The 55,895-nt window shown below is 64.5% G+C and carries 56 protein-coding genes (1 of these 56 running past the window's edge); 16 read left to right on the top strand and 40 right to left on the bottom strand.

All coding sequences use genetic code 11. The features are described from left to right. Positions 1-368 (top strand): hypothetical protein (locus tag EPN59_RS08425; protein WP_293037582.1); only part of this gene is annotated, 368 nt, incomplete at its 5' end. 142 nt (positions 369-510) lie between these two features. Here the strand turns inward: EPN59_RS08425 and EPN59_RS08430 are convergent. Beyond that, on the bottom strand, positions 511-1,497 hold the full coding sequence (locus tag EPN59_RS08430; protein WP_293045886.1) for a site-specific integrase: 987 nt from the start codon (positions 1,495-1,497) through the stop codon (positions 511-513). A 357-nt stretch (positions 1,498-1,854) separates the two neighbouring features. Here EPN59_RS08430 and EPN59_RS08435 point away from each other — a divergent pair, with 357 nt between their 5' ends. Further along, positions 1,855-2,469, top strand: a complete 615-nt coding sequence (locus EPN59_RS08435) for a hypothetical protein (protein ID WP_293037589.1) — start codon at positions 1,855-1,857, stop codon at positions 2,467-2,469. A gap of 134 nt (positions 2,470-2,603) precedes the next feature. Here EPN59_RS08435 and EPN59_RS08440 read toward each other — a convergent pair whose 3' ends face one another. Next, positions 2,604-3,158, bottom strand: a complete 555-nt coding sequence (locus EPN59_RS08440; protein ID WP_293037592.1) for a hypothetical protein — start codon at positions 3,156-3,158, stop codon at positions 2,604-2,606. 94 nt (positions 3,159-3,252) lie between these two features. Between EPN59_RS08440 and EPN59_RS08445 the strand changes: the two genes are divergently transcribed. Then, positions 3,253-3,600: a winged helix-turn-helix domain-containing protein gene (locus EPN59_RS08445; protein WP_293037595.1), complete on the top strand. Its 348-nt coding sequence runs from the start codon at positions 3,253-3,255 to the stop codon at positions 3,598-3,600. Positions 3,601-3,819: 219 nt separating this feature from the next. Here EPN59_RS08445 and coaD read toward each other — a convergent pair whose 3' ends face one another. Next, the gene (coaD, locus tag EPN59_RS08450) at positions 3,820-4,323 is read right to left on the bottom strand and encodes a pantetheine-phosphate adenylyltransferase (protein ID WP_293037598.1); all 504 of its coding nucleotides are present in this window, start codon (positions 4,321-4,323) and stop codon (positions 3,820-3,822) included. Between the two features lie 128 nt (positions 4,324-4,451). Further along, positions 4,452-5,096, bottom strand: a complete 645-nt coding sequence (rsmD, locus tag EPN59_RS08455) for a 16S rRNA (guanine(966)-N(2))-methyltransferase RsmD (protein ID WP_293037602.1) — start codon at positions 5,094-5,096, stop codon at positions 4,452-4,454. A gap of 225 nt (positions 5,097-5,321) precedes the next feature. Between rsmD and ftsY the strand changes: the two genes are divergently transcribed. After that, on the top strand, positions 5,322-6,479 hold the full coding sequence (ftsY, locus tag EPN59_RS08460; protein ID WP_293037605.1) for a signal recognition particle-docking protein FtsY: 1,158 nt from the start codon (positions 5,322-5,324) through the stop codon (positions 6,477-6,479). Between the two features lie 100 nt (positions 6,480-6,579). On the opposite strand, the gene maiA is transcribed toward ftsY, so the two are convergent. Further along, the gene (maiA, locus tag EPN59_RS08465; RefSeq protein WP_293037608.1) at positions 6,580-7,227 is read right to left on the bottom strand and encodes a maleylacetoacetate isomerase; all 648 of its coding nucleotides are present in this window, start codon (positions 7,225-7,227) and stop codon (positions 6,580-6,582) included. A 60-nt stretch (positions 7,228-7,287) separates the two neighbouring features. Then, positions 7,288-7,986: a fumarylacetoacetate hydrolase family protein gene (locus tag EPN59_RS08470; RefSeq protein ID WP_293037611.1), complete on the bottom strand. Its 699-nt coding sequence runs from the start codon at positions 7,984-7,986 to the stop codon at positions 7,288-7,290. Between the two features lie 254 nt (positions 7,987-8,240). Between EPN59_RS08470 and ybiB the strand changes: the two genes are divergently transcribed. Continuing rightward, the gene (gene ybiB, locus EPN59_RS08475) at positions 8,241-9,203 is read left to right on the top strand and encodes a DNA-binding protein YbiB (RefSeq protein ID WP_293037614.1); all 963 of its coding nucleotides are present in this window, start codon (positions 8,241-8,243) and stop codon (positions 9,201-9,203) included. A 616-nt stretch (positions 9,204-9,819) separates the two neighbouring features. Then, positions 9,820-11,466: a 2-isopropylmalate synthase gene (leuA, locus tag EPN59_RS08480; RefSeq protein ID WP_293037617.1), complete on the top strand. Its 1,647-nt coding sequence runs from the start codon at positions 9,820-9,822 to the stop codon at positions 11,464-11,466. A gap of 284 nt (positions 11,467-11,750) precedes the next feature. Here leuA and EPN59_RS08485 read toward each other — a convergent pair whose 3' ends face one another. Continuing rightward, a complete protein-coding gene (locus EPN59_RS08485; protein ID WP_293037620.1) occupies positions 11,751-12,134 on the bottom strand; it encodes a nuclear transport factor 2 family protein in 384 nt (127 codons plus the stop codon). A 581-nt stretch (positions 12,135-12,715) separates the two neighbouring features. Between EPN59_RS08485 and rpoH the strand changes: the two genes are divergently transcribed. After that, positions 12,716-13,657, top strand: a complete 942-nt coding sequence (gene rpoH, locus EPN59_RS08490) for an RNA polymerase sigma factor RpoH (RefSeq protein ID WP_293037623.1) — start codon at positions 12,716-12,718, stop codon at positions 13,655-13,657. Positions 13,658-13,734: 77 nt separating this feature from the next. Here the strand turns inward: rpoH and nagE are convergent, their stop codons facing one another. The 11 genes from nagE to EPN59_RS08545 all read right to left on the bottom strand — a co-directional run bounded on the left by nagE (position 13,735) and on the right by EPN59_RS08545 (position 26,784). Further along, positions 13,735-15,480, bottom strand: a complete 1,746-nt coding sequence (nagE, locus tag EPN59_RS08495; protein WP_293037626.1) for an N-acetylglucosamine-specific PTS transporter subunit IIBC — start codon at positions 15,478-15,480, stop codon at positions 13,735-13,737. Positions 15,481-15,603: 123 nt separating this feature from the next. Further along, positions 15,604-18,204 (bottom strand): phosphoenolpyruvate--protein phosphotransferase, encoded by a 2,601-nt coding sequence (gene ptsP, locus EPN59_RS08500; protein WP_293045889.1) that lies wholly within the window; start codon positions 18,202-18,204, stop codon positions 15,604-15,606. 12 nt (positions 18,205-18,216) lie between these two features. Beyond that, positions 18,217-19,224 carry an SIS domain-containing protein gene (locus EPN59_RS08505; RefSeq protein ID WP_293042707.1) on the bottom strand — a complete coding sequence of 336 codons (1,008 nt, stop codon included), beginning with the start codon at positions 19,222-19,224 and terminating at the stop codon, positions 18,217-18,219. Further along, complete coding sequence (gene nagA / locus EPN59_RS08510; protein WP_293042698.1) at positions 19,217-20,320, bottom strand: N-acetylglucosamine-6-phosphate deacetylase; 1,104 nt, start codon at positions 20,318-20,320, stop codon at positions 19,217-19,219. The genes EPN59_RS08505 and nagA overlap by 8 nt, the downstream gene beginning before the upstream one ends. Before the next feature lie 137 nt (positions 20,321-20,457). Continuing rightward, entirely contained in the window at positions 20,458-21,192 is a 735-nt protein-coding gene (locus EPN59_RS08515; protein WP_293042695.1) for a GntR family transcriptional regulator, read from the bottom strand. A gap of 396 nt (positions 21,193-21,588) precedes the next feature. Beyond that, positions 21,589-22,401, bottom strand: coding sequence for a MetQ/NlpA family ABC transporter substrate-binding protein (locus EPN59_RS08520; RefSeq protein ID WP_293042692.1), 813 nt, complete (start codon positions 22,399-22,401; stop codon positions 21,589-21,591). 150 nt (positions 22,402-22,551) lie between these two features. Next, positions 22,552-23,181 carry an SCO family protein gene (locus EPN59_RS08525; protein WP_293042689.1) on the bottom strand — a complete coding sequence of 210 codons (630 nt, stop codon included), beginning with the start codon at positions 23,179-23,181 and terminating at the stop codon, positions 22,552-22,554. A gap of 13 nt (positions 23,182-23,194) precedes the next feature. Continuing rightward, positions 23,195-24,097: a heme o synthase gene (gene cyoE, locus EPN59_RS08530; protein WP_293045892.1), complete on the bottom strand. Its 903-nt coding sequence runs from the start codon at positions 24,095-24,097 to the stop codon at positions 23,195-23,197. A gap of 9 nt (positions 24,098-24,106) precedes the next feature. Continuing rightward, positions 24,107-25,216: a COX15/CtaA family protein gene (locus tag EPN59_RS08535; protein ID WP_293042684.1), complete on the bottom strand. Its 1,110-nt coding sequence runs from the start codon at positions 25,214-25,216 to the stop codon at positions 24,107-24,109. Between the two features lie 37 nt (positions 25,217-25,253). Continuing rightward, complete coding sequence (locus EPN59_RS08540) at positions 25,254-25,811, bottom strand: cytochrome C oxidase subunit I (protein WP_293042681.1); 558 nt, start codon at positions 25,809-25,811, stop codon at positions 25,254-25,256. Between the two features lie 226 nt (positions 25,812-26,037). After that, complete coding sequence (locus tag EPN59_RS08545) at positions 26,038-26,784, bottom strand: SURF1 family protein (protein WP_293042677.1); 747 nt, start codon at positions 26,782-26,784, stop codon at positions 26,038-26,040. A 99-nt stretch (positions 26,785-26,883) separates the two neighbouring features. On the opposite strand from EPN59_RS08545, the gene EPN59_RS08550 reads away from it, so the two are divergent. Further along, complete coding sequence (locus EPN59_RS08550) at positions 26,884-27,093, top strand: twin transmembrane helix small protein (protein ID WP_293042704.1); 210 nt, start codon at positions 26,884-26,886, stop codon at positions 27,091-27,093. Positions 27,094-27,295: 202 nt separating this feature from the next. Here EPN59_RS08550 and EPN59_RS08555 read toward each other — a convergent pair whose 3' ends face one another. From EPN59_RS08555 to EPN59_RS08590, 8 genes are all read right to left on the bottom strand, one after another. Further along, the gene (locus EPN59_RS08555; RefSeq protein WP_293042675.1) at positions 27,296-28,153 is read right to left on the bottom strand and encodes a cytochrome c oxidase subunit 3; all 858 of its coding nucleotides are present in this window, start codon (positions 28,151-28,153) and stop codon (positions 27,296-27,298) included. A 113-nt stretch (positions 28,154-28,266) separates the two neighbouring features. Continuing rightward, entirely contained in the window at positions 28,267-28,491 is a 225-nt protein-coding gene (locus EPN59_RS08560) for a DUF2970 domain-containing protein (protein WP_293042673.1), read from the bottom strand. A 63-nt stretch (positions 28,492-28,554) separates the two neighbouring features. Then, a complete protein-coding gene (locus tag EPN59_RS08565) occupies positions 28,555-29,148 on the bottom strand; it encodes a cytochrome c oxidase assembly protein (RefSeq protein ID WP_293042671.1) in 594 nt (197 codons plus the stop codon). A gap of 37 nt (positions 29,149-29,185) precedes the next feature. After that, positions 29,186-29,326: a cytochrome oxidase small assembly protein gene (locus EPN59_RS08570; protein WP_293042669.1), complete on the bottom strand. Its 141-nt coding sequence runs from the start codon at positions 29,324-29,326 to the stop codon at positions 29,186-29,188. A gap of 139 nt (positions 29,327-29,465) precedes the next feature. Next, positions 29,466-31,076 carry a cytochrome c oxidase subunit I gene (ctaD, locus tag EPN59_RS08575; RefSeq protein WP_293042666.1) on the bottom strand — a complete coding sequence of 537 codons (1,611 nt, stop codon included), beginning with the start codon at positions 31,074-31,076 and terminating at the stop codon, positions 29,466-29,468. A gap of 45 nt (positions 31,077-31,121) precedes the next feature. After that, positions 31,122-32,792 (bottom strand): cytochrome c oxidase subunit II, encoded by a 1,671-nt coding sequence (coxB, locus tag EPN59_RS08580; RefSeq protein WP_293042664.1) that lies wholly within the window; start codon positions 32,790-32,792, stop codon positions 31,122-31,124. 90 nt (positions 32,793-32,882) lie between these two features. Beyond that, positions 32,883-33,359 (bottom strand): DUF2244 domain-containing protein, encoded by a 477-nt coding sequence (locus EPN59_RS08585; RefSeq protein WP_293042662.1) that lies wholly within the window; start codon positions 33,357-33,359, stop codon positions 32,883-32,885. A gap of 297 nt (positions 33,360-33,656) precedes the next feature. Then, entirely contained in the window at positions 33,657-34,622 is a 966-nt protein-coding gene (locus EPN59_RS08590; protein WP_293042659.1) for a methyltransferase domain-containing protein, read from the bottom strand. Between the two features lie 85 nt (positions 34,623-34,707). Between EPN59_RS08590 and EPN59_RS08595 the strand changes: the two genes are divergently transcribed. After that, the gene (locus EPN59_RS08595; protein ID WP_293042656.1) at positions 34,708-35,517 is read left to right on the top strand and encodes a ComF family protein; all 810 of its coding nucleotides are present in this window, start codon (positions 34,708-34,710) and stop codon (positions 35,515-35,517) included. Positions 35,518-35,573: 56 nt separating this feature from the next. Continuing rightward, a complete protein-coding gene (trmL, locus tag EPN59_RS08600; RefSeq protein ID WP_293042653.1) occupies positions 35,574-36,044 on the top strand; it encodes a tRNA (uridine(34)/cytosine(34)/5-carboxymethylaminomethyluridine(34)-2'-O)-methyltransferase TrmL in 471 nt (156 codons plus the stop codon). Positions 36,045-36,115: 71 nt separating this feature from the next. Here the strand turns inward: trmL and EPN59_RS08605 are convergent, their stop codons facing one another. From EPN59_RS08605 to EPN59_RS08625, 5 genes are all read right to left on the bottom strand, one after another. Continuing rightward, a complete protein-coding gene (locus EPN59_RS08605; RefSeq protein WP_293042650.1) occupies positions 36,116-36,652 on the bottom strand; it encodes an O-acetyl-ADP-ribose deacetylase in 537 nt (178 codons plus the stop codon). Between the two features lie 68 nt (positions 36,653-36,720). Next, positions 36,721-37,719: an NAD(P)H-dependent glycerol-3-phosphate dehydrogenase gene (locus EPN59_RS08610; RefSeq protein WP_293042647.1), complete on the bottom strand. Its 999-nt coding sequence runs from the start codon at positions 37,717-37,719 to the stop codon at positions 36,721-36,723. Positions 37,720-37,746: 27 nt separating this feature from the next. Further along, positions 37,747-38,217 (bottom strand): protein-export chaperone SecB, encoded by a 471-nt coding sequence (secB, locus tag EPN59_RS08615; protein WP_293042644.1) that lies wholly within the window; start codon positions 38,215-38,217, stop codon positions 37,747-37,749. A 255-nt stretch (positions 38,218-38,472) separates the two neighbouring features. Next, entirely contained in the window at positions 38,473-38,736 is a 264-nt protein-coding gene (gene grxC, locus EPN59_RS08620; protein WP_293042641.1) for a glutaredoxin 3, read from the bottom strand. Continuing rightward, entirely contained in the window at positions 38,733-39,158 is a 426-nt protein-coding gene (locus EPN59_RS08625; protein WP_293042638.1) for a rhodanese-like domain-containing protein, read from the bottom strand. The genes grxC and EPN59_RS08625 overlap by 4 nt, the downstream gene beginning before the upstream one ends. 202 nt (positions 39,159-39,360) lie before the next feature. Here EPN59_RS08625 and gpmA point away from each other — a divergent pair, with 202 nt between their 5' ends. From gpmA to moeB, 3 genes are all read left to right on the top strand, one after another. Further along, positions 39,361-40,107 carry a 2,3-diphosphoglycerate-dependent phosphoglycerate mutase gene (gpmA, locus tag EPN59_RS08630; protein ID WP_293042635.1) on the top strand — a complete coding sequence of 249 codons (747 nt, stop codon included), beginning with the start codon at positions 39,361-39,363 and terminating at the stop codon, positions 40,105-40,107. A 401-nt stretch (positions 40,108-40,508) separates the two neighbouring features. Continuing rightward, positions 40,509-42,071, top strand: coding sequence for a S41 family peptidase (locus tag EPN59_RS08635; protein WP_293042632.1), 1,563 nt, complete (start codon positions 40,509-40,511; stop codon positions 42,069-42,071). Positions 42,072-42,233: 162 nt separating this feature from the next. Then, on the top strand, positions 42,234-42,989 hold the full coding sequence (moeB, locus tag EPN59_RS08640; protein WP_293042629.1) for a molybdopterin-synthase adenylyltransferase MoeB: 756 nt from the start codon (positions 42,234-42,236) through the stop codon (positions 42,987-42,989). A 78-nt stretch (positions 42,990-43,067) separates the two neighbouring features. On the opposite strand, the gene ptsP (EPN59_RS08645) is transcribed toward moeB, so the two are convergent. From ptsP (EPN59_RS08645) to EPN59_RS08675, 7 genes are all read right to left on the bottom strand, one after another. Beyond that, on the bottom strand, positions 43,068-44,807 hold the full coding sequence (ptsP, locus tag EPN59_RS08645) for a phosphoenolpyruvate--protein phosphotransferase (protein WP_293042627.1): 1,740 nt from the start codon (positions 44,805-44,807) through the stop codon (positions 43,068-43,070). 237 nt (positions 44,808-45,044) lie between these two features. Then, on the bottom strand, positions 45,045-45,314 hold the full coding sequence (locus EPN59_RS08650) for an HPr family phosphocarrier protein (RefSeq protein ID WP_293042625.1): 270 nt from the start codon (positions 45,312-45,314) through the stop codon (positions 45,045-45,047). A gap of 87 nt (positions 45,315-45,401) precedes the next feature. Continuing rightward, a complete protein-coding gene (locus EPN59_RS08655; protein ID WP_293042623.1) occupies positions 45,402-45,899 on the bottom strand; it encodes a PTS sugar transporter subunit IIB in 498 nt (165 codons plus the stop codon). A 401-nt stretch (positions 45,900-46,300) separates the two neighbouring features. Continuing rightward, on the bottom strand, positions 46,301-47,254 hold the full coding sequence (gshB, locus tag EPN59_RS08660; RefSeq protein WP_293042621.1) for a glutathione synthase: 954 nt from the start codon (positions 47,252-47,254) through the stop codon (positions 46,301-46,303). A 110-nt stretch (positions 47,255-47,364) separates the two neighbouring features. Further along, on the bottom strand, positions 47,365-48,654 hold the full coding sequence (gshA, locus tag EPN59_RS08665; protein WP_293042619.1) for a glutamate--cysteine ligase: 1,290 nt from the start codon (positions 48,652-48,654) through the stop codon (positions 47,365-47,367). Positions 48,655-48,994: 340 nt separating this feature from the next. Beyond that, positions 48,995-50,476, bottom strand: coding sequence for an ammonium transporter (locus EPN59_RS08670; protein ID WP_293042617.1), 1,482 nt, complete (start codon positions 50,474-50,476; stop codon positions 48,995-48,997). Between the two features lie 28 nt (positions 50,477-50,504). Next, complete coding sequence (locus tag EPN59_RS08675; RefSeq protein ID WP_293042614.1) at positions 50,505-50,843, bottom strand: P-II family nitrogen regulator; 339 nt, start codon at positions 50,841-50,843, stop codon at positions 50,505-50,507. Positions 50,844-51,426: 583 nt separating this feature from the next. Between EPN59_RS08675 and EPN59_RS08680 the strand changes: the two genes are divergently transcribed. Then, entirely contained in the window at positions 51,427-51,684 is a 258-nt protein-coding gene (locus EPN59_RS08680) for an accessory factor UbiK family protein (protein WP_293042611.1), read from the top strand. 232 nt (positions 51,685-51,916) lie between these two features. Continuing rightward, the gene (locus EPN59_RS08685; RefSeq protein WP_293042608.1) at positions 51,917-53,476 is read left to right on the top strand and encodes a YifB family Mg chelatase-like AAA ATPase; all 1,560 of its coding nucleotides are present in this window, start codon (positions 51,917-51,919) and stop codon (positions 53,474-53,476) included. A 356-nt stretch (positions 53,477-53,832) separates the two neighbouring features. Here the strand turns inward: EPN59_RS08685 and EPN59_RS08690 are convergent, their stop codons facing one another. Beyond that, positions 53,833-54,420, bottom strand: coding sequence for a hypothetical protein (locus EPN59_RS08690; protein ID WP_293042605.1), 588 nt, complete (start codon positions 54,418-54,420; stop codon positions 53,833-53,835). 222 nt (positions 54,421-54,642) lie between these two features. Here EPN59_RS08690 and EPN59_RS08695 point away from each other — a divergent pair, with 222 nt between their 5' ends. Beyond that, positions 54,643-55,179, top strand: coding sequence for a TlpA disulfide reductase family protein (locus EPN59_RS08695; protein WP_293042602.1), 537 nt, complete (start codon positions 54,643-54,645; stop codon positions 55,177-55,179). A 97-nt stretch (positions 55,180-55,276) separates the two neighbouring features. Here EPN59_RS08695 and EPN59_RS08700 read toward each other — a convergent pair whose 3' ends face one another. Next, on the bottom strand, positions 55,277-55,895 hold the end of the coding sequence (locus EPN59_RS08700; protein WP_293042599.1) for a sigma-54 dependent transcriptional regulator. Its footprint extends 740 nt past the window's final position; the window shows 619 of its 1,359 coding nt (coding positions 741-1,359); its start codon lies beyond the right edge, outside the window; it ends in the stop codon at positions 55,277-55,279.

Below are 55,895 nucleotides of genomic sequence, written 5' to 3' on the forward strand. Positions count from 1 at the left end.
ATAGCCACGTCGATCACTCCGTTCCCCTGCCCGTTGCCGAGCAGGTCAGTGTTCTACGTGGGTCAATATTCGATGCAAATTACTGCGTAGGGTGGGTCAGGATTCCGTGCAAATCAACAACCAGAACGATCGCGGTCCCTCCATCCGCTAAATATCTGCATCCAACGATGGAGACAACAGCCATGAGATACCACGAAATCCTGACCCAAGCAGGTCTGCATGAAGTCGCAGACCTTGAGCAGCAGCGCATCAAAGCGCAGAAGCAGGCCGCCAAGCGCCAGACGGTCGCGGCGAAGCGTGCCGACTTGACCCATCGCATCGACAAGGCAAAGAAGCAGCTCGCCGACCTCAACGCCAAGCCGATTTGATCGACATCCAGCGAATGTCGGTTGAACCGACGTTTGAGGCCGATACAAGCCCTGTTCGTACGCAATCGAACAGGGCTTCGTCATTAGAGAACCCCGTTTTTCGAGGTTTCCCGTGTGTACGGTATACACAAGTTATCGAGGCTTATCCGAGCTTTTTCGCCAGTTCGCTCGCTGACGTGTGGTAGTACCGACTCAGCATCTGAACATTGGAATGCCCGGTCACGGATGCAAGCTCGATCACGTTTGGTAGCTTTTTCGCGAGATTCGTCGTTGCCATGTGCCGTAGATCGTGAAAGTGAAAGTTTTCAATTCCGGCACGCTTGCACGCTCTCGGCCACGCACACAAGACGACGTTCTGGCTGATCGGGATAACGCGCTCGTCGATGCGCTCCAAGCTCTCCAGAATCGCGATCGCGGCACTGCTCAACGGAACATACCGATCCTTGCCGTTTTTCGTCATCGGCAGATAGGCCGTGCGCTGATCAAAATCGACGTGCCTCCATTGCAGAGACAACAATTCGCCCTGTCGCATCGCTGTCTCCAGCGCAAGCTTCACGAGCGGAAGCAGCCACCTACTCCGTAACTCATGGCGCTCCGTATGCAGTTCATGCAGGAGCCGATCAAGTTCGGCAGGCTTCAATATGCGATTCCGCCCAGGCGGCAATCGGGGCTTTTTCACAAGCTTCGTCGGATTGCTTACTGAGAGTCCCCACTCACGCTGCGCATGTGTGATCACCGCGCTGATCGTTGCGAGTTCACGGCAGACGCATGAATTGGTCGCCACCTTGAGACGTTGATCGCGGTAATCGGCCAGCAGACTCGCCGTCAGATTGCGCATGCTGTACTCGGCAATCTTGTGGCGCAGCATTTTGCCGATTCGATATTCTTCGCTGAGCCGACTACGCTTTGTCGGTGTGATCGATTCCTTGTAACGCTCCAGCAGTTTGCCGAAGGTTATGTCGGTCGTGCCTGCTGGATCGACCCACGTCCCGTCGTCCATCGCGGTTTCGACTGAACGTGCCCAGACTTGCCCGTCTGCCTTCGTCGCAAACGACTTGTACTGCGTAGGAAATCCCTTGCGATTGATTTTGACTTGCCAGCGTCCATTACGCTGACTGAATGTCGCCATGTTTTTGCCTCTGAGTTGCGGTTGAGTTGCAAAAACATGTTTTCGGACAATTGGAAATGCTGGAAAGCCTCAGCCAACGGTCAAATTAGGTTCTGACCCCAATTTTCAGTTGATGCACTCGTCGGTAATCATCAGGGCCATACTTCCACCAACTTTTCATTCAAAAACAGTGCATTATAGCGCTCAAGCCATCTGTGCCGCCGGACAACATTGCTCGAAATGCGGGCATGTGCAGCGCACTGCGTTGCGCTCACGCGCCTTCTTTTGTCTAAACTGCTTAACCTGATTATTTGCTTATAGCAAAACTTGTACTAAACACTTTCATTTGTTATGATTTTTATACCAAAAGGAGGTGGTATGCATACTACCCGAAATGGGCAGGTGGGTTTAATTCCTTCCCGGAATCAATCAACCGCCCAACCGGCCAGCGCGTGGCTTTTAGGCTATGCCGCGTTTCATGATGCATTGCAACGCGAAGAGACGGATTTTGGCGCATTACCCCCATATGTGAAACTCCCTGTGCTCCGGCGGTTGGCCGGATGCGCATTTACGCCATCTTCTGTCCTGGTCGCGCTAAATGGCGTACGTGCCGCTTATATCGAAGTCGGCACATCGTCTGTCGCGGAGGTTGTACGACATTACTTTTCGTCGGAAGCCAATAATGCGGACGCGGCGAACGAGACAACGGACATCCTCGAAACGCTTGCGGCAACTTTTCCACCGGCAGTCGTCCCTCTCGTTGCCAGGTCACCCTGTTTGCTCAGTCCCGGCAGAGGCATCTTCCTTGAAGGCTGGCAACGGTTCGTGACCTATTGGGCCCGTAACGACGAGACAATTCCGCTGCTGGCAGTCGATTGGCCCACCTTGTACGACCGCCTCACGGACAACCGAATGACTAATGCCGGCACAACAACAGACGCGCCACATTGCGACGCCGCCTGGCATGTGGCTCACCCGCCATCCGATTTTTGAAGATGCGCTGTGTTGCGACGCGACAAGGTTTAGCCTCGCCGCAGGTTCCGACTATAAATAACCGCTTGAATGAGAGGCCGCCTTGCGCGCTTTAGCAACCGGATTCTTCTTTAATATATATTGCACTGCGAATGTTATTCCGCTCGAATCACGATGTTACGAAGGATTGAAAGCACGCCCTTCATGGCATAAAGCATGATCAGCGCTCCAAGCAAATCGCCTATGTACATCATGCAGAAGCGTTTGATGAAGTTTTCGGTATCCCCGGTCAACGCAAACCAGAGATGATGCAGCACGGCATTCGCCGTTGCTACGGCGAACGCCAGAACGAGGAGCCGCTTGGGCGTCAGGTTCGCCAATGACGCTTTTAGTTGGTACCGCTCAAGCGCCAGGCGATAGACCGCGTAGGGCCCCGCCGCGCTGATGATCGCCCCCACAATGGCTCGAACCGGATCGTGGGGAAAGTAATAAGCAAAATCGACGATTAGCGCGGCAATCAATAAGCCAATCGCACCATCCGCGCCAAGTAGCAGCGTACTCAGCAACCGGATGCCGGTCGGCAGATAGATCCAGTTAACGCCGTTCAGAAACTCCGTGTGTCTGAAAAGCGCCTCATTCAGCCACAACGACAATATGTACACGAGCACGGTGCCTGCGATCGACCAGCAATGTAAACGTAAGCTTTGCATACGATATAATTCTCATTACGTTTTTAAATAGCTGCATCAAAGTTAAGGCTCGCGCGTCGTTGAGCGGGCGTTCAACGCGGTTGGTACGCAAGCAATGACACGTCCTGCTGATATCTATCTTCGATTTTTGCAATTGACCGAAGCACTGCGTGGCCTGCCCACGCTGCCTGCGCTCGATCCGCTCGAAGAGAAAATTCTCGAATTCGTCGCGCGCGCGAACCAAAAGAACGATCGGCTTTCGGTGCGGGACATGATGGCACGTAGCGAACTTGGCTCGCCCGCAACGCTTCACGCGCGCATTACGTCAATGCGTGAAAAAGGCTGGCTCACATTAGGCGACACGGAAGACACACGCCGCAAACAGATCGAATTAACGCCCGCCGCGCTCAAGCATTTCGACAAACTCGCCGAAGCGTTCGCGAAGGCGGCTAAAGGCTCCTGACTGACTCAATCTGCCGATGTCACCAACAGGTCTGCATTTCGGACCTGCTCTCCCATCCATTTCCAATCTGATAATCAGCACAACCAATAAACAGACGCATCGAGAATCGCAAAAATCACGCACTTCTTACTCGTTTCTCATTGCATTGCGATGCGAGGGCCGGCGTTGTCACCAGGCCCTCCGGTTTGCGTCCTTTCGTGCCGCTTGTGCCGCTTTTGCTCAAGCCTTCGTGACCGGGCCGCCCATCGCGGCGACCTTGTGCTGCAGGCGCTTTTCCACCGACGGAAACACAAACTTGCTCACGTCGCCTCCGAGCTGGGCAATCTCCCGCACAATCGTGCCGGAGATGAACTGATATTGATCGGACGGCGTCATGAACATCGTTTCGACATCAGGCAGCAAATAGCGGTTCATGCCCGCCATCTGAAACTCGTATTCGAAGTCCGACACGGCGCGCAAGCCGCGCACGATCACGCGCGCGTTATTGACGCGCACGAAATCCTTCAGCAGCCCCTTGAAGCTCATCACCTGCACGTTCGGATAATGGCCGAGGACCTCGTGGGCGATTTCGAGCCGCTCGTCGAGCGAGAAAAACGGTTGCTTGTTGCGGCTGTCGGCAACGCCAACCACCAGCGTGTCGAAAATGCTCGACGCGCGCCGCACGAGATCTTCGTGGCCGCGCGTAAGGGGGTCGAAGGTACCGGGGTACACGGCGACTACCATGAGGCTTCTCCTCTCATCGGAAATGGGGCGCGATACACTGCCCGGCCAGTTCGATCGTGGCCGTCGCGGTGCAGGCGCAAGTGCGAGCCTGGCGATGAGGCTGCCCGCCACTTGTTATCGAACGCGCATTATTCCTCATTTTCGCGCTGCAGCAAATGATAGAAGACCGCGCCCGCCTTGCCGTCGCGGACGACGCTCCAACCCGCCAGGTCGGGTCGCGCGGCGGGATCGAGCCGCTCGCCGGACTCGACGTACAGCCAGCCGCCCGCTGCAACGAGCGGCGTGCAAAGTTCGAGCGCGCGCGTGAGGAGCGCGGTGTCGCCGAACGGCGGATCGAGGAACACCACGTCGAACGAACCCGGCGCGAGACTGGCCGCGAGGCGCAGCGCATCGGCTTCGGCGATTTCGATGGTACGCGCCGACAAGCGCGCCTGGTTCGCGCGCAACTGCGCGGCGGCGCGCGCATTGCGCTCGATCATCACGACGCGCGCGGCGCCGCGCGACGCCGCTTCGAAACCGAGCGCGCCGCTACCGGCGAAGAGGTCGAGACAGCGCTGGCCATCGAGTTGCTGGCCGAGCCAGTTGAAGAGCGTCTCGCGCACGCGGTCGGGCGTGGGCCGCAGGCCATCGAGATCGATGACCGGCAGGGGCGTGCGCTTCCAGTCGCCGCCGATGATACGGATCGTGTGCGCGCCGCCGCGCACGGCCTTGCCCGGCGCAGCAGGCTGAACGGAGCGGGCACCCTGCGGGCGCGAAGATGAGGATCGGGACATGCGTTTTTCGATGCGGCTTTAGAGTGTCTGGGCGACGCGCCGCGCGCGCCGGCCCCCTGATGCGCGAACGTTACCACAGCCCCGCGTACGCGCCGCCCGGTTACCGCAACGACGCGGCCGAGAGCGCCTGATAAAATGCCGTGTTTTCCGTGCGTTGCCTCCATTTCCACGACGTCGGCGACCACTCCACGGTCCGACCCGCAACGCGCCTCCACGAACCAGATCATGTTCAGTTTCTTCAAACGACTCCGCGGCTCCAAGGCCGAAGAGACCGCGCAGGCCGAAGCCGCGCAGACGCCCGAGGCTCAAGCCGGGGATTCGGCACCGGCCGGATCCGATACCCGCGCGCCCTCGCCCGCAGCCGCGCCTGCGCAAGCACGCCAGCCCATCGCGGCGTCCTCGCCCTCGCGATCCGCCCCTGCAACCGCCGTGGCCGTCGAGGCCGTCGACATCGTTCCTCCGCCCGCGCCCGAAGCGGCCGCGAAGCAATCCTGGCTCGCGCGCCTGAAATCGGGCCTCTCGAAGACGAGTTCGAGCCTCACGAGCATCTTCGTCAACGCGAAGATCGACGACGATCTTTACGAGGAACTCGAAACGGCGCTCCTGATGTCCGATGCGGGCGTCGAAGCCACCGAATTCCTGCTGGAAACGCTGCGCCAGAAAGTGCGCAGCGAGCGCCTCACCGAAGCTCCGCAGGTGAAAAACGCGCTGCGTCAGTTGCTCATCGACCTGCTCAAACCGCTCGAAAAATCGCTCATGCTCGGCCGCGCGCAGCCGCTCGTCATGATGATTGCGGGCGTGAACGGCGCGGGCAAGACAACGAGCATCGGCAAGCTCGCGAAGCATTTGCAGCGCTTCGACCAGTCCGTGCTGCTCGCCGCCGGCGACACGTTCCGCGCCGCCGCGCGCGAACAGCTCGCGGTCTGGGGCGAGCGCAACAATGTGACGGTCGTTTCGCAGGAAAGCGGCGACCCGGCCGCGGTGATCTTCGATGCGGTGAGCGCCGCACGTGCGCGCGGCATCGACGTGCTGATGGCCGACACGGCCGGCCGCCTGCCGACGCAGCTCCATCTGATGGACGAACTGAAGAAGGTCAAGCGCGTGATCGGCAAGGCGCTCGACGGCGCACCGCACGAAGTGCTGCTCGTGATCGACGCGAACACGGGTCAGAACGCGCTCGCGCAGGTGAAGGCGTTCGACGATGCGCTCGGCCTGACCGGTCTTATCGTCACGAAGCTCGACGGCACGGCGAAGGGCGGCATCCTCGCGGCTATTGCGCGTCAGCGTCCGGTGCCGGTGTATTTCATCGGCGTGGGCGAAAAGGTCGAGGATCTGCAGCCGTTCAACGCCGAAGAATTCACCGACGCGCTGCTCGGCAACTAAGCGCAATCAGCGCGCAGCACCCCAAAAAAGGGCGTCGTTCCGATGAACGGCGCTCTTTTTCCTTGCGCGCCGATCACTGGCGCACCTCGGTGCACGTCGCTCACTCGGCATCCGGCTGCACGCCCGGCGCGGCCCGTGCGAACGCCTCGAGTTGCGACGCGTAATCGTAAATGCGCTCGATCGTCGCATAACGCGACGTGTCGATCTCGAAGCGGCTCGCGTTGAACACCTGCGGCACGAGACACAGATCGGCAAGCGTCGGCGTATCGCCGTAACAGAGTTTGCCCGTGCGCGGATCGCTCGCCAGACGCCGTTCGAGCGTCTCGAACCCCGACTCGATCCAGTGGCGGTACCACGCATCCTTCGCGGTGCCATCGACGCCGAGCGTGTGCTTCAAATACTTCAGCACGCGCAGGTTGTTCAACGGATGAATCTCGCACGCCACCTGAAGCGCCAGCGCGCGCACGTGGGCGCGGTCGACGGGCCGCTTCGGCAGCAGCGGCGGCTCGGGGTGCGTCTCGTCCAGATACTCGATGATCGCGAGCGACTGCTGGATGGCGTGCTGCTCGTCGTCGATCAGCGTCGGCACGATGCCGTCTGCGTTGATCTGCCGGTAGGCCGGTTTCAGTTGCTCGCCGCCGTCGCGCAAGAGATGCACCGGCACGTACTCGTACGGCAGGCCCTTCAGATTCAGCGCGATACGCACACGGTACGCTGCCGAACTGCGGAAATAGCTGTAGAGCTTCATGTCCGTCTCACTCCCATTCAGAAGCGCGAATCGTTGCCGAAGTGTGACCTTACGCGCGCTTCAGACCACGCGCACGGCAAACTCGCCGAGCCCGTCGACGCCGCCGCGCATCAAATCGCCCTTCACTACCGCGCCAACGCCTTCGGGCGTACCCGTGTAGATCAGATCACCGGCCTTCAGCTCGACGAGCGTCGACAAAAACGCAATCGTGTCGGCCACCGGCCAGATCAGCTGCGAAACGTCCGCGCGCTGCTTTTCCTCACCGTTGACCGATAGCCAGATCGCGCCGCGTGCGACCTGACCGACTTGCGTAACGGGATGGATAGGGCCGATCGGCGCCGAATGATCGAAGCCCTTGGCGGTATCCCATGGGCGGCCAAGCTTCTTCGCTTCGGCTTGCAGGTCGCGGCGCGTCATGTCGAGGCCGAGCGCGTAGCCCCAGACATGTTCGAGTGCGCGCGCAACGGGAATGTCCTTTCCGCCCTTGCCGATCGCCGCGACGAGTTCCATCTCGAAGTGGACGTTCTTCGACTGCGCGGGATACGGGAATTCGGCGGTTGCACCGGGGGCGACGTAGAGAACCGCATCGGCGGGCTTCGAGAAGAAGAACGGCGGCTCACGATCCGGATCGTGGCCCATCTCGCGCGCGTGCGCTTCGTAGTTGCGTCCGACGCAATAGATGCGGCGCACCGGAAAACGCTGGTCGCTTCCTGCTACCGGCACCGATACCGGCGGTGCCGGCTCAAAAGCGTACGTCATGAAATTCTCCCAAGGCGTGAAAGTCAGCGCGGTCAGTGCAGGCAGTGTAACGCCCGGCGCAGGCACTGCGTGACCGGGGGATTGCACGTTGGCGCCAGGCATCGCCTGCGCACCTCATGCGATACTTTGCGCATCCGCCCTTTCATGACCGCTGCGATGGCCACTGCAATGGCCGCTGCGATGATCACAGCAATGACCACAACGATGCACGCCGCGCACCGCACGCGTACCGGCACCCAGGAATTCCGCTCCCCATGAATGCCCCCGACGCCCCCGACACTTTTTCCTGCGCCCGCTTCATCAAGGAGATCGGCCGTGGGCCGAACGGCGCGCGCGCGCTGTCGCCGGAAGACACGCACGCGCTCTACGCCGCGATGCTCGACGGCCGCGTACCCGATCTCGAACTCGGCGCGGTGCTGCTCGCGTACCGGCTAAAAGGCGAATCCGCCGACGAACTCGCTGCAATGCTGGCTGCCGCGCACGCTTCATTCGCGCCGCTTGCGTCCCCGGCGGGCGACTATCGCGCGGTCTCGATCCCGAGCTACAACGGCGCGCGCAAGCAGCCGAACCTCGTGCCGTTGCTCGCCTTGCTGCTCGCGCGCGAAGGTGTGCCAGTGCTGGTCCACGGCGTGAGCAGCGATCCGGGACGGGTCACGAGCGCTGAAATCTTCGCGGCGCTGAATCTGTCCGACGCGCTCGATCACGCCGATATCGAACATCAGCTCGAAGAACGCCGCGTCGCGTTCGCGTCAATCGAAGCGCTCGCGCCGAAGCTCGCGCGCCTGCTCGCGCTGCGCCGCCGCATGGGCGTGCGCAACTCGACGCACACGCTCGTCAAGCTGCTGCAGCCTTTCGCGCAACCCGGCGTGCGGCTCGTGAACTACACCCACCCGGCGTACCGCGAGAGCATGCGCGCGCTGTTCGCGGCGCACCCGGATGCCGCCGTGGGCGGCGCATTGCTCGCGCGCGGCACGGAAGGCGAAGCCGTCGCCGACACGCGCCGCCAGGTGCAGGTCGACTGGCTGCACGACGGCATCTGCGAAACGCTGATCGAGCCGGAGCCTTCGTCGCCCGATACGCCCGACGCCGCACTGCCCGAAGGCCGCGATGCGCCCACCACGGCCGCATGGATCGAAGCGGTGCTGCGCGGCGATGCGCCGGTGCCGCAGGCGCTTGCGCGCCAGGTCGAGACGATCCGGCGCATCGCGAAACGCTGAGCACGGCGCAACGCGCCTCGCGTTGTGCGACGCCACGCGAGGCGCACAACGCGAGGCAACGCAAGGCAACGCTGGACGAAGCGTGCCCGCCATCGCCGCAGAATGCACCATCGGCGTGCTTCTGCGCGCATCCTGCCGCATCTGCCCGGCGAGTCTGAAAACACGCCAACTCAAAATTCCTCGTTGACACGCGCGTCCAGCCTGCCTTACATTGTGCCGATGCGTTCCTTCCCGAACACCCTCCGAATTACCTCCGGCCGCCTAGCGGCCCTATCGCTACGTCTAGCGTAAGCCAGGCATAGCGCTGCGCGACCACCTCTTCGGTAGCGCAGTCCTCCCAAGCAGTTTCAGCAGTACCTCCAAACCGTAGTTCCTTTCACAACCTGTTTGTCGTCTGCATTCGTCCGTCTACCGTTCGGACGAGTCGCGAGGGTCAAAATGCACGTTGCATGGGCTTGCCTCACGTTTGCTTCCGGCTCGGCCACCGCCGCTGCCGCGCTTGCATGCGCCGTCATCGCCCGCTCGCTCGAAATTTCGCGCACCGTGCTTCGCCAGCCGCCCGCCAGCCGCCCGCTGCCGGCCACCTTCGCAGACGACAAATCGAACGAGGCTCGCCATGTTGCGTAACCCTGCCGAGAAGTACCGTCCGTTTCCCGCCTTCCGCCTCAATGGCCGCCGATGGCCCACCCGCACCATCGAACGCGCGCCGGTCTGGATGAGCACCGATCTGCGCGACGGCAACCAGTCGCTGATCGAGCCGATGAGCATCGAGCAGAAGACCGAATTTTTCGACATGCTGGTGGCGGTCGGTTTCAAGGAAATCGAAGTCGGCTTTCCGTCGGCATCGCAGACCGACTTCGATTTCGTGCGCAAGCTGATCGAGGAAAAGCGCATCCCCGACGACGTGACGATCGAAGTGCTCGTGCAGTCGCGCGAGGCGCTGATCGCCCGCACGTTCGAAGCGCTCGAAGGCGCGCCGCGCGCGATCGTGCACCTCTACAACGCGATCTGCCCGTCGTTTCGCAAGATCGTGTTCGGCCAGTCGAAGGACGAAACGAAAGCACTCGCCGTGGAAGGCACGCGCATCATCCGCGAATACGCCGATGCGCGCCCTCAGACGCAGTGGACCTACGAGTACTCGCCCGAAACGTTCAGCATGACCGAGCTGACGTTCGCGCGCGAAGTGTGCGACGCCGTCGCGCAGACCTGGCGTCCGACGCGCGATCACAAGATGATCGTGAACCTTCCGGCGACGGTCGAAGCGGCGATGCCGAACGTTTTTGCCGACCAGATCGAGTGGATGGACCGCAACCTCGCATACCGCGACAGCATCGTGCTCTCCGTGCATCCGCACAACGATCGCGGCACGGCGGTGGCCGCCGCCGAAATGGCGCTGCTCGCGGGTGCGGACCGCATCGAGGGCTGCCTGTTCGGCAACGGCGAGCGCACCGGCAACGTCGACCTCGTGACGCTCGCGATGAACCTCTACACGCAGGGGATCGACCCGGGCCTCGATTTCTCCGATATCGACGCCGTGCGCCGCGTGGTCGAGCGCTGCAACCAGTTGCCCGTGCATCCACGCCATCCGTATGCGGGCGACCTCGTGTTTACGGCATTCTCGGGCTCACATCAGGATGCGATTCGCAAGGGCTTCGCGCAGCAGCGCCCCGATGCGGTCTGGGAAGTGCCCTACCTCCCGATCGATCCCGCCGACCTCGGACGCAGCTACGACGCCGTGATCCGCGTGAACAGCCAGTCCGGTAAAGGCGGCGCGACCTATCTGCTCGAGCGCGGCATGGGCTTCACGCCGCCGTACCGCGTGCAGATCGAGTTCAGCCATGCGGTGCAGACGCTCGCGGACACATCCGGCGAAGAAATCACAGGCGACGCAATCTGCGCGCTCTTCGCGCGCGAATACTTCAAGACGCACGGTCCGGCCACGCACACGGGCGCGGGACGCGTGCGCTGGGAGGGCTGCGATGTCGCGGCGCCTGCATCGGCCAGCAGTCTCGACGCGCACGCACGGGCCGTCGTGGCCGCGATTGCGGCGGCATCGGGTGAAGACGTCGAGCTCATGTCGTTCGAAACCGCACGCACGACCGTTGGCTGCACGGCGGTGTTCGTCGGATGCCGCGTGGGATCGCAGGGGATCCGCCACGGCGTGGCCATCGCCGAGGACGCAACGCACGCGGCGATCGAAGCCGTCGTGAGCAGTGTGAATCGCGCGTCGTGGCCGCAGGTCGACCGCCGCGCCGCGGCTTGACGTAACGGGGCAACGGCAGAGGGAACCAGGAAGGCAGCCGCGCCGCACGGCACAGTCCAGCGGCGCGGCGAGGATCGGGTGAAGGCGTTCAGAGGAAGAAATTCAGCAGGGGGGATTCAGCAGCAGGAGTTCAAGTGCGGGGATTCAGCCGCAGAAATTCAGCCGCAGGAATTCTGAAAGACAGGAAGCAGCAGGCAGCGCCGTTGGGCGCCGGCGGTCAGACAGGCTGCTGGCGCGAGCCCGGAGCGTTCAGAAGACGCCCCGGAAGCAGAAATCCACCGATCTCATTCGAGCGCACAACGCGTGGCCTGCCAGGCGAGCAGACGCCAGCGGCCGTCTTCCTGGGTCTGGATGGCCGTATAGGCAATCGGAAACAGCAGCGCGCCGTTGTTGGCCTCCATTTCGACCAGCGCGCGGCCCGAAACGACACAGGTTTCGCGCCCCACGGGCAGCACGTCCTGCGACTGGATCTCGATTTGCCGATAGCGACGGCGGCCTGCCGTGATGGCATCAATGAACTGCTGCTTGGTTTCGCGTTTGCCGTTCGTGTGCACGTAGATCACGTTGTCCGATAGCAGTTCGGCGAGCGACGTGCCGTCGCCGTCCACCATCGCACGAAACCGCTCGCGTTCCAGTCCGCGAATCGCATCGATTACTTTTGCAGCCATTGCTCGAGCCCCTTGCGCACGAGTCCGGGCCATTGCCTCGAACCTGCGCCGAAGATGTACCGCACGCGCCTGGCTGAAATTTATACCAGGATTTGACGCGTGGATATGTGCAATCGAATTACCGCGTGATTCAGCGCGCATAGCGCTCACGAGACGAATCCGGCCCTCTGAACGCCCCCCGAAACAGCCGCTCGGCCGACGCGCCTGATCGTCGCAGCGCAGCACTTTCCGGCCGGTGCGATGTCTATGCTTCGTATATCGAAGTTCGGCACTTCGCACGGTTTGGCCGCAGCCCCGGTGGCGTGGCATCTGCAAGCCAACCCTGATTGAGTTCCGTTCTGTGAGCCTTCGTGCTCACGACTAGAGGGTTTACTCGACGCGATCCTGCGCGAGCGACCCACGCGGGCTGTCAGCCCCGCCCGGCGTGGCTCTCGCAAAATCTATCGAAACACAATCTCGATAGTTATCGCGGAACCTTCAATTCACTACAGACTCCAAGGGTTAGCACTCGGTGGATCAGAGTGCTAACATCCACCGTGGAGTCGCAGTCCGACTTTTGCAGATATAGAGGAGTTCACTACGTGAGCAACGCACTGACAATGACCCTTCCTGGTACGCTGAGCCCGACGCCGGCCAAGGCGGCGCGGTCAGGCGCGCTGGCGCTCGCGAGTCAATCGATGCTGCCCGGCCAGTTGGGCAACATCGACGCGTACATCCAGGCCGTCAACCGGATCCCGATGTTGACGCCGCAAGAGGAGCGCCAGTTCGCGACCGAATATCGCGAGCAAAACAGTCTCGAAGGCGCACGGCGCCTCGTGCTGTCGCACCTGCGCCTCGTCGTGTCCATCGCGCGCAATTATCTCGGCTACGGCCTGCCGCACGCCGACCTGATCCAGGAAGGCAACATCGGCCTGATGAAGGCGGTGAAGCGCTTCGACCCGGAGCAGAACGTCCGCCTCGTGTCGTACGCCATGCACTGGATCAAGGCCGAAATCCACGAATACATCCTGCGTAACTGGCGCATGGTGAAGGTCGCCACGACCAAGGCGCAGCGCAAGCTGTTCTTCAACCTGCGCAGCCACAAGCAGGGCCTGCAGTCGTTCACGCCGGAGGAAATCGACGGTCTGGCACAAGAACTGAACGTGAAGCGCGAGGAAGTCGTCGAGATGGAAACGCGGCTGTCGGGCGCCGACATTGCGCTCGAAGGCCAGTCCGACGACGGCGAGGAATCCTTCGCCCCCATCGCGTGGCTCGCGGACTCGCACAGTGAGCCGACCGCCGTGCTGGCCGCACGTCAGCGCGACCGCCTGCAGTCGGACGGCATCACGAGCGCGCTGGAAGCGCTCGATGCACGCAGCCGCCGCATCATCGAGGCGCGCTGGCTCAACGTCTCCGACGACGGCTCGGGCGGCTCGACGCTGCACGAACTGGCCGATGAGTTCGGCGTCTCGGCGGAGCGAATCCGCCAGATCGAAGCAAGCGCGATGAAGAAGATGCGCACGACGCTCGCCGACTACAACTAATCCGCTCACGCGGACCGCGAGGCACAGTCAAAAGCCCCGTCCTCTCAGGAGGCGGGGCTTTTTAGTTGTTCCGTTGGTCAGGCCGGTTGCGGCGCGAGCATTTGCGCGTAGCGCGATGCAGCACGGCCAGCGACGATGTGCAGCGTATTGTCCGAAACCCACACGACATCGAGCGCATCGAGCTGCTGACGATCGACTGCCGACGCATCGTGCACCGTCACGCGCAGACGCGTCACTGCCACAGCATCAATCGACGCGATGTTCGCCGAACCGCCCAGCGCGCCAAGCAACCCGGCCGGATCCGGATCGAGCGGACCTTGGAGCGGACCCTGCGCTGCGCCTTCCCCGGCAACGGCCTGAACCGGCGCGGCATCGTGCGTTTGCGTCACGACCTGCGCCTGCGGCACCACCTTATGGCCGCCGCGCCCGATTGCGTTGCGGATTTCGTCGGCGATCATGTCCGCTTCCGGTCCGATGATGACTTGCACGCTGCCACCGCCACGCTTGAGCACGCCGCGCGCGCCGATCCCCTTCAGCGCGGGCTCGGAGACTTTCGCCGCATCCGCCACCGAAAGACGCAGGCGCGTCGTGCAGGCATCGACGACCTTGAGGTTGTCCGCACCGCCGAGCGCATCGATATAGCGCCCGGCACGCGTCGCGCCTGCCGCAGCCCCCGACACCGACGTCGCGACCGCCGCATCGCCGCTCACGGGCTCACGGCCCGGCGTCGGCAGGTTAAAGCGCCGGATGAAGAACCGAAACAGCCCGTAATAGACGATCGCGTAGGCAATGCCGAGCGGAATCGCTTGCCAGCCGTGCGTGGACAAACCGTAATTCAGCGCGTAATCGATTGCACCTGCCGAGAACGTGAATCCGAGCTTGATGCCCAGCAGCGAGCAGATCGCGAGCGACAGGCCCGTCAGCACCGCGTGGATCGCGTAGAGCACGGGCGCGAGGAACATGAACGTGAACTCGATCGGCTCGGTCACGCCCGTGAGGAACGAGGTGAGCGCCATCGAGAGCAGCAGGCCCGCGACCATCGAGCGGCGCTCCTTCGGCACCTCGTGCAGCATCGCGAGGCACGCGGCCGGCAGGCCGAACATCATCACCGGGAAGAAGCCGGCCATGAAGCTGCCCGCTGTGGGGTCTTGCGCGAAGAAGCGATGCAGGTCGCCGGTGACCGGCGCGCCGCCGCCTGCAGGCGTGAAGGTCCCGAACACGAACCAGACGAGCGAATTCAGGATGTGGTGCAGGCCCGTGACGAGCAGCAGCCGGTTCAGGAGGCCATAGACGAACGTGCCGATGGCGCCTGCGGTGGTCAGCCAGTGACCGGCGGAATCGATCGCGCCCTGCACCTGCCCCCACGCGTAGCCAAAGACGACCCCGAGCACCAGGCACACGAGCCCCGTGACAATCGGCACGAACCGCTTGCCGCCGAAGAACGCAAGGAACTCCGGCAGCTTGATGTCCTTGAACCGGTTGTACAACATGCCCGCGACAATACCCGCCACGACACCCGAGAGGACGCCCATGTTGAGCTTGTCGTTGATGTCCTTCATCACGGCCGTCTGGACCAGATAGCCGAGCGCGCCGGCGAGCGCCGCAACGCCGTTGTTGTCCTTCGCGAAGCCCACCGCAATGCCGATCGCGAACAGCAGCGGCAGGTTGTCGAAGATCGCGCCGCCTGCGTCGGCGATGATCTTGATGTTCAGCATGTCGGCCTGCCCGAAGCGCAGCAGGATGCCGGCTACCGGCAACACTGCGATCGGCAGCATCAGCGCGCGGCCGAGGCTCTGAATTTTAAGAAACGGATTGCCATCCATAGAACTGCCTCCAGTCCCGGTCTATTTGGTGACGTTGGTCACGTCGGTCGGGTGTTGCGAAGCGTCAGCGCGTACGGCACACCGTGCGCGCTGACGGGTTGGTGGTAAGGGTGGTATTGCCGGTCAGTCGAGCGGCCAGACGGCGGTGCTCAACGCGCGCACGGCCTGCGCCGATTCGAGCGCGAGCGCATCCTGTGCACGCTGTCGGCACTGCTGCCAGTCGAGGTTGCGCACGCGCGCCTTGATCGCGGGCACGGACACCGGATCGACGGACAACTCCGTCACGCCGAGCCCGACGAGCAGCGGCACCGCGAGCGGATCGCCCGCCAGCGCACCGCAGACGCCGACCCACTTGCCGTGCTTTTCTGCACCCTGCACCGCCGCCGCGACGAGACGCAGCACGGCCGGGTGCAGGCCGTCTGCCTGGGCCGCGAGATCGGGCTGGCAGCGGTCCATCGCGAGCGTGTACTGGGTGAGATCGTTCGTGCCGATCGAGAAGAAATCCGCGTGCTGCGCAAGCTGATCGGCCAGCAGCGCCGCCGACGGCACCTCGATCATCACGCCCACCTCGATCGGCTCCGTGCGGCCCAGTTCGCGCGCGAAGGAGTCGATACGCGCGCGCAGGCGCACGAGTTCGCCGACATCGGTGACCATCGGCAACAGGATACGCGCCGCGCCCGCCGGCCGCACGGCAAGAAGGCCGCGCAACTGGTCGTCGAGCAGATCGGGACGCACCTGCGCGAGACGGATGCCGCGCAGGCCCAGCGCGGGATTCTGCTCGGGCGGCAGCGTCAGGTAATCGACCTCTTTGTCCGCGCCCACGTCGAGCGTGCGGATGATCGCCGTGCGCCCGGCAAGCGCATCGGCAATCGCCTGATAGCTCTGGCGATGCTCTTCGACGGTCGGCGCCGCCTGGCGATGGATGAACATCAGTTCGGTGCGCAACAGGCCCACGCCGTCCGCGCCGTTGTCGACGGCGGCGTTGGCGTCGTCGAGCGTCGCGATATTCGCGGCGACTTCGATTGCCCGGCCGTCGCGCGTCGCCGCCGCCTCTTGCGACGTAAGCCGGTTGGCTTCGCGCACGCCTTCGAGGCGCAGGCGCTCGCTGCGCGCATGCTCGATGTCGAGTGCGCTCGGCGCGTAGGCCAACTGGCCTTCGCCCGCGTTCACGACGACCTGCGTGCCGTCCGGAATCGTATGCAGCGCATCGCCCACCGCGACGAGCGCCGCAATACCCGCCTGGCGCGCGATGATCGCCGCGTGCGAAGTCGCGCCGCCGCGCGCCATGACCAGCGCCGTCACACGCGAGCGGTCGAGCGTCGCGAGGTCGGACGGCGTGAATTCGTCGGCGGCGAGCACGGCTTCGTCGGGCAGCGTGCGAGCGGCCGTGTTCGCGTAACCGAGCAAGCGCAGCACGCGCTTTTCGAGGTCGCGCAGGTCGGCGGCACGCTCGGCGAGCAGTGGATCGTCGACCTTGCCGAGCACCGCGATCTGCGCGCGGATCGCTTCGCGCCAGGCGAAGCCTGCGCTCTTGCCAAGGCTGATCAGGTCGCGTGCGGCGTCTACAAGCGTCGGATCTTCGAGCAAAACGCGATGCATCGTGAAGATGCCCGCTTCGCCGATGGCACCGCGCTGCGAGGCGGCGCGCACGGCGCTGTTCAGTTCGGCGTCGACGGCGGCGATGGCCTTGTCGAGCGCGCGGCTCTCAGCCGAGAGGCTGCCGCTCGCGAGTTCGGGCGGCACGATTTCCGCATCGCTCCAGTGCACGAGCGTGCCAACCGCCACGCCCGGCGCCGCGCACACGCCGACGAGCGTGCGCGCACCGGCGCTCGCGGCCGTCGCGGGCTGCGCGCTTGCAGCCGCGCCCGGCACAGGCGAGAGTTGCCGCGCAGGCGCCTCGCCGGTCTCGCCCGGCGCTTCGCGCGTGAGTTCGTTGACGACCGCGTCCACGGCCTGCTGTGCGTCGTGGCCCATGCCGACCACTTCGATGGTCGCGCCTTCGCCTGCGCCGAGCGCGAGGAGGCCGACCACGCTCTCGATGGCGGCCTTGCGCTCGCCAAAGCGCACTTCCACGCGCGCGTCGAACGCTCGCACAGCCTGGCGCGCCCGCGCGGCGGGCCGTGCGTGGAGCCCCCCTGCATGGGCGAGCGTCACGCTCTTGCGCGCTTCGGTGACGACCGGCCACGCACCGCCCGCCGCCGGCTCGGCGCTGGCGCGCGCTCGCAGCACGAGCAGCGGCGTCACGCCCGCCTCGACATTGCCCGCTGGCGCACGCGAGATCACGTCGAACGCTTCGGAGTTCGCGATTGCCACGACCGAAACGAGACTTTGCGCCTCGCACGCGACGACATCGAGATCGAATTCGATCAACAGATCGCCGCGCTGCACGTGCGCGCCCTGCGCGACCTTCGGCTTGAAGCCGTTGCCGTGCAGTTCGACCGTATCGATGCCGATGTGCACGAGCACCTGCGCGCCCTCTGCGGTTTGCAGCGTGACGGCGTGACCGGTGCGTGCGAGGTGCATGACGATGCCGTCGCAGGGTGCGACGAGCCGCCCAACGAGCGGATCGATGCCGATCCCATCGCCGAACAGGCCTTCCGAAAACACCGGATCGGGTACGTCGGCAAGCGGCACGACCGGCCCGGTGAGAGGCGAGACAAGCACAATGTCGCCCGCAGCGGGTTCAACGGGATTCATCAGACGGGACTCCAGGATGCGCTCCATCAGTTTTCCAATCTAGTGTGTTTCGGTGACTTTGTTCAGGTAGCGCGGCTCGTCGGGGTTGCGGCCGCGCGCGGCGGCAAGGCCTGCCGCCATCACGTAGAACGAAAGAATCGCGGCGACCGGATCGAGTGCCGGATCGGCGGTGGTCGCGAGCGGCAGCGTCGCATCCGGCACGTCGGCGGGCGCGGCGAGCAGCACGCGCGCACCGCGCTTCGTCATGTCGCGCGCGAGGCCGATCAGGCCCGCCTGCTCCGGTCCGCGCGGTGCGAACACGAGCAGCGGATAGTCGCGGTCGATCAGCTCCATCGGGCCGTGACGCACCTCCGCGCTCGAAAACGCCTCGGCCTGGATGCCCGAGGTCTCCTTGAGCTTGAGCGCCGCTTCCTGTGCGATGGCGAGGCCCGCGCCGCGGCCGATCACGATCATCTGCGACACGTCGCGCAGTTCGTCCACGGCCTTCGACCAGTCGAGCTTGCCCGCGCGTTCGAGTGCATCGGGCAGCGCGCGCAGCGCGTCGACGAATGCCGCATCGCGCTGCCAGAACGCCACGAGTTGCGCCGAAAGCGACAGCATCGCGATATAGCTCTTCGTGGCCGCGACGCTCAGCTCCGCACCGGCGAGAAGCGGCAGCTCGATGCCGGCGGCTTCTGCAAGCGGCGAGCCCGGCACGTTGACCATAGCCGCTGTCAGCGCGCCCGCTTCGTGGAGCACGCGCATCGTCTCGACAAGATCAGGACTCCTGCCTGATTGGGAAAAAGCAAGCGCGAACTGGCCGCGTACGCGTAACGGCGCCTGCTGAAGCGTGGCAATCGACATCGGAATCGAGGCGACCGGCACGCCGATGCGGCTCATCGTGAGCGCGGCGAAATAGCTTGCCGCGTGATCCGAGCTGCCGCGCGCGACGGTGAGCGCCACCTGACGCGGTTCGGCATCGAGCGCTCGCGCCAGCGCCTCGACACGCGAGGTGTCCGCGAGCTGCATGGCGACGATGCTGGACGAGGCCAGCGCTTCCTTAAGCATATTCGACAATCGATTCTCCTTCGACATAGGTTGCGGCGAGTGCCAGTTCGCGGTCGAACACGACAATGTCGGCCCATGCGCCGCGCGCGAGGCGTCCGCGATCTTCGACGCCGAGATAGTCGGCCGCGTAGCGCGACAGACGCATCGAAACATCGGCGATCGGGAAGCCGAGCGAAACGAGGTTGCGCAGCGCCTGATCCATGGTCAGCGTGCTGCCTGCGAGCGTGCCGTCGGCAAGACGCACGCCGCCGAGGCACTTGGTCACGTGCTGGCTGCCAAGACGGTATTCGCCGTCGGGCATGCCGGTCGCCGACGTGCTGTCGGTGACCACGTAGAGGCGCGGAATCGCGCGCATCGCGGCGCGGATCGCACCGGGATGGACGTGCAGCAGATCGGGGATGATCTCCGCGTATTCGGCGTGGGCGAGCGCCGCGCCGACGAGACCCGGATTGCGGTGATGGAGCGGCGACATCGCGTTGAACAGGTGGGTGAAGCCGCGCGCACCGTGCTTGAGGGCGGCGACGCCGTCGTCGTAGGTCGCGAGCGAGTGGCCGAGCTGCACGCGCACGCCGCGTGCGGCCATCTCCGAAATGATCTCGATGTGGCCCGCGATCTCCGGCGCGACGGTCACGACGCGGATCGGCGCGATCGACAGGTACTTGAGCACTTCGGCGAGTACCGCCGATACCGCCGCGTCCGGCTGCGCACCCAGCTTGCCCGGGTTGATGTACGGCCCTTCCAGGTGCACGCCGAGCACGCGCGAGCCCCCCGGCGTGCGCGTGCGCGCAACGTCGCCGAGCCCCGCCACGACGTTCATGAGCTCGTCGCGCGGCGCGGTCATCGTGGTCGCGAGCAGGCTCGTCGTGCCGTAGCGCGCGTGCGTGCGCGTGATGGTTTCGATGGCGTCGCCCGCCTCCATCACGTCGGCTCCGCCGCCGCCGTGAACGTGCAGATCGATAAAGCCCGGCAGGATGTAGGGCGCGTCGTTGTTCGCCGGATCGGCCGGATTGCCGCTGATCGACGTGATGCGCCCGTTCTCGAACGACAGCGTGCCGTCAATCCAGCCTTCAGGGGTGAGTATGTTTCCGCTCAGCATGAATGTCTTCCTGAATGTCTTTCAGAATCTGTTCCGGATTCCGCCAGGTTGCAACGAGGCACGAGGCGTCATATTTGTGGCTTGCATGCGTGATCTGTCCAGTGGCGCTGCATGCCCGCTCGCTCGGGCGCAGGCGCTCATTGGCGCAGCTCCGCAACGAAGTCGTAGTAGCCGTCGCGGCAATACGTGTCGGTCAATTCGATCGCGCGCTGGTCGGCCGAAAAGCCCACGCGCGTGATGACGAGCAACGCCGCACGCGGCTCGACGCCCATCAGCGCGGCGATCTCGCCCGTCGCATTGACGGCGCGAAAGTGCTGCAGCGCGCGCACGACCGGCGCGCCGCACTGCTCCAGAAGCGCGTAGAGCGACGTGCCGACGGCCTTCGGGTCCGGCACGATCGAAACCGGCAGCGCCGAATGCTCGACGGCCATCACGATGCCGTCAGCGCGGCGCAGCCTGCGCAGGCTCGTCACCGACGCGCCCGGCGAGAGACCCAGTTGCACGATCTCTTCGCGGTGCGCGGGGCGCACTTCGCGCGCGAGCCACACCGAATCCGGCGTGAAGCCGCGCTGCTCCATCTTTTTCGTGAAACCGGTCAGACGCGACAGCGGATCTTCAACCCGCGGCGTGATGAAGCTGCCCGCGCCGCGTGCGCGCCGGATCAGCCCCTGCTCCACGAGCAGTTCGATCGCCTTGCGTGCGGTGATGCGCGAGACGCCAATGGCATCGGAAAGCGAGCGCTCCGACGGCAGCGCCTCGCCAGCCGACCACACGCCGCAATGAATCGCCGTGGCAAGGTTGCGCGCAAGCTGCAGATAGAGCGGCGTCACATTGCGCGCGTCGGGCATCAGGGCAGACCAACGGGTTTCCATGGGATTCCAGCCAGTGGGGGGGATCGTGGGGGCGTCCGCGCGCGGGATACGTGTATCCGGGCTCCAGAGCGAGCCCATTATATAACCAGCATAAAACCAGTCAACAGGCGCTATTCACGCCGCCATCAAGCCAATAATATTTATTTAAATCAACAACATATAATGCATTTTTCGCTTCTCGCACGATGATTTCTCGCATTGGGATTTTCCCTTAGTTGCCCAAAAAATAGCTGCAGAGTAGGACCAGAACAAGACCAAAATAGTCTGGTATTGGTGTCATCGGAAAACTCCGGTGTCAACGCGTCGGGCAAAAAAAAACCGCGGCACAAGCCGCGGTTATTTACGAGCACTGCGTGCAGCAACGCGCTGCACGCCGAGGTACTGCCGAGATCCCAATCAGAACGACGGAACCATCGAACCCTTGAACTCGTTCTTGATGAACTGGCGCACGTCTTCCGACTGGTAGGCCGCAACCAGCTTCTTCACCCAGGGCTTGTCCTTGTCCTGGATACGCACGGCGATCACGTTCGCGTACGGGCTGCGAATGTCTTCCAGCGCAATCGCGTCTTTGGTCGGCTGCATGCCGGCCGCGAGCGCGTAGTTCGTGTTGATGACGGCGGCATCCACGTCGCCGAGCGCGCGCGGCAATTGCGCCGCATCGAGTTCGACGAGCTTCACCTTCTTCGGATTCGCTGCGACGTCGAGCGGCGTCGCGTTGTTGCCGTTCGCGCCGGCGCCTGCGCGCAGCTTGATCACACCTTTGTTCTGCAGCAGCAGCAGCGCGCGGTTCTCGTTCGACGGATCGTTCGGCACCGCGACCTTCGCGCCTTGCGGCAGGTCGTTCAGCGACTTCAGCTTCTTCGAATACGCGCCCATCGGCGAGATGTAGGTCAGGCCCGCGGTCATGATCTTGTAGCCGCGCTGCTTGACCTGGCTGTCGAGGTACGGCTGGTGCTGGAAGCTGTTGGCGTCGAGGTCGCCTGCGTCGAGCGCGGCGTTCGGCTGGACGTAGTCGTTGAACTCGACGACCTTGACGTTCAGGCCTTCGCGTTTCGCGACTTTCTGGACGACGTTCCAGACTTGTGCGTCCGGACCGGAGACGGTGCCGACCTTGATGGTCTGGTCGTCGGCGTGGGCGCCGAAGCTGGTGGCGAGCGTGGTGGCGGCAAAGCCGGCGAGGAGGGTCTTGATCAGAATTCTGCGCTGCATGGAGAGAGTATTCCTGCTTGTTATTCAATATGGCCAGCCGGAACCGCATTGTGTGCGCTCCGCCAGCGGGTCCAGATGGTCTCACAGGAGGCCAGGCGCGTGAAATACCAAAATTACATACCGATATTTCCGGCGATTCAGTCCAGGGGCTTAGTCGAGCAGCAGCTTCAGGTCGTGAACCCAGGGCGTCGCGCCCTGCGCGTCGCGAGCGAAAAGCCGCAGCTTGCCGGTCGAGTCGAACACATAGCCCGCGGCCGTGTGGTCCATCGTGTAGTTACCCGGCGTTGCGCCCGGCACCTTCGCGTAGTACACGCGGAAGTCCCTCGCGATCTGCTTGAGCTGGTCGTCGTTGGCGGGATGCAGGCCGACGAAGGTCGGGTTGAACGCGCTCACGTATTGGCCGAGAAGCTCGGCCGAATCACGCTCGGGATCGACGGTGACGAACAGCACCTGAACGCGTTTCGCGGCATCCGGCCCGAGTTGCTGGAGCGCCTGCGAAAGTTCGGCCAGGGTGGTCGGGCAGACGTCCGGGCAATGCGTATAACCGAACAGCAGCACGACAACCTTGCCCTTGTAGTCAGCGAGCGAGCGCATGGTGCCGCCCGAGTCCGGCAGCGAAAAATCCTTGCCGAACTGCGTATTGCCGGTGATGTCGAGGTTCGTAAACGACGGCGCCTGCTGACCGCACCCCGCAGTCAGTACGCCGGCGCCGAGGGCGCAAACCGTGGCGAGCGCCACGAGCGAGGTGCGCCCGAAGCGCGCGAATTTATGACGGATCATGAGTCTTATGCTGTCACGCCCCTATCAGAACGCGAACGTAGTGGTCGACGAGCAGCGCTGCAAAGAGCACTGAGAGATAAACGATCGAATAGCGGAAAGTCTTCCGTGCGAGCGCATCCGAGTACTCGCGGTAGATCCTCCGCGCGTAGCCGAGGAACGCCATGCCGAGCAGCACAGCCACCGTGAGATACACGACACCGCTCATGCCCGAGATGAACGGCATGAGCGTGACCGCGAACAGGATCACCGTGTAGAGCAGGATGTGCAGACGCGTATAGGCTTCGCCATGCGTGTTGGGCAGCATCGGCAGACCCGCGTTTTCGTAATCCTTGCGGCGGTAGAGCGCGAGCGACCAGAAGTGCGGCGGCGTCCACACGAAGATGATCAGCACGAGAATCCAGGCGTCGCCGGGCACGTGGCCGGTGACGGCCGCCCAGCCGAGCGCGGGCGGCATGGCGCCCGAAGCGCCGTCGATCACGATGTTCTGCGGCGTGGCGGGCTTGAGCAGCAGCGTATAGATGATCGCGTAGCCGACGAACGTGCCGAACGTGAGCCACATCGTGAGGGCATTCGTGAACGTGTAGAGCGTCCACATGCCGATGGCGCCGAGCACGGCCGAGAACAGCAGGATCTGCGCGCTCGAAATCTCGCCGCGCGCCGATGGGCGCCAGGCAGTCCGGCGCATCATCGCGTCGACTTTCTGCTCGACAAGACAGTTGATGGCGAATACAGCACCGGCCGTGAGCCAGATGCCGATCGTGCCGCCGATCAGAACTTTCCAGGACACCATGCCAGGCACGGCGAGGAACATGCCGATCACGGCGCAGAACACCGCAAGCTGGGTCACGCGCGGCTTCGTGAGCGCGACGTATTGCGAGATCCGGCTGGGCGTGTGGGAGAAGGTTGTGCTTTCCATATGGGCGGATTAGGCCGGTGCGGCGTCGCGCGCTGACATAACGGCGCGGCCGGAGCGGCTGTAAGCGATTCGAAAGTTTAGCATGACGACCAGAAGCAGCATGATCGCTGCCCCGCCGTTATGCGCCACTGCGATGGCGAGCGGCCATTGCAGCACGATGTTCGACAGCCCCGTCAAAAACTGAATCAGGACTACGACAAGAACCCAATTTGCAGGACGCCGTAGCGATTCGAAGCGTCTCAATCTGAAAGCCAACCATACCAGATAAGCGATCACCACGAATGCGAACGTCCGATGCGTCCAGTGGATTGCAACGAGCGCGTCCTGGGTGATGACGTCGCCGTTGCCGTCCATGCCGAGTGCGCGCCACAGATGGAAACCGTGATGGAAATCCATCGGCGGAATCCACGCACCGTTGCAGGTCGGGAAATCCGTGCAGGCGAGCACCGCGTAGTTCGTGCTCACCCAGCCGCCGAGCGCGATCTGCGCCACGAGCAACGCGAGCGCTGCAAGCGCCGCGGCGCGCCAGCCGCCCGTCTCGGGTTCGTACGCAGGCAGCGGCGTGATGCGCGCCGCGAGCCAGCCGAGCGTGCCGAGCAGCGCGAGCCCGAGCAACAGGTGCGTGGTGACGATGATCGGCTGCAGCTTCATCGTGACGGTCCATGCGCCGAAGATACCCTGCACGAGAATCAGCCCGAGCAGCGCCGTCGGCCACCAGGGCGAAACCGAGAGGGGCAGGCGTTTGATGCGCGCGCGCCAGGCAATCGCCGTCTGCGCGATGATCAGCACGCCGATCGACATCGCGAAATAGCGGTGGATCATCTCGATCCACGCCTTCGACAGGCTGACCGGGCCGGTGGGCATCGCCGCATACGCGGCGGCAATCTGTGCATGCGCGATGAACGGCGACGACGTGCCGTAGCATCCGGGCCAGTCCGGGCAGCCGAGGCCGGAGTCGGTGAGCCGCGTGAATCCGCCGAACATCACGAGGTCGAGCGTCATGAACGTCGTCACCCAAACGAGCTTGCGGAACTTGTTGTCGTCGGCTTTCACCCACACCCAGGAGAGCGGCAGCAGCGCGATGCAAAGACCGATCAGACCCAGCTCCAGTATGAACATTCCTTACCTTGTCAGCGTTAAAAGCGTGCGCCGCGCGTTATCCAATGCGCGACCACTTCAGCAGTTTCGTCACGTCGCCCTTGATCTTCGACGGATCCGCGTGCGCAGGAAAACGCATCATCAGATTGCCGTTCGGATCGACGAGGTAGATGTGATCGGTGTCCTTCATCGCTTGCGCGGCGGGCAGCCATTGCGCGAGCGCAGCCGGATCGGCGCGCAGCATGCGCGTGTCGGGGTAGGCGGTTTTCAGCACCTGCGCGACCGGTGCGTCGTCGGTGCGCAGCCAGAGCGTCACGACGCGCTCGCGCTCCGCGCCCTGCGTCGCGCGCACCTGGCGCATGAAATAAAGCTTGGTCGCGCACGGCTCGCCGCACGCGCCGCCATCGACCGAAATCATCAGCCAGTGCCCGCGCAGTGACGCGAGCGGGACCATCTGACCGTCGTCGCCGGTCACGGTCAGCGCGTCGGGAATCGGGCGCTGCGGCTCGATGAGCGTGCCGTAGCTCGTCGAACCGCCCTTCGGCTTGATCACGTAATACGCGAAGTACGAGATCGCAATGGGCGCCGCGCAGATCAGCGCGATCAGCCACACCATCCAGCGGCTCCCCCGCCGCGCGCTCGCAGGAGCGCCGTCCGTGCGCAAGGGCGAGCCCGCCGCGCGAAGGGGCGCGGCGTCGCTGCCAGCCTGTGGCGAACGGGGGGTTTGTGTCGACACTGCTCGAACCTCTTCCTTTTGTTGATGTGTTACGAAGGCAGCGCGTCTTTCCTTGCAATCCGCGCCATGCAACATCAGCAGCGCGAATCACCATTCCGGTGGATCGTCAGGCCCCCTTCGCGGTCTGATCGCCACCCGCGCTGCGCGCTTTTGTCGCAGCGCGACGGCCCGCATAAAGGCCAAAAACAAGCGCTGCGGCAGCCATTCCCCACCACTGGAGCATGTAGCCATAGTTGCGGTCGACGTCGAAATCCGGCTGCGGCCAATCGCGCACAAGACCGTCTTTCGCCGCTGGCACAAAGGCTGTCTGCTGGATCACGAACGGCTGAAGCGGCAGTCCGATTTCCGTCGCATACGACGTAACGTCGAGATTTTGCCGTATCTTTTGATGCAGCGCAGAGTCTTCCGCTCCCAAATCATAGGCGCGTGTGGCATCCGCGCGCGCGATGCCCTCCACTTCGACCGGTCCGGAAGGCGTGTCGAAGGGTCCGATCACGGTGCGATCTTCATAGTTGCGCGGCAGCCAGCCCCGGTTCACGAGCACATAGCCGCCGTCCTGCAGCTTGAGCGGCATCACGACGTAAAAGCCCGGCTGGTCGTTGTACGGCCGGTTGTCGAGGTAGACGGCGCGCTCGGGCATGAACGTGCCGGTCGCGCGCACCCGGTGGAATTCGATACCCTTGAGCGGCAGCGGCGTCGCGCCCACGGCGAGCGGCGGCGCCGATTCGTTGCTTTCGATGTGCGCCTGCAGCGCTTCCTTCTGATGCGCGCGGTCGCGCTGCCAGAAGCCGAGCCGGATCGTCACGGCCATGACGAACATAATCAGCAATACGGGAACGAGCCGGATCTTCATCGCGCACGCTCCCCGCGAAAATCGATCGACCGCCGTCCGCCGGCGCGCGGTGACATAATCAAGCCATGGCTCTCAGGCATGGCGGATTCCGTGAACTTCATGCACATCCTCGTTCCTATTGCGTTTGCATTGATCATTGCGAGCTTGATCAGCGCACTTTACTTCATGATGCACGACCGCGGTCGCACCAAAAGGATGGTCTGGTCGCTCGCGACGCGCGTCGGGCTCTCCATCTCACTCTTCCTCTTCATCCTTTTTGCGCACTGGATGGGCTGGATCCAGTCAACCGGCATTCCGTACGGCCGCTAGGATCGCCCCGGTCGCGTACGCGCGTTTGCATCTGCGTCGGTGTGTGCGGCCCGCAAGGACAAAGCGCCGCGCCGACGAAGTCGGCCACGGCGCGTTCTCAGTACGTCATCAGGCTCTTCGACTCTTTTTTCGGCTTCACGCATGGCGCGGATTCATTGTCCGCGCCATGCGCAGCGTCGCTTTCGCCTATTCACCTATTCGCCTACAGCCAGTACACGACGATGTACAGGCCGAGCCACACGACGTCGACGAAGTGCCAGTACCACGCCGCGCCTTCGAATGCGAAGTGATGCTCGGCCGTGAAGTGGCCGCGAATCAGCCGGATCATCACCACCGTCAGCATCGTGCCGCCGAGGAACACGTGAAAGCCGTGGAAGCCGGTCAGCAGGAAGAACGTCGAGCCATAAATGCCCGATGCCAGCGTGAGATTCAATTCGGTGTAGGCGTGAATGTATTCGAACGCCTGCAGGCAGAGGAAGCTCAGCCCCAGCACGATCGTCCCGGCGAGCCAGGCGATGGCCTTGGTGCGATGATTCTCGCGCAGCGCGTGGTGTGCGACGGTGAGCGTCGCGCCCGACGAGAGCAGCAGCGCCGTGTTGATCGTCGGCACCGGCCACGGCGTCATCGAGCGGAACTGCGAGACCAGCTCGCCCGGCCCCGTGTTCGGCCACACGGCTGTGAAGTCCGGCCAGATCAGCTTGTAGTCGAGGCTGCCGAGCTGATGCAGCGCAATCGCGCGCGCGTAGAAGAGCGCGCCGAAGAATGCGCCGAAGAACATCACCTCGGAAAAAATGAACCAGCTCATGCTCCAGCGGTACGACGCGTCGACGCGCTTGCCGTACATGCCGCCTTCCGATTCGGCGATGGCGTCGCCGAACCAGTGCCACAGCGTGAAGAGCACCCAGAGCAGGCCAACCGCGACTCCGATCGGCCCCCAGGACTCGCCGTTGATCCACGAGGCGAGCGACGCGAGCATGACGAGAAGGCCGATGGACGCGCTGATCGGATGCCGCGACGGGTGCGGAATGAAGTAGTACGGGCTATCGTTTTGGCCGCTCATACCTGATTCTCCAATTTCCAGTTGCTCCGTAAATATTCCAGCTTGCTGTCTTCGCCATGCCTTCGCGCTGCCTGCTGTGCGCGACGTCGGGCAACGTCGGACATCCTCGCACGCTACCCCGCCACGGCGTGCACGACCAGCAGCAGCACGCCGACGAAGATGGCCGCGCCCAGCAACCCCGCAATGATCAGCGCGAGCGGGTGAAGCTGCGCCGCGTCGGACTCGAGATCCGCGCGCTTGCGCACGCCCATGAACGACCACGCAATCGCCCTGCAAAGCTGCAGCACGCCGCTCTTCTTCTTCCCTGCGCCGCCCTCTCCGTCCGTTCCGCCGTTCATGGGCGTCGTGTCTCCGTCCGCCGTGTTGTGCCGTATTGCACCCTCTGCCGCGCCCTGCCGGCCTTACGTGCCGGCGCCGGTTCTCTGTGCCGCTGGCGGCGTGTTCGCCGCCGTCGGCGTATTCAATTCGAAGAACGTATACGACAGCGTGATCGTCTTCACGTCTTTTGGCAATTTCGGATCGATCACGAACACCACCGGCATGCGCCGCGATTCGCCCGCCTTCAGCGTCTGCTGCGTGAAGCAAAAGCACTCGATCTTGCGGAAGTACTCGGTCGCCTGCTTCGGTGCGTAGCTCGGGATCGCCTGTGCGTTCACCGTGCGCCCTTCGTTATTCGACAAGTCGTACATCACGGTCATCACTTCGCCCGGATGCACGTCGAGATTCGACTGCTCCGGCTTGAACGCGAGCAGCCCGTGTGCGTTCGCATCGAACTCGACCGACACCGTGCGCGTCATGTCCACCTGCATGTTGCGCGCGTCGCGCTCGGTGGCGTCGCGCTGCACGAGGTTGTTGACGCCCGTGATCTGGCAGATCGCGCGATACATCGGCACAAGCGCGAAGCCGAAGCCAAACATCAGGATCGCCACGATCACGAGCTTGATGAGCATCGAACGATTGAAGGCGCGGTCGCTGCGCGTTTGTTGCGTGGGCATCGGACTACCTCTTACGTTCCTCGCAGGACGCACCGGCTCAATGTCCGCCGAAGTACACCTGCTTGACGATGGCGCTCACAAAAAAGACGACGACGACGGCGAGCAGGATCAGGCCGAGTCGCAGGTTGCCCGCGCGGATTTGCCCGGGCGTTCGTTTTTTTTGTGAATTCCGGTTCATGCGTGTTTGACTGCTCGCTGCAAATGGCGCTGCGTTATTTTCTTTTCGACGCTTCCTGTTGTTCGTCCCCTGCCTTTCATTCCCGGCCGTGCGCGCCGCGCGTACACAGCCGGGTATTCGGGCATTGCCCGTCGACGGATTACTCGACCGTCGGCGGGTTCTCGAACGTGTGGAACGGAGCCGGGCTCGGCACGGTCCATTCGAGGCCGGTTGCGCCGTCCCACGGCTTATCCGGCGCCGGTTCCAGCTCGCCGCCGCCGCGATAGGCAGGTAGCACCACGGCGAACAGGAAATACACCTGGGAAAGCCCGAAACCGAATGCGCCGATCGTGATCACCTGGTTCCAGTCGGTGAACTGGGCCGGATAGTCCGCGTAGCGGCGCGGCATCCCGGCGAGGCCGACGAAGTGCATCGGCAGGAACGCCAGGTTGAAGAAGATCAGCGAGCACCAGAAATGGATCTTGCCGCGCGTTTCGTTGTACATCCAGCCGGTCCATTTCGGCGACCAGTAGTACCACCCGGAGAAGAGCGCGAAGAGCGATCCCGCCACCAGCACGTAGTGGAAGTGCGCGACGACGAAGTAGGTGCCGTGATACTGGATGTCGAGCGGCGCCATCGCCAGCATGAGGCCCGAGAGGCCGCCGAAGGTGAACACGAGCAGGAAGCCGATCGCGAACAGCATCGGCGTTTCGAAGCTGAGCGAGCCGCGCCACATCGTGGCGACCCAGTTGAACACCTTCACGCCGGTCGGCACGGCGATCAGCATCGTCGCGTACATGAAGAACAGCTGGCCCGTCACCGGCATGCCGGTCGCGAACATGTGGTGCGCCCAGACCATGAACGAGAGAATCGCGATCGATGCCGTGGCGTAGACCATCGAGCTATAGCCGAACAGCGGCTTGCGCGCGAACGCCGGAATCACCTGCGAGATGATCCCGAACGCCGGCAGGATCATGATGTAGACCTCGGGATGGCCGAAGAACCAGAAGATGTGCTGGTACATCACCGGATCGCCGCCGCCCGCCGCGTTGAAAAAGCTCGTGCCGAAGTGGCGATCGAACAGGAGCATCGTGATCGCGCCCGCGAGCACCGGCATCACGGCAATCAGCAGGTACGCGGTGATGAGCCACGTCCACGCGAACATCGGCATCTTCATGAGCGTCATGCCCGGCGCGCGCAGGTTCAGGATCGTCACGATGATGTTGATGCTGCCCATGATCGACGAGGCGCCCATGATGTGCACCGCGAAGATCGCGAAGTCCATGCCGGGGCCCATCTGCGTCGAGAGCGGCGCGTAGAGCGTCCAGCCCGCGGCGGTCGCGCCGCCCGGTGCGAAAAACGAACCGACGAGCAGACACGCGGCAGCAGGCAGGAGCCAGAAGCTGAAGTTGTTCATGCGCGCGAACGCCATGTCCGACGCGCCGATCTGCAGCGGCACCATCCAGTTCGCGAAGCCGACGAACGCCGGCATGATCGCGCCGAACACCATGATGAGGCCGTGCATCGTCGTGAGCTGGTTGAAGAACTCCGGCCGCATGATCTGCAGGCCCGGCTCGAACAGCTCGGAGCGGATCGCGAGCGCCATCACGCCGCCGGACAGGAACATCGTGAACGAGAAGATCAGATACAGCGTTCCGATGTCCTTGTGGTTGGTCGCGAACAGCCAGCGTCGCCAGCCGTGGGGCGTCGCGTGCGCATGGTCGCCGTGAACGTGACCGTGGCCCGCGACATCGTGTCCAATACTAGACATGACTTCCTCCTAAGCGAATGCTGCGTTGCGTACCCGGTCGAGCGTTCAGGCTGCCGCGTTGATCTCTACACGTCGCGCTTCCCTGGCATTGCCGCCACCGGTTACCGTTTCCGGCTTCTTCAGAATGATGTGATCGTCGGCGATGCCCGCGGCCTTCAGCGCGTCGCGTACCGCTTGTGCACGATGTTTCGCGAGTTCCTCGTTCGCGTGGGCGTTGCCGCTCGCGTCGGTGTAGCCCGAGAGCGTGAACTTCGCCTCCGGGTGAGCCTTCGCGTAGTCGGCGGCCGCCGCAACCGCATCCTTCGCGCCGGCAGGCAGCGTGCTCTTGCCGATGTCGAAATAGATGCTGGCCGGCAGCGATGCGCCCGCCTGCGCCGCACCCGATGCCTCGACGGCGCCGCTTGCGCCGCTTGCGCCGCTTGCGCCGCTCACCGCCGCGCCGCTCGCAGTCTCCGCACCCGCGGCACCCGAGGCACCCGCGGCAGCCGCACCGCCAGCCGCGCCCGCGTCGGCCATATGGTCGCCGCCTTCGGGCAGCTTGCCGTTGCGCGCATCGGCCACCTGACGCGGCTGCAGAATGTCGCCGGTGTGATTACCCCACGAATTGCGCTCGAAGGTGATGACCGATGCGATCTCGACGTCGTTGAGCACCGGCCCCCACGTGGGCATCGCGTTCTTGCCGTGCAGCACGAGGCTCACATGCGCGCCGATCGGACCGTTCGCGACCTTGCTGCCGTCGAGCGCCGGGAATGCGCCCGCGCCCTTGCCGGTCGGCTGGTGGCAGACCGCGCAATTCGACGTGTACACCTTCTGGCCGCGCTCCTTCAGTTCGGCGAGCGTATAGGTCCGGTTGGGATCGTCGGAGGCGGACGCCATCTTCGCCTTCTGCATCTGAACCCATTTCGCGTAGTCGTCCTGCGAGAGCACTTCGACCACGACCGGCATGAACGCATGCTCCTTGCCGCACAGTTCCGTGCAGAAACCGCGATACGTGCCGGTCTTGATGGCCTTGAACCACGTGTCGCGCACGAAGCCCGGAATCGCATCCTGCTTCACGCCGAAGGCGGGCACATACCACGAGTGCACGACGTCGTTCGCGGTGGTGATGATGCGGATCTTCTTGTCGACCGGGACGACGAGCGGGTTGTCGACTTCCTGCAGATACGTGTCGCTGATCGGCATCTGGCCGTTCACTTCCTCACGCGGCGTGCTGAGCGTCGACAGATAGCTGATGCCTTCGCCCTGCCCCTTCACGTAGTCGTAGCCCCACTTCCACTGATAGCCGGTGACCTTGATCGTGATGTCGGCGTTGGACGTGTCCTTCATCGCGACGACGGCCTTGGTCGCAGGCAGCGCCATCAGCACGACGATGACGAACGGCACGACGGTCCAGAGGATTTCGACGGTGGTGCTTTCGTGGAAGTGCGCGGCCTGATGGCCCTTCGATTTTCGATGCGCAAAGATCGAATAGAACATGACGCCGAACACACCGACAAAAATCACGGTGCACAGGATCAGCATCGTTGTATGGAGGTTGTAGAGTTGCTCCGCGATTTTGGTCACGGGCGGCTGCAGATTGATCTGGTTGACCCGTGGGCCGCCGGGACTGTCGCCCACCGCCTGGGCCGCGCCAGCGAACAGGAGTCCGCAGGATGCCGGCACGCCCGAAAGGGTTCGCTTGATTGTTTTCATCGCTTCCTTACCCATATTTTCCATTCCAACCCTCGACCCCGCAGGAAGGTTTCGCATCGTGCGCACGGACGGCGGCCAGGCACCCGGGCCAATCCCCGGGATGAAATGCACCGCTCAGGCGCCGCACGCGAGCCACACGCACAGTTCCCGCGCGAACTGTGCACGCCGATACTGCGGCAAATGCAACCCGACAGCGACCGACTGGCCGCGGGACACGAGACGCACCGGATCGCGAAGCATCACGCCCGGCTCGACCCGGACCCAGCGGGGATTGAATTCGAACCGGGAGCGCAGTTCCGCGCTGACCTGTTCGATCACCAGCCGGTTCGGATACAGCCTGATTCGTTCGTAATCGACAGCATGGCGCGCATAGACGGCAAAGGCGCACCCCACCACCAACAGATCGATGCCAGTGAACGGCAACACCAGCCAGGCACCGTTGATCAACAGCAGAACGGCGATTGCGATGGATACGAATGCCAGAGAAGCATAGAAGCACATGAATTGCCTGGGGGAGAGCGAACAGTTGCGCTTCATGGTCCAGTCCTTCAGAACCGGCTCCGGACTCGCCAGCAGATCGGACGTCTGCATCGCTGTCTCCCGCCCCCAGCACTGCAACAACCTCAGACTATCGCTGCCCGGCGCCTCGCACAACCTCGCACAACTCTGTAGGCATCGGTACCGCACGCATTGGAATTAGTGCACCTTTGCGCGACAAACTGACGCATTATAACGCGAACACCTGTGCCGGCAAGGCAACCTTGATATCCGTCAAACCCTTGCCAGTCAAGGATCTTCGGGCTTTTAGCCGATTCTTTTGAAGGCGGTTCAGCCGGGATTCCCGGGCGCGGCAAAGGCCGCGCGATTGCCTCAGCAGCTTCAGTGGCTTCAGCGGTTCCTTGTCGGACCGCGGCCGATGTCTTCGAGCCGGATGATGCCGTGCCCGTCCGCGGTGGTGCGCGGCACGGCCTTCCAGGCGTGCCCATAGATGACTTCGAAAGTCAGCGGGATCGTGCCGTCGTCGCGCTTGCGCGCTTCGAGCGCGGCGATGAACGCGCGGTGCAGGCGGCGCGCCGCGTGGCCCATGCCGGCCTCGCGCTCGAACGGATACGCGCCCCAGCGGCGCACGTCGGCGAGCAGCTTCTCGGCGGAGCGATAGGTGACGGTGAGCGTCTCCTGGTCCATGACCGGAATCTCGAAGCCGTTTTCGACGAGCATGTCGCCCAGATCGTGCATGTCGACGAAGTCGATCACATGCTTGCGCGTCGGCACGCCGTGCGCAGCCTCGACTTCGGCCCAGGCGCCGCGCAGCTCGTTGAACGTCTCGGGGCCGAGCGTGCTGAACATCAAGAGGCCGTTCACCTTGAGCACGCGCTGCCATTCGCCGAACACGAGGTCCGGGCGCGGATGCCAGTGCAGCGCGAGGTTCGACCAGAGCAGCTCGAACGTGCCATGCGGGAACGGCAATTCGGCGAAATCGGCCTGCGTGAAGCGCGGACCGCGCGAGCCGAGCGCGCGCCCAACCGAGGCCGGCAGGAAACGCCGCCAGCTCGTGTCGCCCGCGTCGTGGCGCAGCGCGCGCTGGAGCATCGCGAAGGAGAGATCGGTGCCGAAGACGGGCGCCTCAGGAAAGCGCTCGCGCAAGCCGGGCAGGTCCTCGCCCGGGCCGCAGCCCGCGTCGAGCACGCTCGCGGGCGTCATCTTGATGTAGTCGAGCCGCTCGCGCATGCGCTGAGCGATTTCTCGTGGCAGGAAAGCGACCTCATTGAAGGTCGCGGCACGGCGGTCGAAAATCCGCCGCAAATGCCGGGGATCGTAGGCCGGACGGCCGGGTCTGGCGGAAGACAAGGACATGTCGGTCGTATTGGCGAAGTGTGCGAAGTATACTCGCTCACTCCCAAGCTTTCAGTTCGCGAGTCCGCACCCGGGCCGTCCGTCGATGCCGCCATCGCCTGTTTTACTGCCCGCCATCCGCCGCGCATGCCGTCGAAGCCATCGGATCGGCGTGCGCGTCTCTCAGGTCGCACGGGCGCAGTGGCCCTGGCTGACCCAGTTCGCCTTGCCCAATCGGTGCGTATTGTGCGGCAATTTGTCGCGCACGACGCTATGTGCCGATTGTGCGGCGCTCTGCTGGAACGAGCCGCGCCTGCGCTGTACCGTGTGTGCGATGCCGCTCGCGGGGGCGCGACGCGCCGCGCATGGGCCGCGCTACCGTTGCGGCGCTTGCGTGGACACGCCGCCCGCGTTCGACGCCACGCTCGCGTTGGGCGACTATCGTGCGCCGCTCGACTTGCTGGTGCTCGGCCTGAAGTTCCGCGCGCAGCTCGCGGCGGGTGCGGCGTTCGCCGGTCAACTCGCGCGGATCGCCGGGGACGCGCTCGATCCCGCCGACCACCCCGATGTGCTCGTGCCCGTGCCGCTCTCGCGCAAACGTCTGATCGAGCGCGGCTACAACCAGGCGTGGCAGATCGCGCGTCCGCTCGCACGCGCACTCGGTCAGCGCGCCGATGCGACGCTCGTGCGCCGCGCGCTTCACACGGCGGCGCAATCGCGGCTCGACCGCGATGCGCGCCGACGCAACGTGGAACGCGCGTTTGCGCTGACGAAGCCGGTCCGCGGCCTGCACGTGGGCGTGGTCGACGACGTGATGACGTCCAGCGCCACGCTCGATGCGCTCGCGCGCACGCTGAAGACTGCCGGCGCACGGCGCGTGACGAATTTCGTCGCGCTGCGCACGTCGAAAGATTGACGGGCCGAATTAGCGCAACGGCTAGACACAACTGCTTTTCATCGACTTTCATCACCATGTTCAACGTCGTTCTCGTCGAACCGGAAATCCCGCCGAACACCGGTAACGTGATTCGTCTGTGCGCGAACACGGGCGCGCGGCTGCATTTGATCGAGCCGCTCGGCTTCCCGCTCGACGACGCAAAAATGCGCCGCGCGGGCCTCGACTATCACGAGTACGCGCAGATGCACGTCCACCGCAACTGGGACGCCTTCCTCGCCGCCGAAACACCCGATCCGTCGCGCATGTTCGCGTTCACGACGCGTGGCTCCGGGCGCTTTCATGCGCGCGCATTCCAGCCGGGCGACTGGTTCGTATTCGGCGCGGAGACGCGCGGGCTGCCCGACGCGGTGCTCGCGCACTTTCCGAACGGCCAGCGCGTGCGCCTGCCGATGCGGCCCGACAACCGCAGCCTCAATCTCTCGAATACGGTCGCGGTGGTCGTGTTCGAAGCGTGGCGTCAGGCGGGGTTCGCTGGCGGCGAATAAACCGGCCGATACAGCGGGGCAGATACAGCGGGGCAGATGCAGCGGCGGTTACGGAGACAAACGAAGCCGCATCACGGTTTGCCCGTGCGCGCGCCGAGTTCGCGCTGGTAGAGCGCGTGCATCGCGTTGTCGAAGCAGGCGAAGATGATCCGTTCGAGTTCCGGGTAATCCGGCAGCGCCGCGATCACCGTTTGCGTGGCAATGGCGACGGCATCGTCGGCCGGAAAATGGTAGACGCCGCAACTGATGGCCGGAAATGCGATGCTGCGCACGTCGGCTGCATGCGCACAGGCAAGCGAGCGCTGATAGCACGATGCCAGCAGCCGCGCCTCGTCATGCCCGCCGCCGTGCCAGACCGGGCCGACGGTGTGAATCACGTGCTGCGCGCGCAGACGGTAGCCGCGGGTGATTTTGGCGTCGCCGGTCGCGCAGCCGCCGAGCGTCTCGCACTCGCGCAGCAGATCCGGCCCGGCAGCGCGGTGAATCGCGCCATCCACGCCGCCGCCGCCAAGCAGTGAAGTATTCGCCGCGTTGACGATCGCATCGACATCGAGCGTGGTGATATCGGCCACGCGCGACTCGATCCTGCAGATTCCGATGGTGAGCATGTCGTCCTCCATCCTGCTAGCAGCGCGCGCCCGGGTTGCCTGCCCGAATTGCCGGATAAGCGCGCGCCCTACTCCGCCTTTGCGTCGCGCCTGAGCAGCGCGCTCACGGCGTCGCGCGGCGTGACGCCGTCGAACAGCACGGCGCACACCGCCTGCGTGATCGGCATCTCGATGCCGTGCTCGCGCGCGATGGCCAGCACGGCCTGCGCGCAATGCACGCCTTCTGCGACGTGGCCGAGCGCGCCCAGAATGTCGTCGAGCGTGCGGCCGCTCGCGAGCTGCATGCCCACGGTGCGGTTGCGCGACAGGTCGCCCGTGGCGGTGAGAATCAGGTCGCCGAGGCCCGTAAGCCCCGTGAAGGTTTCCGCGCGTCCGCCAAGCGTCACGCCAAGGCGCGTCATCTCGGCGAGACCGCGCGTGATGAGCGCGGCCCGCGCATTCAGGCCGAGCCCGAGGCCGTCCGAAATGCCGGTAGCGATGGCGAGCACGTTCTTGACCGCGCCGCCAACCTCGACGCCCACCACGTCGTCGCCGGTGTAAATGCGCATCGCACGGTGATGGAATGCGGCGAGCGTGCGCTCGCGGCAAGCCGCCGACGCGCTCGCGACGGTCAACGCGACGGGCAGCCCTGCGCCCACTTCGCGCGCAAAGCTCGGTCCCGAGAGTACGCCGTTGCTGCCGTGATCGGGCAGCTCGGCCGCCACGACCTGATGCGGCAGCTGCTGCGTCTCGGCCTCGAAGCCTTTGCAGAGCCAGACGAAGTGCGCGGGCACGCGGCCCATGTCGCGCATCGTGCGCAACAGGTCGCGCAAGCCGGCCACGGGCGTCGCGAGCACGACGAGCGCCGCCTCGTCCGACGCATGGTCGAGCGAGGCGGCGAGATCCGTTTCGTATTGGAGCGTGCGCGGCAGCGAGACGCCCGCGAGATAGCGGGCGTTCTCGTGCGTATTGCGCAGGGCGCCGATGAGCGCGGCGTCGCGCGCCCACAGCACCGTGTCATGCGCGCGGGCCAGATGGCCGGCCAGCGCGGTACCCCACGCTCCGGCGCCGAGCACGGCGACTTTCATTGCGTTACTCCGCACCGGTGGCCAGGATCAGTGGGTGGCGTTGCTTTGCGCGGCGCCGTCTTGCTGCGCGATCTGCTGCAGGCGTTGCTCGTAGAGCGCCTGGAAGTTGATCTCGGCGAGGTGGATCGGCGGGAAGCCGGCACGCGTGATCGCATCGGCGATGTTCGAGCGCAGGTACGGGAACAGGATCGTCGGGCAAGCAATGCCGACGAGCGGGTCGAGCTGCTCTTCAGGGATGTTGCGGATGTCGAAAATGCCAGCCTGCTTTGCTTCGATCAGGAACGCAACCTTGTCCTTCACCTTTGCGGTGACCGTACCCGTGACGATGATCTCGTAGACGGAATCGGCGAGGCGCTCGGCCTTGACGTCGACTTCCACTTCGACCGAGGGCATGTCCTGCTCAAGGAAGATAGCCGGCGAATTCGGCTGCTCGAGCGACATGTCCTTGAGGTAGATGCGCTGGATGTTGAAGAACGGCTGGTTGTTCTCGTCAGACATGGTAATTGGCTTCCCTGATTAAATGGATTGCAGCAGCAAACGACAAACTACGCATACAACGTGCTTTACGACGTCACGGCGAACTCGCGGCGAACATCGCTGCGGTCATCGCGGCGGGCGGCGCCGCACAGCAGCAAGCCCGCGCGGCACGACGGGCCGCGCGGGCATCATGCCCGCTGGAACACGCGAAAACCACGCGGAAAAATGTCACGCGGCGCCAGCCGCCCTTGCGGGCGGGCGGCGCTCAGGCGGCGCTCAGGCCGCCTTTTCGAGCAGCGGCATCAGGCCGCCGGCGCGATCGAGCGCGGAGAGGTCGTCGAAACCGCCCACGTGCGTCTCGCCGATGAAAACCTGCGGCACGGTCCGGCGGCCGGTGCGGGTCATCATTTCCTCGCGACGGGTCGGCTCCAGATCGATCAGCACCTTCTCGATGTGTTCGACGCCGCGCGACTTTAAAAGACGCTCGGCCATCTGGCAATACGGGCACACCTGGGTGCTGTACATGACCACCTTGCTCACTTCGAACCTCCTTGTTTCACGACCGGCATGCCGGCCTGTTGCCAGGCGTTCACGCCGCCGTCCAGGACATGGACTTCGGCAAAACCGGCATCTTTCACAACGCGCAGCGCCTTGTGCGACTGCTGGCCCGTCTGGCAGACCAGCAATACCGGATTGCTCTTGTTCTTCACGAACTGGCCCACCTTGCCTTCCAGTTCGCCGAACGCAATCTGGCGGGCCGAAGGCAGATGTCCCTTCGCGAAGTCGTCCGCGGAACGCAGGTCGATCACCACCGCATTGCGGCGATTGATGAGCTGCGTCGCCTCGGCGGCAGAGACGCCGCGGCGCCCGCCGCGCGAAAGCGTCGGCCACAGGAGCAACCCTCCGGATATGAGGACGATCGCAATGAGTACAAGGTTGATGTAATTGGTAAAGAACGTCACGGAAGATTCGCCGGGAAAAAGAGAAATCGGGGGAAATCCAGATTGGGCAACCTGTCCATTATAAAATAAGCGCTTGTCGCGGGCGCGTTGCTGGCGTTATGCGCCCCATAGCAGCCATGAAGTACCGGATACGGCTGCGCAGGTTGTTCCGGCGTGCCGCCCGTCCCCGTTTACCGCTTCCTTACTACCGGCCTTTATCCGCATGTATAAACTCGTGCTCATCCGCCACGGCGAATCGACGTGGAACAAGGAAAACCGATTCACCGGCTGGGTCGACGTCGACCTCACCGAACAGGGCGTCCGCGAAGCCCGGCAGGCAGGCCGCCTGCTCACGGAATCCGGCTACGCGTTCGACATCGCCTACACGTCGGTGCTCAAGCGCGCGATCCGCACGCTCTGGCTCGTTCAGGACGAAATGGACCAGATGTACCTGCCGGTCGTGCATTCGTGGCGCCTGAACGAGCGGCACTACGGCGCGCTGTCCGGTTTGAACAAGGCCGAAACCGCTGCGAAGTACGGCGACGAGCAAGTCCTCGTCTGGCGCCGCAGCTACGACACGCCGCCGCCCGCGCTCGATCCGGCCGATCCGCGCACGTCGTACAACGACCCGCGCTACGCGAAGGTCCGGCGCGAGGAGCTGCCGCTCGCCGAGTGCCTGAAAGACACCGTCGCACGCGTGCTGCCGATCTGGAACGAGTCGATTGCACCGGCCATCAAGTCGGGCAAGCAGATCCTGATCGCCGCGCACGGCAATTCGATCCGCGCGCTGGTGAAGTACCTCGACAACATTTCGGACGACGACATCGTCGGCCTGAACATCCCGAACGGCGTGCCGCTCGTCTACGAACTGGACGAGAACCTCAAGCCCATTACGCATTACTACCTCGGCGACGCCGAAGCGATTGCCAAAGCACAGGCGGCAGTCGCGAGTCAGGGCAAGGCGGGCTAAGCGCGGCCCATGCCGCATTGATTGCCCCGCTTGCACCAGCTTTCACCGGCTTTCAGATGTTTTTGCCCGGCTTATGAAGAGCGCTTGCCGGGCTTTTTCGCTTCCGACCCGGCAATCCGCCCGCCTTCGCGGCGGGCGGATTCGAGCCGCTTCCCCGCTGCGCGTTCCGGCTGCCTTACCAGCACAACCGCCAGCCTCGCGACAGTTTCACGCCAGTTCCTGCCCGGCCAGGGTTTGCCATACCGTTTCTTGCGAACCGCATGAACTGTACGCTGTCGAACCCGGAATCGTCGGCGCGTGTTGCACGGGCCGCACTCCCCCGACAGGTGTGCAGTTATACTTGCCCATCGCTATTCCATAAGACGCCGTCACGTGCGTTTAGACCGCACGCAACAATCCCTATGCGAAAGAACCTGAAAAACATCGGCCTGATCGCCGCTGGCCTTGCAACCGGCGTATTCGCGACGCTGCAGATTTCCGCCTCGGCGCAGCAGACCCCCATGGAGCCGCTGCCGCTCGACCAGTTGCGGCTCTTCGCCGAAGTGTTCGGGCAGATCAAGCATGAGTACGTCGTGCCGGTCGACGACAAGAAACTGCTGACTGCAGCGATCAAGGGCATGGTGTCGAGCCTCGATCCGCACTCCTCGTATCTGGACAAGACGGATTATCAGGAGCTGCAGGAACAGACTCGCGGCCGCTTCGCGGGCCTCGGCATCGAGATTTCGTCGGAAGACGGCCTCATCAAGGTGATTTCGCCGATCGAGGACACGCCCGCGTTCCGCGCCGGCATCCGTCCGGGCGACCTCATCACGCGCATCAACGACAAGCCCGTGCGCGGCATGACGCTCGACCAGGCCGTCAAGCAGATGCGCGGCGAGCCGGGCACCAAGGTCACGCTCACGATCTTCCGCAAGACCGACGACCGCACCTTCCCGCTCACCGTCACGCGCGCCATCATCAAGGTGCAGAGCGTGAAGTCGAAGATCGTGCAGCCCGGCTACGCCTATATCCGCATCACGAGCTTCCAGGAGCGCACGGTCCCCGACCTCGCGGCGAAGCTGCAAGACATCGCACGTCAGGAGCCGAACCTCAAGGGCGTCGTCCTCGACCTGCGCAACAACGGCGGCGGCCTGCTGCAAAGCGCAGTCGGCGTCGCGGGCGCGTTCCTGCCGCCGGATTCGGTCGTGGTTTCGACCAACGGCCAGATTCCGGACTCCAAGCAGGTCTATCGCGACACCTACGAGAACTACCGCCTGCCGTCGTTCGACGGCGATCCGCTGAAGAACGAGGCCGCCGAGTTCAGGACCGTGCCGATGATCGTGCTGACGAACGCGTATTCGGCGTCGGCATCGGAAATCGTGGCCGGTGCGCTGCAGGACCAGAAGCGCGCGCTGATCGTCGGCAAGACGACGTTCGGCAAGGGTTCGGTGCAGACGGTTCGCCCGATGACGGCCGACACGGCGCTGCGCCTCACGACCGCGTACTACTACACGCCGAGCGGCCGCTCGATCCAGAACAAGGGCATCCGTCCTGACTATCCGGTCGACCAGTACGCCGAAGGCGATCCGGACGACGCACTCGTCACGCGCGAAGTCGACTACTCGAACCACCTCGCGAACACGCAGGACCCGAACGAGAAGAAGGAGCAGGACCTGCGCGAGCAGGAGCGCATGGATATGCTGCGCCAGCTCGAAGAGCAGAACGACAAGAAGACGCCGGAACAGCGCCAGAAGGACCGCGACCGCAAGCCGGTCGAGTTCGGCACGCAGGACGACTTCATGCTCCAGCAGGCCCTGAACAAGCTGCAGGGCAAGCCGGTCATCGAATCGAAGTCGCTCATGGAGCGCCGCCTCGCGCAGCAGAAGCCCGAGCAGTCGTCGTCGGCGCCGATCGCCGTGAAGCCCGCCACCCTGATCATGGTGCCGCGCGACGCAGCGCCGGCTTCGGCTCCGCAGCCGAAGTAACGGTTCCTGCAGCACACGCCCCTTTGCCGTTAAACGGCGGCAAAGGGGCGAACAAAGGGCCCCCCCGCGCGCGGCTAAAATAACAACATCGAATCCACGGCGCGCAGCACGCAATCCCGGCCTGTCGCGACGCCCCACGCCCCACTCCCCCCGCGCAACGCGATGAACGACGATCAACTCCTCCGCTATTCCCGCCACATTCTCGTCGACGAAATCGGCATCGAGGCGCAGCAGCGCTTTCTCGACGCGCACGCGATCGTGGTCGGCGCGGGCGGACTCGGCTCGCCCGCGGCGATGTATCTCGCGGCCTCGGGCGTGGGCACGATCACGCTCGTCGACAACGACAAAGTCGATCTCACGAACCTGCAGCGGCAGATCATGCACGACACGGCGTCGGTTGGCCGCGCGAAAGTGGAGTCGGGCTGCCACGCCATCGCGCGGCTGAATCCGGAGGTGAAGGTGAACGCGGTAGAGGCTCGCATCGACGACGCGTGGCTCGACGCGAACGTGCCCGGCGCGACGGTCGTGCTCGATTGCACCGACAACTTCGCGACGCGCCATGCGATCAACCGCGCGTGCGTCGCGCACGGCGTGCCGCTCGTCTCGGGCGCGGCGCTGCGCTTCGACGGCCAGATCAGCACCTTCGACTTCCGCGATCCCGCCTCGCCCTGCTATGCGTGCGTGTTCCCCGAGGATCAGCCATTCGAGGAAGTGGCGTGCGCAACGATGGGCGTGTTCGCGCCCACGGTGGGCATCATCGGCGCGATGCAGGCCGCCGAGGCGCTGCGCGTGATCGGCCAGATCGGCGCGCCGCTCGTCGGCCGGCTCATGATGCTCGACTCCCTGCGCATGGAGTGGAACACGATGCGCATTGCGCGGCAGCCGGACTGCCCGGTCTGCGGCACGCGCCACGCGTGAAAAAAAACCCCGGCATGTGCCGAGGCTTGTTCGTTACTGCGTGCTTTTCGTTACCGTGCGCCGTTTCTACACCGCGCCTCACGCACTGACGACACGCTTGAGCGCCGCCTGCAGTTCCTCGGGCTCGTAAGCCGCCAGCACTTCGGCCACGGGTTTTTCCAGGGTCTTTAGTTGCGAGCGCAAGATCTCCTGCTTCACGACGAGCAACTGGCTCGGCAGCATCGAGAACTCGGTGAGCCCCATGCCGAGCAACAGGCGCGTGTACGCCGGATCGCCCGCCATCTCGCCGCACACCGACACCGGCACGCCCGCGCGCTTCGCCTCGCGCAACGTATGCGCGATCAGTTGCAGCACGGCCGGATGGAGCGGATCGTAGAGATCGGCGACGGCGTTGTCGGCGCGGTCGATTGCGAGTGTGTACTGGATCAGGTCGTTCGTGCCGATCGAGAGGAAGTCGAGACGGTGCAGGAACATCGGCAGCGAAAGCGCCGCCGCCGGGATCTCGATCATCGCGCCCACCTTGATGTTCGGATCGTAGGCGAGCCCCGCTTCGTCGAGCTGGCGCTTCGCTTCGCGGATCAGGGCGAGCGCCTGGTCGATCTGCTGCGCGTGCGCGAGCATCGGGATCAGGATCTTCACGTTGCCGAACGCCGAAGCGCGCAGGATCGCACGCAACTGCGTGAGGAACATCCGCGGCTCGGAGAGGCTCCAGCGAATCGCGCGCAGGCCGAGCGCCGGGTTCACCGCTGTCTCATAGCCGTCCGAGGCGTTCATCGCTTCGAGCGGCTTGTCCGCGCCCACGTCGATCGTGCGGATCGTCACGGGCAGCCCGTTCATCAACTCCACTGCGCGGCGATAGGCAAGGAACTGCTCCTCCTCTTCCGGCAGATGGTCCTTGTGGTTCATGAACAGGAACTCGGTGCGGAACAGGCCCACGCCGGTCGCGCCCGAATCGACCGCAGCCTGGGCGTCCTCGGGCAGCTCGATGTTCGCGTAGAGCTCGATCTTCGTGCCGCAGAGCGTCTGCGTCGGCGAGAACTTGAGGCGCTGCAGCTTGCGCCGCTCGAGCGCCATTTCGCTCTGGCGGTACGTGTACTCTTCGAGCACGATGGGCGCGGGATCGACGATCACGATGCCGTGGTCGCCGTCGACGATGATGAGATCGTCCTGGCGGATCAAAACGCTCGCCTGCTGCACGCCGACCGCTGCCGGAATGCCCAGGCTGCGTGCCACGATCGCCGTGTGCGACGTGCGGCCGCCGAGATCCGTCACGAAACCCTGGAAGCTTTGCGTCTTGAACTGGAGCATGTCGGCAGGCGCGATGTCGTGGGCGACCACGATCATTTCGTTGCAGCCGCCGTGCGGCACCGTGGGCGACGCGCCCACGAGCGCCTTCAGCACGCGCTCGACCACCTGCTCGATGTCGGCCTTGCGCTCGCGCAGGTACTCGTCTTCGATGTCGTCGAAATGGCGTGAGAGGCGATCGAGCTGTTCGGTGAGCGCCCATTCGACGTTGAAGCGGCGCGTGCGGATGAGGTCGATGGTCTCCTGCACGAGCATCACGTCGCGCAGCATCATCAGGTGAACGCCGATGAACGCGCCCATCTCGGACGGTGCATCGACGGCAAGATCGGCGCGCAGCGCATCGAGTTCCTGCTCGACCACGGCGATGCCGGCGCGAAAGCGCTCGATCTCGGCTTCGATTTGCTCGGGTTCGATCAGATAGTGGTCGACGTCGAGTGCGGCCGGGGCGATCAGATACGCTCGCCCGATGGCGATACCGCGTGACACGGGAATACCATGCAGCGTGAACGGCACGCGCACCTCCTCTGGTTTTGTGATGCCGCGGCAAACCGCTGCAATGCAGCCCTCTCAGACCCCGAATTGAATTATAAATTCTGCGCGTTCGTCGTGCCGTCTCGTGACCTGTCGTTTACCGGGACACGACGACGCGGCCACCGCCGATCTGGCCGCACGAACACGCACAAACGCGCGCAAACAAAAACGCCGCGGATAATCCGCGGCGTCGAGCCATTCAGTGACAGCAGGTAGCGGTCACTGGCCTTCGCCGAATTTGTCGGCGATGAGCTTCAGCAGCGCGCCCATCGCGTCGGCTTCGTCGGGGCCTTCGGTTTCGATCAGCACGGTGCTGCCGATGCCCGCCGCCAGCATCATCACGCCCATGATGCTCTTCGCGTTGATCCGGCGGCCGTTGCGGCTCATCCAGACCTCGGACTGATAGTTGCCTGCCAGCTGGGTCAGCTTCGCCGACGCGCGCGCGTGCAGGCCGAGTTTGTTCACGATGGTCGTTTCTTGTTGCAGCATAGGTTCAATCCGGGCGCAGTATATGGAGTGAGGCTTGTTCGGTTCGCGGCTTTCCGGGCTTCGCGGGTTCTGGCGTGGGCGCGGCGCTCACGCGTCGGCTGGCTTCAGCTTCGCGCCTGCGAGCGCTGCGCCAGCCTCGGCGCACGGCGTCGACGCGCCCGGCGCCGGAATGCAGGAGAGGTCCGCAGGCGGCGGCATGGCCGGCGAAATCGCCTGGACACCCTTGCTCGCCCCGGCGAGCGCCTTTTCCACCAGCATGTCGAGCGGCGTCGCGCGGTAGCAGACAGCGCGCACGAGCATCGGCAGATTCACGCCCGCGAGCACCCTCACCTGAGGCACCGACGCGAGCCGCGCGGCGATGTTCGAGGGCGTCGCGCCGAACATGTCGGTGAGCACGAGCGCGCCGTTGTCTTCGCGCAGGCGCTCGATTTCCGCGTTGGCCTGCGCAACGACCTCAGCCGGGTCGCTGTCCGGCGACACGTCGAGCGCGCCGATGCGCGCGGGACAACCGCCATAGATGTGAGCGATGCACTCGCGTAGCGCAGTGGCGAGCGGTGCGTGCGCAATGATCAGAATCCCTGCCATGTCAGCCTGACTGCAAAAAACGGCTTCGGTTGTCGCCCCGGCCGATCCCTTCGATCGATCGCTTTAATCCCTTCGATCCCTTCGATCGCTACCGGCTGCGCCGAGCCTGTGGCCAGCCGTGGGTCCACAGGGTCGGAACACGCGCCGCGCGGTCATGCCGGCAGCGTCATGTCGACGCCAGGCAGCCTGCCCGGAACGCGGGCTCGCGGCATTGTAGCAGGGACATTTTCGCGCGAGACGAACCGTTTTGCTCGCGCTGCGCGCACGCCACACAGCGCGTGTCGTCAGTCGCCGGGGCAGCCTGGCTACAGTTGTCCGGAAGCCCTCCGATTGCTTCGGCACTGCGCCGCGCACGCGTTTTATCCGCGCCTCTCCCGGAGATGCCGCCGGCGCGGCCGGATTCAAGCCGCTGCGCGCTCCAGTGCGTCGATAAACATCCCGGCCACATCGAAACCCGTCTGGTCCATGATCTCGCGAAAGCACGTCGGGCTCGTCACGTTGACCTCGGTGAGCCAGTCGCCGATCGCATCGAGACCGACGAGCAGCAGGCCGCGCGCCGCGAGCGTCGGTCCGAGCGTCTTCGCGATCTCCATGTCGTGCGCGGTGAGCGGCTGCGCGCGGCCAAGTCCACCCGCCGCGAGGTTGCCGCGCACCTCGTTGCCCTGCGGAATACGCGCGAGCGCATACGGCACGGGTTCGCCGCCAATCAGCAAAATGCGCTTGTCGCCGTCCTTGATCTCGGGAATGAACTTCTGCGCCATCACGCTGCGTGCGCCGTCCTCGCTCAACATCTCGATGATCGAGCCGAGGTTCATGCCATCCGCCTTCACGCGGAACACACCCATGCCGCCCATGCCGTCGAGCGGCTTCAGAATCACGTCCCCGTGCGCTTCGTGGAACGCGCGCAGACGCGCGGCGTTGCGCGTGACGAGCGTCGGCGCGACGAACTGCCCGAACTCGCCGATGGCGAGCTTCTCCGAATGGTCGCGGATCGCCTGCGGACGGTTGAAGATCTTCGCCCCTGCCCGCTCGGCCATTTCGAGCAGCCACGTGGACGTCACGTATTCCATGTCGAACGGCGGATCCTTGCGCATGAGGATCGCGTCGAAGCTCGTGAGCGCGCGCGACGCGCTCTGCGCGACGTACCAGCGCTCGCGATGCAGGTCCGTATGGTCGCCGACGATCTCGAAGCGCCGCACATCGGCCTCGACCTTGCCGTTCACCCAGGCGAGGTGCCGCGGCTCGCAGGCGTAGAGCGTGTGGCCGCGCCGCGCGGCCTCGGCCATCATCGCGTAGGTCGAGTCCTTGTAGATGCGAAATCGCTCGAGCGGATCGGCGATGAAAAGAATGTCCATATCGTCTCTACGTCTCTGTGGCGCCCGTCACGGGCGCGGTTTGTCCGTTGTCCGGAAAGCTGCGGGGAAAAAACGTCGTACAGGTGCGCAGGTGCGCAAGCGTGCGGGCGTCAAACCTGGATCGCTTCGGGATCGGTCTTTTCCAGTTCGACCGACGCCGCGATAAGCCCGAGCCGCGCGACCACGCCGTACATATAGAAGCGGTTGGGCGGCGCCACGCCCGGCTTCGCCCGCGTATCGGGCAGCGCCGTGTGCTCGAAGCCGAGCGGCACGAAGTGCATGCCCGGTGCATTCAGGTTCTGGTCGCGCTCGCGGCTGCCGTGCGCGCGATAGAAACCGCCCACCACGTAACGGTCGATCATGTAGACGACCGGCTCGGCCACTTCGTCGCCGATGCGCTCGAACGTGTAGACGCCTTCCTGAACGATCACGTCGCGCACTTCGAGCCCGGCCTTGGTCGCCGCCATGCGCGTACGTTCGTTCTTCGTGAGCGCCGCAATTTCGGAAGCATCGTGCACGGTCATCACGCCGCGGCCATCGGTGCCCGCATCTGACTTGATGACGACGTAAGGCTTCTCGGTGATGCCGTACTCGCGATACTTCTTCGCAATCTTCTTGAGCACCGAGTCGATGGCCGTGGCGAGCGCCTCCTCGCCGGTGCGCGCCTCGAAGTCCACGCCCTCGACGTGCGCGAAATACGGGTTGATCATCCACGGGTCCACGCCCACCAGCTTCGCGAACTTCTTGGCCACGTCGTCGTAGCACGCAAAGTGGGTAGACTTGCGCCGCACGGCCCAGCCCGCATGCAGCGGCGGCAGCACGTATTGCTCGTGCAGGTTTTCGAGGATCGGCGGAATGCCGCCCGAAAGATCGTTGTTCAGCAGAATCGAGCACGGGTCGAAGTTCTTCAGGCCCACGCGGCGCGCCGTGCGTTCGAGCGGTTCGACGACGATCTTCTGGCCATCGGCGAGCGAGATCGTCACGGGCCCGGAGATGGACTCGTCGAGCGTGCCGAAGCGCACGTTCAAGCCGGCCTGGCGCATGATCGTCGCGAGCCGCGCGACGTTCTCGAGATAGAACGCGTTGCGCGTGTGCTGCTCGGGAATCATGAGCAGGTTCTTGGCGTCGGGGCAGATTTTCTCGACTGCGGCCATCGCGGCTTGCACGGCGAGCGGCAGCACTTCCTGCGGCAGGCAGTTGAAGGCGCCGGGAAAGAGATTGGTGTCGACCGGCGCGAGCTTGAACCCTGCGTTGCGCAAGTCCACCGAGCAGTAGAACGGCGGCGTGTGCTCCTGCCATTCGAGGCGGAACCAGCGCTCAATGGCGGGCGTCGCGCCGAGGATGCGCTGCTCCAGTTCGAGGAGCGGGCCGTTCAACGCCGTAACCAGATGCGGGACCATAAACTCGTACTCGCGGACTTTGTAAGCAATGTGTTTGCAGGGAAACCGGCAGTCTATCTGGGGACGATTCCGCTCGATGCAAGGCTTCCTTCCCCTTACAGACCCAAGGGTTAATCGGCACGCCAGCCCGGCGCGCCCGCCGATGATTCCATTCTGGACCGCTCGAGCCCGCGTGCGCAATGGGCGCGCCCGCCGCGCCCATTTATTGTGCGCAAACCTGCGCAAACAAAGAAAAAAGCCCGCCATGGAAGGCGGGCCAAACTCACTGCGCTGCATTACCTGACAGAACTGGAACAGCCGACCCCGTAGGGGGCACACGCGGCGGCTGCCGCGCCGATCGTTATTCGACGCGCTCCCCGTGAAGAATCACGTCGAGGCCCTCGCGCTCTTCCTCTTCCGTGACGCGCAGGCCCATCACCATGTCGATGACCTTCAGAAGAACGAAGCTCACGATGCCGCTGTAGATCAGCGTCGTCAGAACGCCCTTGGCTTGCAGGACGATGCTGCCGTCGGCGCCGCCGATGTCCTTGACCGCGAACACGCCGGTCAGGAGCGCGCCGACAATGCCGCCGACGCCGTGCACGCCGAACGCGTCGAGCGAATCGTCATAGCCGAGCTTGCCCTTGAGCCACGTCGCCGACCAGAAGCAGATCAGGCCTGCCGCGAAGCCGATCGCGAGCGCACCGGTCACGCCGACAAAACCCGAGGCCGGCGTCACCGCGACGAGCCCCGCGACCGCACCCGAAGCGATGCCGAGCACCGACGGCTTGCCCTTGGCGATCCATTCAGCAAACATCCAGGCGACCGCGGCGCAGGCGGTGGCGACTTGCGTGGTGAGCATCGCGAAGCCCGCACGGCCATCAGCCGCGACAGCCGAACCCGCGTTGAAGCCGAACCAGCCGACCCAGAGCATCGCCGCGCCGATCAGCGTGAGCGTGAGGTTGTGCGGCGCCATCGCTTCGCGGCCATAGCCGACCCGCTTGCCGAGCACGAGGCAGCACACGAGTCCTGCGACACCCGCGTTGATGTGCACCACCGTGCCGCCCGCGAAGTCGAGGATGCCGGCGGCTGCGAGCCAGCCGGTCGGTTCCCAGACCATGTGCGCGATCGGCGCGTAGACGATGATCGACCAGAGCGACATGAACACGAGCATCGCCGAGAACTTCATCCGGTCGGCGAATGCGCCGGTGATGAGCGCGGGCGTGATGATCGCAAACGTCATCTGATAGACGATGTAGACCGTCTCGGGGATGGTCGGCGCGAGGTGGCTCACGGTGAGCATCGTCGCCTTGTCGCCCTTGATGTAGTTCACGCCCGCCAGGAAGACGTGCGAGAAGCCGCCGATGAACGGGCCGCCCGGCGTGAACGCCAGCGTGTAGCCGATCACCGTCCAGATCACCGTGACGACGCAGGTGATCGCAAAGCTCTGCATGAGCGTCGCGAGCACGTTCTTCTTGCGGACCATGCCGCCATAGAAGAGCGCGAGGCCGGGAATCGTCATGAACAGGACGAGCGCGGTGGAGGTGAGCATCCACGCGGTATCGCCCGAGTTGATCTTCGATGAATCGACCGAGTACGGCGCGGTCGGCGCGGCGGGAGCCGATGCATCGGCGGGCGCGCCGGCAGTTGCCGCACTTGCAGTGGCCGCGGCCGCCGGAGCGCTGGCCGGGGTGCTCGCTGCGGCGGAAGCGTCCGGAGCGGACGCGGCGGCCGCCGGAGCCGACGCGGCGGCAGTCGCGGACGCGTCGTCCGCGAGCGCGGCGCCGACGCCGCCAGCCAGCAGCGCGCCGGCCATCATCAATGACATCAAAAGTTTGCGCATCTCGGTTTCCTCTCGTCTCTTTCGTCTGTCACAGGGCGTCAACGCCGGTCTCGCCGGTGCGGATGCGGATCACTTGCTCGATGGGCGTCACGAAAATCTTGCCGTCGCCGATCTTGCCCGTACGGGCCGCGCGCTCGAGCGCCTCGATGGCCTGCTCGACGATGTCCTCCGCGACGGCGGCCTCGATCTTCACCTTCGGCAGGAAGTCGACGACGTATTCGGCGCCGCGATACAGCTCCGTATGGCCTTTCTGGCGGCCGAATCCCTTCACTTCGGTCACGGTGATGCCCGAGACGCCAATGGCCGACAACGCCTCCCGCGCCTCATCGAGCTTGAACGGCTTGATGATTGCTGTAATGAGTTTCATGTAGTCCTCGCTGTGGTCGTTTAATCGTTTGGTCGTTTCTGCAACGGGCGTCGGCCGGGCACATCTCGTTTCGTCTCGTTTCGTCTTGTTTCGTCTCGTTCGTTTTGCCTCGCCGACGCACCGCGAGCCAACTGCTATTCGGTACGCGGGGCAGTATTAGCAACACCCGTGCCAATTCGTTTCAATCCGTGCCCATCCGCATGACCGGTACATTGACCGGCCTGCGTGCACAAATCGCGCAACGCGTGGACAATGCCGGTCCGCGGGGCGCACAAGCGTGGCGCACGGCCCCTGGCCGGACGGCCAGCGTGCCGCGCCGGATGTGGCATCGCGGGGGGATCGTTGCTACAGTGTCCTCACGCTGCGCTGGCGTGAATGCCGCATAAAAGGCCACTGCGAGCCACAGCGCAGGGCCGCCATGCATGCCGGGGCAACGCGCAAGCCGTGTCGCGCCACGGCGCGCGTGAAGTGGATACGCACAGGGCGGCGCACGCATCTGGGCGCACCAAGATCGGTCAAAGCCGCATACGAGGCACAGGCGAAACGAAACGTGCACATTTTTTGTGCAGCAAAGGGGAATCGAATGAAACAACCAACCGATGTACTGAATGATCTGCAAAATCGCGTGAGCGACCTGCTGAAGAACTCGCCGGCGCGCGACGTCGAGCGCAATGTGCGCGCAATGCTTTCGCAAGGTTTTTCGAAGCTGGATCTCGTGACGCGCGAAGAATTCGACGCGCAAACGCAGGTGCTCGTGCGTACGCGCCAGCGTCTCGAAGAGCTCGAGCGCCGCGTCGCCGAACTGGAGCAGAAGCTGCCCGTCACTGGCCAGTCGTCCTGATCGATTGCCGATGCACTCACGGCAAGCGAGCCGTAGCGTAATCGCAATGGAACCGTAAATAGGCAACGGAGCCTGCTCGCGCCAGTCACTCGCCAGTCACACGCCGACCGTTCGCGGTGATTTGTGGCGGCGATTGTTAGCGGTGGTTAGCGGTGGTCATTAGCAGGCCTGTGCCTCGCCAGCCAGGCGCCACGCGCGGCACACCGCGCGGCGCAGTCTTTCGGGGATCCCGATGTCGCTTGCCGTGGTCAAGAGCCGCGCGCCGGCTGCTGGCCGCGCGCAGGAAGTCACTGTCGAAGTCCATCTCGCCAACGGGTTACCGGCGTTCTCCATCGTCGGCCTGCCCGATCTCGAAGTCCGCGAAAGCCGCGAGCGCGTGCGCGCCGCATTGCAGAACTGCGGCTTCGATTTCCCCGTGCGCCGCATCACCGTCAATCTCGCTCCGGCGGATTTGCCCAAGGAGTCCGGCCGCTTCGATCTGCCCATCGCGCTCGGCATTCTCGCGGCAAGCGGGCAGATTCCCGCCGCTTCGCTCGCCAATCGCGAATTCGCGGGCGAACTCTCGCTGACCGGTGCCGTACGGCCCATGCGCGGCGCCTTTGCCATGGCGTGCGGCACGGCTCGCGCGTCTTCCACAGCATCCAGTTCGACCGGCGCGGTCAGCCTGGCGCCGCCGCAGCTCTATCTACCGGCAGAGAACACGGCGGAAGCCGCGCTCGTGCCCGGCGTGGATGTGTTCGGCGCCACCGACCTGCGCGCGCTTTGCGCGCACCTCGCCGGTGCTGAGGATGTGCGGCTCACGCCCACGCGCGCAAGCGCGCTCGACACAGCCGCATGCACGCCTTCGCCCGACATGGCGGACGTGATCGGTCAGCGCGGCGCACGGCGCGCACTCGAAGTGGCCGCCGCGGGCGGGCATCACATGCTGATGGTGGGGCCGCCCGGCGCGGGCAAGTCGATGCTCGCGGCGCGCTTGCCCGGGCTCCTTCCGCCGATGACCGACGCCGAAGCGCTGGCCTCGGCCGCGTTGCTCTCCGCAAGCGCGATCGGCTTCTCGCCGCAGCAATGGCGGCGGCGGCCGTTTCGCGCACCGCATCATTCGTCGAGCGCGGCCGCGCTGATCGGCGGACGCAATCCGCCGCAGCCCGGCGAGATCACGCTTGCCCATCTGGGCGTGCTGTTCCTCGACGAACTGCCGGAATTCGACCGTCACGTTCTGGAAACGCTGCGCGAGCCGCTCGAAGCGGGTTCGATCACGATCTCGCGCGCCGCGTGGCAGACCGACTTCCCCGCCGCATGCCAGCTCGTCGCGGCGATGAATCCCTGCCCGTGCGGCTGGCGCGGCGATCCATCCGGGCGTTGCCGCTGCACGCCCGAAGGCGCCGCGCGCTACCTGCGCAAGCTGTCGGGGCCGCTGCTCGACCGCATCGACATCCAGATCGACATTCCCGCACTGCCGCCCGCCGAACTCGCGGCCCGCGCCAACACGCCCGGCGAACCGAGTGCTGCCATTGCCGTGCGTGTGGCCGCGGCGCGCGCGCGGCAATGGCAGCGCCAGGGCAAGATCAACCGGGAATTGAGCGGTCGCGACACCGATGAAGTCTGCCGCCCGGACGCCGCGGGCGAATCGCTGCTGCGCGAGGCGGGCGAACGGTTTGGCTGGTCGGCGCGCGCGTACTACCGGGTCCTGAAGGTCGCACGCACCATCGCCGATCTCGCGGGCGCGTCGATGCCCACCTCGGCCCATATCGCAGAAGCCATCCAGTACCGTCGCGCCCTGGCGGACCACTAGCGCCGGTTCCCGCATCGAGCGCCGGTCACCCGGCAAACGTCATCACCGCTGCAAGAAAATGCAGCAAAGACTTGACTTATGCACACAGCGCTGCATTAGAAAGCGATTTGTGAGAAAACCGTATTTATCTGGCGATATTTTATTAAGCCATTGATTTTATTTAATTTATCAAGTTGCCGATTACCCGGGCAAACTAACGAAAAGCCCACAGGACGGACCTTTGCGGGTCGTTATCCGCTGTTTTCCACAAAGTTACCCACAGGACCTGTGGGTAACCCGTAAACTTCCAATCAAATCCGGGTATTAGCCCTACAAGCTACGAAGGAACTTTCATTCGGATCGGCAATCGCTCGCGCTCAGGAGAGCCTGAACGAGCCGAAGAACTGGTCGATCTGTTCGACGGGCGGCAGTGCGCGGCCCACGATGGCGACCTCGTACACATGCGTCCCCCTCGCGACGAGCCGTGCGTGAATCGTGCGGGACGCTGCGCTCGCTCCGGCCTTGCCGGTAAGCCGCATCTCGATGCCCTCGACCGACCCGCCCGCCGCCAGCGGCACCGCCACATCGTGCGCGCCGGGCGCATCGGGCGACAGGCCCACGTTGCGCGCGAGCCCCGCGCGCAGGAACGCGATCACCCGCTGCTGCGTTTCGGGCCGCGCGTCGGGCAACTCCACCGTGCCGACCACGAAAAGCACATCGTCCGCTTCGGCTGTCTGCATGCGCATGCGCATCGGCGTGCCGTCGATGCCGACGTCGCGCTGGTCCGCCCCCGGCTTCGCGGGCAAATCGACGCTGTATCCGCTCGCGTTGTTCGTTACCGTGCGCCAGTCGTAGGTCGGCGTGCACGCGGCCAGTACGCCCGCAGCCGTGAGGACGCACAGTGCCCGCGGCCCGAGGCGGAACAGCAGCGAAGCGCAAGTGCGGCGAAAAGCAGTCAGAGACATGAGGCGCAAGGAAAGCAGAAGTTAAAGGGGCACAAATAAAGGACGCAATACAGGACCTCAACAGCGCCCGCAGCAAGCGCGCGGCCATAGTGGACTGCAACCCGGGCTCAACCGGACCGCAACCGGACTGCAACCGGACTTGCCGCCGTACGACAACCGCCGTGCTGCGTGATTCGGCGTTAGAATACTTCGGCCAGATTTCCGGTGTCCGAGATTCCGCTCATGAGTTCCGCCTCCCCAACTCCCCCGACCGCCCGCCGCTCAGGCGCCCTTCGCGGCATTGTCATCGCGCTGATCGTCGGCGCGCTTGCCGTCGCCGGTTACTTCGCTTTCTTCGGCAGCAAGGAGCGCGCGCCCGACGCCACGTTCACCCTGCTGTCCGGCCAGAAGATTTCCACCGCCGACCTGAAGGGCAAGGTCTATCTCGTCAACTTCTGGGCGACGAGCTGCACCACCTGCATGAAAGAGATGCCGGAGATGGTGCAGACCTACAACCGCTTCAAGGGCGAAGGGCTCGAATTCGTCGCCGTGGCGATGAGCTACGACACGCCGACGTACGTCGCGAACTACGCGCAGACGCGTCAATTGCCGTTCAAGGTCGCGATGGACGACGGCTCGGCGGCCAAACAGTTCGGCAACGTGCAACTCACGCCGACCACCTTCGTCATCGACCGCAACGGCAAGATTCTCAAGCGCTATGTCGGCGAGCCGCAGTTCGCCGAACTCGACGCGTTGCTGCAAAAAGCGCTATCCACCTGACCGCCTGACGGCGGCGCACTGAGCGCAGCAGCGGCTCACCCCATGACAACGGCAGCGGTCCCCGCTGCCGTTTTCGTTTGCGCAGCCGTTTTCATCTTCAGCCGCGCGTTTCCGGGTCGCCGCGCACGACGAGCCCATAGCGGCGGATCTTCTCGTAGAGCGTGGCCTTCGCCATCTGCAACTGCACGGCGGCCTGCGCGACCGCGCCGCCCGACTGCTCCAGCGCGTCGGCGATCAGCGCGCGTTCATACCGCTCGACACGCTCCTTGAGCGGCTGCGCCGCATCGCCACCGCCGCCCGCAGGCGTGGCGGCATCATCGGGAATCCCGAGCACGTAGCGGTCCGCCGCGTTGCGCAGTTCGCGCACGTTGCCGGGCCAGTCGCGTTGCGCAAGGCGCAGGCGGTCGCGCTCGGTGAGAAGCGGCGCGGGACGCTGGTAGCGCACCGCCGCGTCGAGCAGAAAGTGCTCGAAGAGCGGCACGATGTCCTCGCGGCGCTCGGCGAGCGGCGGCAGCGCGATCGTCACAACGTTGAGCCGGTACAGCAGATCGCGCCGGAACGTGCCCGCCGCGACATGCTCGGTCATGTCGCCCTTCGCCGCCGCGATCACGCGCAGATCGACGCGCACCGGCTGGTTCGAGCCGAGCCGCTCGAGGACGCCGTCCTGCAGCACGCGCAGCAGCTTCACCTGTAGCGCGAGCGGCATGCTCTCGACC

Origin of the sequence: Paraburkholderia sp. (genome assembly GCF_004298475.1) — a bacterium.
Taxonomy (GTDB): domain Bacteria; phylum Pseudomonadota; class Gammaproteobacteria; order Burkholderiales; family Burkholderiaceae; genus Paraburkholderia; species Paraburkholderia denitrificans.

What these genes read in the sequence shown, in the direction of transcription:
- EPN59_RS08430 (WP_293045886.1), bottom strand. Translation starts at nt 1,497, where the DNA reads ATGGCGACATTCAGTCAGCGTAATGGACGCTGGCAAGTCAAAATCAAT.
- EPN59_RS08435 (WP_293037589.1), top strand. Translation starts at nt 1,855, where the DNA reads ATGCATACTACCCGAAATGGGCAGGTGGGTTTAATTCCTTCCCGGAAT.
- EPN59_RS08440 (WP_293037592.1), bottom strand. Translation starts at nt 3,158, where the DNA reads ATGCAAAGCTTACGTTTACATTGCTGGTCGATCGCAGGCACCGTGCTC.
- EPN59_RS08445 (WP_293037595.1), top strand. Translation starts at nt 3,253, where the DNA reads ATGACACGTCCTGCTGATATCTATCTTCGATTTTTGCAATTGACCGAA.
- coaD (WP_293037598.1), bottom strand. Translation starts at nt 4,323, where the DNA reads ATGGTAGTCGCCGTGTACCCCGGTACCTTCGACCCCCTTACGCGCGGC.
- rsmD (WP_293037602.1), bottom strand. Translation starts at nt 5,096, where the DNA reads ATGTCCCGATCCTCATCTTCGCGCCCGCAGGGTGCCCGCTCCGTTCAG.
- ftsY (WP_293037605.1), top strand. Translation starts at nt 5,322, where the DNA reads ATGTTCAGTTTCTTCAAACGACTCCGCGGCTCCAAGGCCGAAGAGACC.
- maiA (WP_293037608.1), bottom strand. Translation starts at nt 7,227, where the DNA reads ATGAAGCTCTACAGCTATTTCCGCAGTTCGGCAGCGTACCGTGTGCGT.
- EPN59_RS08470 (WP_293037611.1), bottom strand. Translation starts at nt 7,986, where the DNA reads ATGACGTACGCTTTTGAGCCGGCACCGCCGGTATCGGTGCCGGTAGCA.
- ybiB (WP_293037614.1), top strand. Translation starts at nt 8,241, where the DNA reads ATGAATGCCCCCGACGCCCCCGACACTTTTTCCTGCGCCCGCTTCATC.
- leuA (WP_293037617.1), top strand. Translation starts at nt 9,820, where the DNA reads ATGTTGCGTAACCCTGCCGAGAAGTACCGTCCGTTTCCCGCCTTCCGC.
- EPN59_RS08485 (WP_293037620.1), bottom strand. Translation starts at nt 12,134, where the DNA reads ATGGCTGCAAAAGTAATCGATGCGATTCGCGGACTGGAACGCGAGCGG.
- nagE (WP_293037626.1), bottom strand. Translation starts at nt 15,480, where the DNA reads ATGGATGGCAATCCGTTTCTTAAAATTCAGAGCCTCGGCCGCGCGCTG.
- ptsP (WP_293045889.1), bottom strand. Translation starts at nt 18,204, where the DNA reads ATGGAGCGCATCCTGGAGTCCCGTCTGATGAATCCCGTTGAACCCGCT.
- EPN59_RS08505 (WP_293042707.1), bottom strand. Translation starts at nt 19,224, where the DNA reads ATGCTTAAGGAAGCGCTGGCCTCGTCCAGCATCGTCGCCATGCAGCTC.
- nagA (WP_293042698.1), bottom strand. Translation starts at nt 20,320, where the DNA reads ATGCTGAGCGGAAACATACTCACCCCTGAAGGCTGGATTGACGGCACG.
- EPN59_RS08515 (WP_293042695.1), bottom strand. Translation starts at nt 21,192, where the DNA reads ATGGAAACCCGTTGGTCTGCCCTGATGCCCGACGCGCGCAATGTGACG.
- EPN59_RS08520 (WP_293042692.1), bottom strand. Translation starts at nt 22,401, where the DNA reads ATGCAGCGCAGAATTCTGATCAAGACCCTCCTCGCCGGCTTTGCCGCC.
- EPN59_RS08525 (WP_293042689.1), bottom strand. Translation starts at nt 23,181, where the DNA reads ATGATCCGTCATAAATTCGCGCGCTTCGGGCGCACCTCGCTCGTGGCG.
- cyoE (WP_293045892.1), bottom strand. Translation starts at nt 24,097, where the DNA reads ATGGAAAGCACAACCTTCTCCCACACGCCCAGCCGGATCTCGCAATAC.
- EPN59_RS08535 (WP_293042684.1), bottom strand. Translation starts at nt 25,216, where the DNA reads ATGTTCATACTGGAGCTGGGTCTGATCGGTCTTTGCATCGCGCTGCTG.
- EPN59_RS08540 (WP_293042681.1), bottom strand. Translation starts at nt 25,811, where the DNA reads ATGGTGTGGCTGATCGCGCTGATCTGCGCGGCGCCCATTGCGATCTCG.
- EPN59_RS08545 (WP_293042677.1), bottom strand. Translation starts at nt 26,784, where the DNA reads ATGAAGATCCGGCTCGTTCCCGTATTGCTGATTATGTTCGTCATGGCC.
- EPN59_RS08550 (WP_293042704.1), top strand. Translation starts at nt 26,884, where the DNA reads ATGCACATCCTCGTTCCTATTGCGTTTGCATTGATCATTGCGAGCTTG.
- EPN59_RS08555 (WP_293042675.1), bottom strand. Translation starts at nt 28,153, where the DNA reads ATGAGCGGCCAAAACGATAGCCCGTACTACTTCATTCCGCACCCGTCG.
- EPN59_RS08560 (WP_293042673.1), bottom strand. Translation starts at nt 28,491, where the DNA reads ATGAACGGCGGAACGGACGGAGAGGGCGGCGCAGGGAAGAAGAAGAGC.
- EPN59_RS08565 (WP_293042671.1), bottom strand. Translation starts at nt 29,148, where the DNA reads ATGCCCACGCAACAAACGCGCAGCGACCGCGCCTTCAATCGTTCGATG.
- EPN59_RS08570 (WP_293042669.1), bottom strand. Translation starts at nt 29,326, where the DNA reads ATGAACCGGAATTCACAAAAAAAACGAACGCCCGGGCAAATCCGCGCG.
- ctaD (WP_293042666.1), bottom strand. Translation starts at nt 31,076, where the DNA reads ATGTCTAGTATTGGACACGATGTCGCGGGCCACGGTCACGTTCACGGC.
- coxB (WP_293042664.1), bottom strand. Translation starts at nt 32,792, where the DNA reads ATGGAAAATATGGGTAAGGAAGCGATGAAAACAATCAAGCGAACCCTT.
- EPN59_RS08585 (WP_293042662.1), bottom strand. Translation starts at nt 33,359, where the DNA reads ATGCAGACGTCCGATCTGCTGGCGAGTCCGGAGCCGGTTCTGAAGGAC.
- EPN59_RS08590 (WP_293042659.1), bottom strand. Translation starts at nt 34,622, where the DNA reads ATGTCCTTGTCTTCCGCCAGACCCGGCCGTCCGGCCTACGATCCCCGG.
- EPN59_RS08595 (WP_293042656.1), top strand. Translation starts at nt 34,708, where the DNA reads ATGCCGCCATCGCCTGTTTTACTGCCCGCCATCCGCCGCGCATGCCGT.
- trmL (WP_293042653.1), top strand. Translation starts at nt 35,574, where the DNA reads ATGTTCAACGTCGTTCTCGTCGAACCGGAAATCCCGCCGAACACCGGT.
- EPN59_RS08605 (WP_293042650.1), bottom strand. Translation starts at nt 36,652, where the DNA reads ATGCTCACCATCGGAATCTGCAGGATCGAGTCGCGCGTGGCCGATATC.
- EPN59_RS08610 (WP_293042647.1), bottom strand. Translation starts at nt 37,719, where the DNA reads ATGAAAGTCGCCGTGCTCGGCGCCGGAGCGTGGGGTACCGCGCTGGCC.
- secB (WP_293042644.1), bottom strand. Translation starts at nt 38,217, where the DNA reads ATGTCTGACGAGAACAACCAGCCGTTCTTCAACATCCAGCGCATCTAC.
- gpmA (WP_293042635.1), top strand. Translation starts at nt 39,361, where the DNA reads ATGTATAAACTCGTGCTCATCCGCCACGGCGAATCGACGTGGAACAAG.
- EPN59_RS08635 (WP_293042632.1), top strand. Translation starts at nt 40,509, where the DNA reads ATGCGAAAGAACCTGAAAAACATCGGCCTGATCGCCGCTGGCCTTGCA.
- moeB (WP_293042629.1), top strand. Translation starts at nt 42,234, where the DNA reads ATGAACGACGATCAACTCCTCCGCTATTCCCGCCACATTCTCGTCGAC.
- EPN59_RS08650 (WP_293042625.1), bottom strand. Translation starts at nt 45,314, where the DNA reads ATGCTGCAACAAGAAACGACCATCGTGAACAAACTCGGCCTGCACGCG.
- EPN59_RS08655 (WP_293042623.1), bottom strand. Translation starts at nt 45,899, where the DNA reads ATGGCAGGGATTCTGATCATTGCGCACGCACCGCTCGCCACTGCGCTA.
- gshB (WP_293042621.1), bottom strand. Translation starts at nt 47,254, where the DNA reads ATGGACATTCTTTTCATCGCCGATCCGCTCGAGCGATTTCGCATCTAC.
- gshA (WP_293042619.1), bottom strand. Translation starts at nt 48,654, where the DNA reads ATGGTCCCGCATCTGGTTACGGCGTTGAACGGCCCGCTCCTCGAACTG.
- EPN59_RS08670 (WP_293042617.1), bottom strand. Translation starts at nt 50,476, where the DNA reads ATGCGCAAACTTTTGATGTCATTGATGATGGCCGGCGCGCTGCTGGCT.
- EPN59_RS08675 (WP_293042614.1), bottom strand. Translation starts at nt 50,843, where the DNA reads ATGAAACTCATTACAGCAATCATCAAGCCGTTCAAGCTCGATGAGGCG.
- EPN59_RS08680 (WP_293042611.1), top strand. Translation starts at nt 51,427, where the DNA reads ATGAAACAACCAACCGATGTACTGAATGATCTGCAAAATCGCGTGAGC.
- EPN59_RS08685 (WP_293042608.1), top strand. Translation starts at nt 51,917, where the DNA reads ATGTCGCTTGCCGTGGTCAAGAGCCGCGCGCCGGCTGCTGGCCGCGCG.
- EPN59_RS08690 (WP_293042605.1), bottom strand. Translation starts at nt 54,420, where the DNA reads ATGTCTCTGACTGCTTTTCGCCGCACTTGCGCTTCGCTGCTGTTCCGC.
- EPN59_RS08695 (WP_293042602.1), top strand. Translation starts at nt 54,643, where the DNA reads ATGAGTTCCGCCTCCCCAACTCCCCCGACCGCCCGCCGCTCAGGCGCC.